Annotated in this window: 43 protein-coding genes and 2 pseudogenes (2 of these 45 only partly in view); 8 read left to right on the top strand and 37 right to left on the bottom strand. The window is 47.9% G+C overall.

The window, feature by feature from the left end:
• The 5 genes from AC50X8_RS04885 to AC50X8_RS04905 form a co-directional block, all read right to left on the bottom strand.
• Positions 1 to 446 carry the start of a stalk domain-containing protein gene (locus tag AC50X8_RS04885; protein ID WP_494878906.1) on the bottom strand. It extends 703 nt beyond the left edge of the window, so only the first 446 of its 1,149 coding nucleotides appear in the window; the start codon lies at positions 444 to 446; its stop codon lies off the left edge, out of view.
• A gap of 25 nt (positions 447 to 471) precedes the next feature.
• On the bottom strand, positions 472 to 2,319 hold the full coding sequence (locus AC50X8_RS04890) for a stalk domain-containing protein (protein ID WP_494878908.1): 1,848 nt from the start codon (positions 2,317 to 2,319) through the stop codon (positions 472 to 474).
• A 148-nt stretch (positions 2,320 to 2,467) separates the two neighbouring features.
• Entirely contained in the window at positions 2,468 to 3,427 is a 960-nt protein-coding gene (locus AC50X8_RS04895) for an ABC transporter substrate-binding protein (RefSeq protein WP_494865423.1), read from the bottom strand.
• Positions 3,428 to 3,528: 101 nt separating this feature from the next.
• Positions 3,529 to 5,124, bottom strand: coding sequence for an AraC family transcriptional regulator (locus AC50X8_RS04900; RefSeq protein ID WP_494878910.1), 1,596 nt, complete (start codon positions 5,122 to 5,124; stop codon positions 3,529 to 3,531).
• Between the two features lie 158 nt (positions 5,125 to 5,282).
• Complete coding sequence (locus AC50X8_RS04905; protein WP_494865421.1) at positions 5,283 to 7,229, bottom strand: ABC transporter substrate-binding protein; 1,947 nt, start codon at positions 7,227 to 7,229, stop codon at positions 5,283 to 5,285.
• A gap of 349 nt (positions 7,230 to 7,578) precedes the next feature.
• Here AC50X8_RS04905 and AC50X8_RS04910 point away from each other — a divergent pair, with 349 nt between their 5' ends.
• Both AC50X8_RS04910 and AC50X8_RS04915 read left to right on the top strand, forming a co-directional pair.
• Positions 7,579 to 8,151 (top strand): GNAT family N-acetyltransferase, encoded by a 573-nt coding sequence (locus tag AC50X8_RS04910; protein WP_056031359.1) that lies wholly within the window; start codon positions 7,579 to 7,581, stop codon positions 8,149 to 8,151.
• 47 nt (positions 8,152 to 8,198) lie between these two features.
• Complete coding sequence (locus tag AC50X8_RS04915; protein ID WP_056031362.1) at positions 8,199 to 9,680, top strand: methyl-accepting chemotaxis protein; 1,482 nt, start codon at positions 8,199 to 8,201, stop codon at positions 9,678 to 9,680.
• Positions 9,681 to 9,766: 86 nt separating this feature from the next.
• On the opposite strand, the gene AC50X8_RS04920 is transcribed toward AC50X8_RS04915, so the two are convergent.
• The 4 genes from AC50X8_RS04920 to AC50X8_RS04935 all read right to left on the bottom strand — a co-directional run bounded on the left by AC50X8_RS04920 (position 9,767) and on the right by AC50X8_RS04935 (position 14,273).
• The gene (locus tag AC50X8_RS04920) at positions 9,767 to 10,810 is read right to left on the bottom strand and encodes an NAD(P)/FAD-dependent oxidoreductase (RefSeq protein WP_494865418.1); all 1,044 of its coding nucleotides are present in this window, start codon (positions 10,808 to 10,810) and stop codon (positions 9,767 to 9,769) included.
• Positions 10,811 to 10,825: 15 nt separating this feature from the next.
• On the bottom strand, positions 10,826 to 12,745 hold the full coding sequence (locus AC50X8_RS04925) for an AraC family transcriptional regulator (RefSeq protein ID WP_494878913.1): 1,920 nt from the start codon (positions 12,743 to 12,745) through the stop codon (positions 10,826 to 10,828).
• A gap of 181 nt (positions 12,746 to 12,926) precedes the next feature.
• Positions 12,927 to 13,676, bottom strand: a complete 750-nt coding sequence (locus AC50X8_RS04930; protein ID WP_494865414.1) for a (S)-benzoin forming benzil reductase — start codon at positions 13,674 to 13,676, stop codon at positions 12,927 to 12,929.
• A gap of 3 nt (positions 13,677 to 13,679) precedes the next feature.
• Positions 13,680 to 14,273, bottom strand: coding sequence for a TetR/AcrR family transcriptional regulator (locus tag AC50X8_RS04935; protein ID WP_494865412.1), 594 nt, complete (start codon positions 14,271 to 14,273; stop codon positions 13,680 to 13,682).
• Between the two features lie 705 nt (positions 14,274 to 14,978).
• Here AC50X8_RS04935 and AC50X8_RS04940 point away from each other — a divergent pair.
• Both AC50X8_RS04940 and AC50X8_RS04945 read left to right on the top strand, forming a co-directional pair.
• Positions 14,979 to 15,434: a MarR family winged helix-turn-helix transcriptional regulator gene (locus AC50X8_RS04940; protein ID WP_056031377.1), complete on the top strand. Its 456-nt coding sequence runs from the start codon at positions 14,979 to 14,981 to the stop codon at positions 15,432 to 15,434.
• 105 nt (positions 15,435 to 15,539) lie between these two features.
• Complete coding sequence (locus AC50X8_RS04945) at positions 15,540 to 16,826, top strand: MFS transporter (RefSeq protein ID WP_494878915.1); 1,287 nt, start codon at positions 15,540 to 15,542, stop codon at positions 16,824 to 16,826.
• Between the two features lie 137 nt (positions 16,827 to 16,963).
• On the opposite strand, the gene AC50X8_RS04950 is transcribed toward AC50X8_RS04945, so the two are convergent.
• Positions 16,964 to 17,320, bottom strand: a complete 357-nt coding sequence (locus AC50X8_RS04950) for a nucleotide excision repair endonuclease (RefSeq protein WP_099517352.1) — start codon at positions 17,318 to 17,320, stop codon at positions 16,964 to 16,966.
• Positions 17,321 to 17,491: 171 nt separating this feature from the next.
• Between AC50X8_RS04950 and AC50X8_RS04955 the strand changes: the two genes are divergently transcribed.
• Positions 17,492 to 19,474: an AraC family transcriptional regulator gene (locus AC50X8_RS04955; RefSeq protein WP_056031390.1), complete on the top strand. Its 1,983-nt coding sequence runs from the start codon at positions 17,492 to 17,494 to the stop codon at positions 19,472 to 19,474.
• 98 nt (positions 19,475 to 19,572) lie between these two features.
• Here AC50X8_RS04955 and AC50X8_RS04960 read toward each other — a convergent pair whose 3' ends face one another.
• A complete protein-coding gene (locus AC50X8_RS04960) occupies positions 19,573 to 20,463 on the bottom strand; it encodes a YwqG family protein (protein WP_056031393.1) in 891 nt (296 codons plus the stop codon).
• A 56-nt stretch (positions 20,464 to 20,519) separates the two neighbouring features.
• Positions 20,520 to 21,524, bottom strand: coding sequence for an ABC transporter substrate-binding protein (locus tag AC50X8_RS04965; protein ID WP_056031396.1), 1,005 nt, complete (start codon positions 21,522 to 21,524; stop codon positions 20,520 to 20,522).
• Positions 21,525 to 21,833: 309 nt separating this feature from the next.
• Between AC50X8_RS04965 and AC50X8_RS04970 the strand changes: the two genes are divergently transcribed.
• On the top strand, positions 21,834 to 22,232 hold the full coding sequence (locus AC50X8_RS04970) for a hypothetical protein (protein WP_494878918.1): 399 nt from the start codon (positions 21,834 to 21,836) through the stop codon (positions 22,230 to 22,232).
• A gap of 24 nt (positions 22,233 to 22,256) precedes the next feature.
• Here AC50X8_RS04970 and AC50X8_RS04975 read toward each other — a convergent pair whose 3' ends face one another.
• From AC50X8_RS04975 to AC50X8_RS05015, 9 genes are all read right to left on the bottom strand, one after another.
• Complete coding sequence (locus AC50X8_RS04975; RefSeq protein ID WP_442952504.1) at positions 22,257 to 22,577, bottom strand: HesB/YadR/YfhF family protein; 321 nt, start codon at positions 22,575 to 22,577, stop codon at positions 22,257 to 22,259.
• A gap of 90 nt (positions 22,578 to 22,667) precedes the next feature.
• Positions 22,668 to 24,260 carry a response regulator gene (locus tag AC50X8_RS04980; protein WP_494878920.1) on the bottom strand — a complete coding sequence of 531 codons (1,593 nt, stop codon included), beginning with the start codon at positions 24,258 to 24,260 and terminating at the stop codon, positions 22,668 to 22,670.
• On the bottom strand, positions 24,250 to 26,148 hold the full coding sequence (locus AC50X8_RS04985; RefSeq protein ID WP_056031402.1) for a sensor histidine kinase: 1,899 nt from the start codon (positions 26,146 to 26,148) through the stop codon (positions 24,250 to 24,252). The genes AC50X8_RS04980 and AC50X8_RS04985 overlap by 11 nt, the downstream gene beginning before the upstream one ends.
• 124 nt (positions 26,149 to 26,272) lie before the next feature.
• Positions 26,273 to 27,946 (bottom strand): type 2 periplasmic-binding domain-containing protein, encoded by a 1,674-nt coding sequence (locus AC50X8_RS04990; protein ID WP_494878922.1) that lies wholly within the window; start codon positions 27,944 to 27,946, stop codon positions 26,273 to 26,275.
• Between the two features lie 30 nt (positions 27,947 to 27,976).
• On the bottom strand, positions 27,977 to 28,801 hold the full coding sequence (locus AC50X8_RS04995) for a carbohydrate ABC transporter permease (protein ID WP_494865438.1): 825 nt from the start codon (positions 28,799 to 28,801) through the stop codon (positions 27,977 to 27,979).
• Between the two features lie 80 nt (positions 28,802 to 28,881).
• Positions 28,882 to 29,853: an ABC transporter permease gene (locus AC50X8_RS05000; protein WP_442952505.1), complete on the bottom strand. Its 972-nt coding sequence runs from the start codon at positions 29,851 to 29,853 to the stop codon at positions 28,882 to 28,884.
• 438 nt (positions 29,854 to 30,291) lie between these two features.
• Positions 30,292 to 31,098 carry an alpha/beta hydrolase gene (locus tag AC50X8_RS05005; protein WP_056031411.1) on the bottom strand — a complete coding sequence of 269 codons (807 nt, stop codon included), beginning with the start codon at positions 31,096 to 31,098 and terminating at the stop codon, positions 30,292 to 30,294.
• Positions 31,098 to 32,138 (bottom strand): ABC transporter substrate-binding protein, encoded by a 1,041-nt coding sequence (locus AC50X8_RS05010; protein ID WP_494865386.1) that lies wholly within the window; start codon positions 32,136 to 32,138, stop codon positions 31,098 to 31,100. The genes AC50X8_RS05005 and AC50X8_RS05010 overlap by 1 nt, the downstream gene beginning before the upstream one ends.
• A 41-nt stretch (positions 32,139 to 32,179) precedes the next feature.
• Complete coding sequence (locus AC50X8_RS05015) at positions 32,180 to 33,355, bottom strand: helix-turn-helix domain-containing protein (RefSeq protein ID WP_494878924.1); 1,176 nt, start codon at positions 33,353 to 33,355, stop codon at positions 32,180 to 32,182.
• Between the two features lie 178 nt (positions 33,356 to 33,533).
• Between AC50X8_RS05015 and AC50X8_RS05020 the strand changes: the two genes are divergently transcribed.
• Positions 33,534 to 34,187, top strand: a complete 654-nt coding sequence (locus AC50X8_RS05020) for a YfbR-like 5'-deoxynucleotidase (protein ID WP_494879069.1) — start codon at positions 33,534 to 33,536, stop codon at positions 34,185 to 34,187.
• A gap of 234 nt (positions 34,188 to 34,421) precedes the next feature.
• Here the strand turns inward: AC50X8_RS05020 and AC50X8_RS05025 are convergent, their stop codons facing one another.
• From AC50X8_RS05025 to AC50X8_RS05075, 11 genes and pseudogenes are all read right to left on the bottom strand, one after another.
• Positions 34,422 to 35,993, bottom strand: coding sequence for an ABC-F family ATP-binding cassette domain-containing protein (locus AC50X8_RS05025; protein WP_056031423.1), 1,572 nt, complete (start codon positions 35,991 to 35,993; stop codon positions 34,422 to 34,424).
• Positions 35,994 to 36,048: 55 nt separating this feature from the next.
• Positions 36,049 to 37,344: an ABC transporter substrate-binding protein gene (locus AC50X8_RS05030; protein ID WP_494878927.1), complete on the bottom strand. Its 1,296-nt coding sequence runs from the start codon at positions 37,342 to 37,344 to the stop codon at positions 36,049 to 36,051.
• Between the two features lie 4 nt (positions 37,345 to 37,348).
• Positions 37,349 to 39,091: a sensor histidine kinase gene (locus AC50X8_RS05035; protein WP_494878929.1), complete on the bottom strand. Its 1,743-nt coding sequence runs from the start codon at positions 39,089 to 39,091 to the stop codon at positions 37,349 to 37,351.
• Between the two features lie 170 nt (positions 39,092 to 39,261).
• Positions 39,262 to 40,935, bottom strand: a complete 1,674-nt coding sequence (locus tag AC50X8_RS05040; RefSeq protein ID WP_494878931.1) for a type 2 periplasmic-binding domain-containing protein — start codon at positions 40,933 to 40,935, stop codon at positions 39,262 to 39,264.
• Between the two features lie 29 nt (positions 40,936 to 40,964).
• Positions 40,965 to 41,834: a carbohydrate ABC transporter permease gene (locus AC50X8_RS05045; RefSeq protein WP_056031434.1), complete on the bottom strand. Its 870-nt coding sequence runs from the start codon at positions 41,832 to 41,834 to the stop codon at positions 40,965 to 40,967.
• A 14-nt stretch (positions 41,835 to 41,848) separates the two neighbouring features.
• Complete coding sequence (locus AC50X8_RS05050) at positions 41,849 to 42,823, bottom strand: ABC transporter permease (RefSeq protein WP_056031437.1); 975 nt, start codon at positions 42,821 to 42,823, stop codon at positions 41,849 to 41,851.
• A gap of 237 nt (positions 42,824 to 43,060) precedes the next feature.
• Complete coding sequence (locus AC50X8_RS05055) at positions 43,061 to 44,608, bottom strand: response regulator transcription factor (protein ID WP_494878933.1); 1,548 nt, start codon at positions 44,606 to 44,608, stop codon at positions 43,061 to 43,063.
• Positions 44,609 to 45,027: 419 nt separating this feature from the next.
• Positions 45,028 to 45,548 (bottom strand): annotated as a pseudogene (locus AC50X8_RS05060) (NADP-dependent oxidoreductase); the annotation flags it as partial.
• Positions 45,535 to 46,066, bottom strand: a pseudogene (locus tag AC50X8_RS05065) (SDR family NAD(P)-dependent oxidoreductase); the annotation flags it as partial. The pseudogenes AC50X8_RS05065 and AC50X8_RS05060, both read right to left, overlap by 14 nt.
• 310 nt (positions 46,067 to 46,376) lie before the next feature.
• Positions 46,377 to 46,949, bottom strand: a complete 573-nt coding sequence (locus AC50X8_RS05070; RefSeq protein WP_494878935.1) for a TetR/AcrR family transcriptional regulator — start codon at positions 46,947 to 46,949, stop codon at positions 46,377 to 46,379.
• 142 nt (positions 46,950 to 47,091) lie between these two features.
• Positions 47,092 to 49,176 carry a pectate lyase family protein gene (locus AC50X8_RS05075; RefSeq protein ID WP_494878937.1) on the bottom strand — a complete coding sequence of 695 codons (2,085 nt, stop codon included), beginning with the start codon at positions 49,174 to 49,176 and terminating at the stop codon, positions 47,092 to 47,094.
• Positions 49,177 to 49,371: 195 nt separating this feature from the next.
• Here AC50X8_RS05075 and AC50X8_RS05080 point away from each other — a divergent pair, with 195 nt between their 5' ends.
• Positions 49,372 to 51,354, top strand: a complete 1,983-nt coding sequence (locus AC50X8_RS05080; protein ID WP_494878939.1) for an AraC family transcriptional regulator — start codon at positions 49,372 to 49,374, stop codon at positions 51,352 to 51,354.
• 155 nt (positions 51,355 to 51,509) lie between these two features.
• Here the strand turns inward: AC50X8_RS05080 and AC50X8_RS05085 are convergent, their stop codons facing one another.
• The 5 genes from AC50X8_RS05085 to AC50X8_RS05105 all read right to left on the bottom strand — a co-directional run.
• Entirely contained in the window at positions 51,510 to 52,223 is a 714-nt protein-coding gene (locus AC50X8_RS05085) for a (2Fe-2S)-binding protein (protein WP_494878941.1), read from the bottom strand.
• Positions 52,224 to 52,260: 37 nt separating this feature from the next.
• The gene (locus AC50X8_RS05090) at positions 52,261 to 53,280 is read right to left on the bottom strand and encodes an ABC transporter substrate-binding protein (RefSeq protein ID WP_056031457.1); all 1,020 of its coding nucleotides are present in this window, start codon (positions 53,278 to 53,280) and stop codon (positions 52,261 to 52,263) included.
• A 219-nt stretch (positions 53,281 to 53,499) separates the two neighbouring features.
• Positions 53,500 to 55,146: a helix-turn-helix domain-containing protein gene (locus AC50X8_RS05095; RefSeq protein WP_494878944.1), complete on the bottom strand. Its 1,647-nt coding sequence runs from the start codon at positions 55,144 to 55,146 to the stop codon at positions 53,500 to 53,502.
• A 199-nt stretch (positions 55,147 to 55,345) separates the two neighbouring features.
• Entirely contained in the window at positions 55,346 to 57,490 is a 2,145-nt protein-coding gene (locus tag AC50X8_RS05100) for a pectate lyase family protein (RefSeq protein WP_494878946.1), read from the bottom strand.
• Positions 57,468 to 57,671 carry the 3' portion of a GrpB family protein gene (locus tag AC50X8_RS05105; RefSeq protein ID WP_494878948.1) on the bottom strand. It continues 129 nt past the right edge of the window, so only the last 204 of its 333 coding nucleotides appear in the window; the start codon falls outside the window, past its right edge; its stop codon occupies positions 57,468 to 57,470. Before AC50X8_RS05105 ends, AC50X8_RS05100 begins: the two co-directional genes overlap by 23 nt.

Raw genomic sequence — 57,671 nt, forward strand, 5'->3', positions numbered from 1 at the left:
ACAATTCTTTTGTCTGTATAATACTCTGCAACTAAATACTCAGTAGGTTGAAACAAATGTCCAAGGACTAAGGTGTTCGCCCCAGATTCAATAATAGTAGGTGTTTCCCAATCAAAAACAAACTGCCTTCCGTTAACGTAAGCCATCCCACTATTTAAATCAATTTTAAAAAATGCGTCCTCTGACCTTGCCGTAATAATCTTCTTGTTTTTATCATAATGAAAAGTAAATCCCAATTCCTTCACAACACTGCGAAACTCGACATACACTCTTCCTCCACGGATAATGGGAGCAACCACAGGTTTAATTTCTTTATCCTGTACAAAGAGACGTATCGGCTGCACAACTGGCTTAGCTGCTGCAAATACCGATGTGTTAGGCATTAGCATGCATGCTATAACCAGTAGAAACACGAAACCATTTTTAATAAAGAGTTTTCTTAACATTGATTTTTCACTCCACACTGAGCTATTATTGAAGCTTAATTTGCGTTAACTCACTGTAATTTAGATCATCCATCCAACCTTTCTTATAATTCTCGCCAAAAATAAAGTACGGACTATGCCCGACTCCCCATAACGTCCCATCTTGTTTTAAAAATAGGGATTTGCTTGTATCCGCGAATACATCTCTTACCGGAGACAAATCCATAATTTTCGTTGGTTTCTCCACCGCCTCGCCAATCGAAAGCATACCAAGCTCTCCGGCGACATTTTCTCCCCAACCATATAATGTTCCCTTATCATCAATTGCAAAAAAATGATATTTTCCAGCTACAGTTTTTACGATACGGCTTAAACCATCAATCTGCTTTGGAGACTTGGCAAAATAATAGCTGCTACCAAAAATACTTTCTCGCAGCTCATCCCACCCCCACACCGTGCCATCTTTCTTTATAGCGAGAACGGCTGTATTGTTCATTTCAATGCTCGTAATGTTGGAAAGCTCTTTAACATGAATAAGCTCGGAGCTGTCAGGATTCGTCTTCCACACCGTGCCATCATTTTTCAATACAGCTGTAAAGGTAAATCCGATTTTAACCTCTTTCACATTGCTCCATGGCAACTTAACAGGGCTTGGGTGAATAATCTTATTGATATCGTATTCCTCTCCCAATTTCCCATTGGAGTTTGACCCCCAAGCATATACTTCTCCTGAATCATCTATAGCCATGACAGCCGAGTTATGATTTTCTATAGCTGATATTTTCTCAAGCCCCTCCACTTGCTGGGGAATGCGGGTCACCTCATATTTTTCCAAGCCATTGCCCCAACCACCTGCATTATTAAAACCCCAAACCCAGACAGTTCCGTCATTTTTCAAAGCAATACCAAGGTCCCCATCCAGTTTGACTTGTTTAACATTTTCCAATAATTTCATAGGCTTCTCATAAAATTGCCCCCACGTCCATAACTGCCCGCTTGATGTTACAAGCGCAATTTCTCCATCTATACTTGCCGTTTTAATCGAATCGGTTATGTAGGGCTCTGTTTTGGACCAAATCCCTAGCTTTTTCATGTGGGCCTCCTCTTGGAAAGGCAGCAGCCGTGCTTTCAGGTAGGGATCTTCATTAACTAAAGAGCTTTTAGCGTACCCTCGGCTCACCAACTCTTGGTTAACAATCGTTCCATCGTCCTTATATACCAAAGCCCACAGATTCTTATTTCTATCCCGCCCACTTCGAAAATCCACCTTAACCTTTGTGCCAATTGGCAGCATAGCCTTTAAGTATTCCGTTGCCTCCATACTATTTTGAATGGGAGAGAGCCCCGAAAGCCGGACTTGTTCGGTGACCAACTCCTGCTCCGTATTTATATATTTTAATGCCACATACAGGCCATCAAAAGCCTCAACAACCTCAGCATCCATCTTTGGAGCGGATTGTATTTGCAGCGTAAGATTCGTTTTATCCCACATCAGCTTGGCTCCAAAGGCTTCCGCCGCAATCCGTACAGGAAACATCGCTGAACCGTCTACCCAATCCCCTGGCAGCGTAAGCGATACAGGATCCTCGTTAATAAAGGCCTGTTGTTCCCCCATCTGGTATGACAATATTTGATCAGCTTTGGAGGAGATAAATATTTTATAACTGTTGTACCAAACAAGCTCTGCGCCTAGCGCTTCAAAGATCATTTCCGCTGGTACCATTACATGTCCTTTTTGCAGAGCAGGAGCAGTTTCAGAGGTAAGGGGAACTCCATCGAGCAATATCTTTATTTCTCGTGTACCATTTGCACCGTAAACTGCTGTAGCCAGCAAGCCTAAGCATAAAAATCCTATTACCAATACGACTATCTTCTTCATATACTTCTCTCTCATCCCCTATTATCCGCTTCGTATAATATTGTAATTATCGGCTTAATGTAACAGATGATATAGATACAGCTTATAAAAAAAGCCTTCGGCAGCATGCCGAGGCTGTTTTGCATTTGAAATAGAATCTATCAACGATTTTCCTAAAGCCAGGCTAAGGAATCAGAGCCGCGAGCACATCGTCGATTTTGCTGCCGTCAGCGATCGGTCCGCTCTTCATCCATGTTCCAAAATTAACCTCGTGAATGTTACCGTTTTTAACAGCAGGCAGGTTTAACCATAATGTACTTTCAAGCAAATCCTTCGCTTGCTGCTCTGCGCCCGTATCTACGGTCAGAAAAATATGGTCGGCATCCAGCTGCGGAACCATCTCCAGCGACAAGTCGAACGCGCCTTCGATTTTGGTATCCAGAACGAGCTCTTGCACCAGCTTGCTCGGCGTCAGCTTAAGCTCGTTGTATAGAACAGGACCTGCATAGCCTGGCCCACCATATAGTCTTAGCGACTTGGCATGAACACGCAAAATAGCAACGGTCTCGTCACCAATAGCCGCTTTTAGAGCAGCGGCAGCAGCGGCTGCTTTCTGGTCATACGCCGCGATTGCTTCTTCCGCCTGCTCCTTCTTGCCAAGTAAATCTCCGAGTGTGCGAATCGTCGCGCGCCAGTCTTCGCGTGCATCCGTAAAAGCATACATCGGAGCAACTTTAGACAAATGCTCATACTGTTTCTCATCATACACATTGGTCAAAATAAGATCTGGTTCCGCCTTAACAAACGCCTCGACATCTCCATCAATATCAATATCTTCAACCGTAAGCCCCAAATAGTCTTGGCTGCTCCATGAACCAATTCGCGATTGGCGAATCGGGGTAACGCCCAAGGCTGTCAATTCATCCTCTAAATAGATGCCGATAACTTTGCTCGGCTCGGCTGGAATTGTCATTTCATGTCCGATTTCATCCGTAACGACCCGATCGGCTGATACTGCAGCCTCCGTTGAAATGGGCTCCTTCACTGCTTCTGTTTCCGTCGAACTGCTATTCGCAGCCCCACATCCTGTAAATAAAATAACTAGCGCCAGCATTATGCCGGGCAACGCCCCTGCCTTAAACATGCCTGTAACCACTCCCTGAGTATAATGATAATCGTTATCACTATATTCTTTTTTCACCATTTCCCCAAGGACAAATCGACTTTTTTTATAGGACATTTGTGTCATTGGCGGCCATAGACGAACAAATTCAGCGCTTCTGCTATTTTGAGCTTATCCATCTCCATACCGATGCTCATCCACGTATAATAGTCCGCTTTATAGGTTTGCCCGTTCCTTACAGCAGGAAGCTGATTCCAAGCTTCACTCGCCATAATAACGCTAGCTTCCTCCTCCATACCCGGGTCAATGACGAGGAGCAAATGATCGGTGTCAAGCATTGGCAGCTGCGAGGGATCAAGCTCTGCCCACCATTTATCCCAAGTCAGCTGCCGAACAAGCTGCGGTGGCTCCAGCAATAAATCGCCATAGAGGACGGGACCGACGAAGCCCTGCTCTGGTCCGCCATACAAGCGAAGCTGCTGAGCATGGAACCTCAACATAGCTACGCTGTGCCCCGCCAAAATCCGGCTTAATTGTTCACGTGCACTTGCTACGTGCTGCTCAAAGTCTGCAAGCAGCTGCTCAGCAAGCCTTCTTCTTCCGATCAAGCCCGCAATTTCCAGCAGGTCGGCCCGCCGCTCTCTCCGCCAGGTTACAGTCACGGTTGGCGCAATTCGGCTCAGCAGTTGCTCCTGATCAGGGTGAATATAATCGCTGCACAAAATAAGCTCAGGCGGCTGTGCCGCCAGCAGTATGGCTTCCCGTTCTCCGAAATTCTCCTCCAAGCTTCCCAAATGCAGGGAAGCCTGCAAGCGTCCGCTCAGCGGATGATCGGGATCGATCATCGTTGCACAGGGTACCACCCCCATCGCCAGCAGCGCATCAATAAAAGGCGGATATAAGCAAGCGATCTTCCGGCGTGGCTGCTTCTGGTAAGTCGTTGGCGAAACTCCCAAAGCATTTTTGAACACTCGGCTAAAATAATAGGGCTCGCCAAATCCGGCGTACTCGGCAATTTCACTAATTTTGTCTGCGCCTTGGATCAGCGCTTTTTTCGCCTGATTGAGCCGAATCCCGGTCCAATATTCCTGAGGGGTTTTGCCCAGCGCCTTTTTGAAGGCGCGCGAATAATACGGTGCGCTCATGCCAGCCATATCGGCCATTTTATCGCGGGATAACGGCTCCTGAAAATTCTGCTCCATATAGCGGGCAGTGAGGAGCAGCACTTCCCGCTGGCTGAGGCCCGGCTTCTGTTCGACAGCCTTAAGCAGCCTGTAAAGCAGCTCCTGAAAATCAATTTGCAGGCGGAATCGCTCCAATGTCCCATCGTAGAGACGATTCACATACAGCTCCTTCACGCGGTCAATGAGCGGCCCAGCGGCGCGTTTGGACAACTCCGCATAATAGCAAGAAACGGCACTGTCCGGTAATGCATCATGCCGAAAAGCAAGCTCATAAAACCCCATCGGCTCTTCCTGCTCTGCCGTAACAACCAGCTCAGCCCCCTGCATGCTGATGCAAAAGCTCCCTCGATGCAGCATTCTTTTCATTCCGCTGTCCTCTAAAATGCCTGCTCCGCTTGCTACAAGCAGCAGACCTCCGCTGTCCGCATACCTAAGCCTTATCGTCTGCTCCCCATCAATTCGCTGATATTGAATATGTTTCATTTCGATATGGGATTCAATTAAAGCTAGCGCCATTACCCGGCTCTGTTCCATGATGTTCACCTTATATGCTTTTATTTTAAGGATTGGTTACGTCTATTTTAGCAGAAAGACAGCCGGGAAGCTGGACGGTGTAGAAAGCAAAAAAAGCCCAGGAGGCAAGCTCCCGGACTTTCAGCATTATTTTCAAACTCAGGATCGATGATACCTGCTTATTTCTGCAGCTGGGCTACCTTCTCAATCATCTCATCAACCGCTTGCTCCGCCAAATAAGGGCCGAAGTTCCATTTATCGCGGGTTACGTTGATAATCCGATTATTTTTGATCGCAGGGATGGATTGGTATAGCGGCTCCTGGAACAGCTTATTCATGTCGACCAGTTCCTCGTCGGTCATTTGCGTGAAGAAATAGTCGGCTGGGCGATCCGCTAGCGATTCCATGGAAAGGGCGGCTCCGCCATCCGAATATTGCTTGAACTGCTCCGGCATTTGGTAGCCGAAATCCTCATAAATCAATTTGCCAAGCGTACCGCCTTCGCCTCCAAGAAACAGCTCTCCTTGGTAAAGAATAAAGGTGATAGCCGTTTCGCCCGGCGTCACTTTTACTTCAAGCTGATCGCGGACGCTTTGCAGCTTCGCTTCAAATTTCGTAATCCACGCTTCCGCCTCTTGCTTGCGGTTCATAATATCGCCCATGTCCCGCAGCGTATTGATGATATCTGGATCGCCGCCCCATGAAACAGCTACCGTTGGCGCGATCTTTTCAAACTGGGTGTACGCCGATGCGTCATGGTATTCCGGTAAAATAATCAAATCCGGCTCAAGCGCAGAAACGGCCTCGACATTGCCAAGCCCTTCACCAATGCTAGCAACGCCTGCCAGCTCTTCTGGATAATGATCAAGCACCGCCTGATCAACACCGACCGGCTGTATGCCAAGCGGCAGCAAATAGCCGCCATAGGTGATAACAACCACTTTGCTAGGGTTCGATGGAATTTCCACCTCACGTCCAAGTGCATCCTTATACATTCTTGTCGTTGCTGCTGGTGATTCTGCTGCTGTATCAGCCGTAGCAGTTGCACCTGGCTGAGCATTGCTTCCTTGTGCGCTCTGCTGCGGCTCTGCAGCAGTACCGCCACATGCAGCGAGCAGCAGCGACAAGCTAAATAATAATGTAACGGCAAAAGATGGCTTAAAACCTAACTTCATTTCATTCACTCTCCAAGCGCTATATTGATAATGATTCTCGCTGTTACCAATATAGCTTTGTCCAGCTTGAGGGGCAATGTGCGATTCGGGCATCATTTTTGGACGAATTGAACCTATTGAGCCCAAATTAAGCTTTTTAAACTGTGTAGGAGTTACTCCTGTCAGCTTCTTAAACAGGCGGCTGAAATAATAAATATCGGTATAGCCCACCTTTTCAACAAGGCTGCGAATCGGCGTATCCGTCTCCGTGAGCAGATATTTGGCTCGATTGATCCGAGTTTGCATCAAATATTCCATGGGGCTGCAGCCGAATTTGCGCTTAAACACCCTTGCTAAATAATGCGTGCTGTAATGGAACTTCCCAGCCATCGTTTCCATCGTTACCGTTTTATGAAAATACTCGTGAATGTACTCAGCGATTTGCTCTGGTAAATCTGGTACTGTAGCTTCGGCTTTCACCATTTGCAGTTGGCGAAACTGTTCCACCACGAATTGATAGAAAATTCCCGTTACCTGCAGCCGATCAAGCTCCTCGCTACTTGCCCACAGCTGAGACATCTGCTCCAGCAACGACAGCAGCGACATAGCATGCATCACCTCAAAGGCATAGCGCCTCCCGAACACATCCTGCTGCTCTAAATCACCATGCCTTACTTGATTGCCTATCATGACCAGCGGTTTATACAAAATTAAATAATAGTCAAACGGCTCATCCCCACACCATATGCTCAGGTTGGCGCCTTTTCCACTATGCAGCAAATAACCATTATCGCAAGGAGCTTCTAGCTCCTCCATTACTAGCCTCGCATTGCCTTGATTGGCATATACAAAAGCGTTTGCAGGAAGCCGATAGGCTAACCGCTTCTCTCCCGGCTTCATCGTAAGATGGCGAATATCCAGCACTTGAACAGGCCTTCGGTTCCATAATTGGATAGTATCCTGCCATTCCATAAAAACACCTCGAAACGAAAATAAATGCTGAACCTGCATCCTTTATTATAAAGGATAACATCCAAGCAGCAAGTACGTCAGCCCTATTGCTTTTCTTTTTGCCGCTCGGATTTTCAATAACTTAATATGGATTCGAAGCTCTATTTGAATCAATAATTTAGCAGACTGATCCATATTGGAACCCTCGATTTGTAAAGAAAGGATAGATATAAAGCTGATGATTTTTGCAAATAGACGAAAAGTAAGTAATTATCTAACGCATGTACATTATTAAGTGGATTATCCCGATAAATAATCTATATACATAATTCACTTGGGAGAAAGAAAAAAACCAAAGGAGACCATACGTATGTTTAAGCGAGTGGAGAATGAGCTGGAGCTGGCGATGTTTAATGGTGTTTGGACAACTGTCTGGAGGGAGAAAGGATTTGATCTTGAGTTTTCCGCTCAAGCACTTGAGCGACTTATGATTGTCACGATGGAGGGACATTATGTAGGCACGGCTGAGATTAAGCCGTACAGTGCTGCAAGCACGATTAACGAAGCCGGATTCTTTCAGGAGCACCCGGAGCTGATAGGCGCACAGGGAGAAATTGCGGAAATTGACAAAATAGCCTTATTAAAGCCGTATCGTGGGCAACAATACATATCTGAGCTGCTCTCCTCCCTTGTCTATACTGCGGAGGAACGGCAGATCAAATATTATGTTTCGTTGCTGGAGCCTGTATTTTTTAGGGCATTGCGGGTTACTTTCAAGGTGCCGTTAGAGAAGCTTGGAGAGAAGGTGTTTTATAAAGGAGATTATGTGGTTCCAATGGTATTAAATGTGGAGCAAATTTATTCGAATAAACAAAAATATAATTGGCTTTCCTATTCGCAGCAGGGCGTTTTCACTGCACATGCTAGCAACGCAGGAGTCTAGAACTGAATCGGCTTAGCTTTACAAATTATAAAAAGGTGGATTTACGTATGAAGAGAGTACTAACGGAGCTTGATAAGCGGAACCGATTGTTAATCAAAATTCTTTGGGGCGTGCTCTTTCTAGGAGTGGTCACGGATATTGTTATCGGTCTGGATAAAAATATGATTCTTTTTCTTGCCCTCGTTGGAGGTGGAACGAGTGCTATAGTCACTTTTATGACTTATAGAGGTATCCTTACAGACTATATTAAGTATATGGTTCCGTGCATTTTAACGATAGTTGTCTCCTTCCTTATCATTTCCGATCCGAATCCAGTCGTAAGCACTTATTTTATTGTTTATGTTAATCTCGCAATCATTACCTTGTACGCCGATTATCGGCCTATTATTTTCACAGGCATACTGGGAGCAGCGCTGAGCACTTATCTATTTATGAACCCCGTTCTTCAACCTAAGCTATTCCCAGGAGAATCGCTCGCCTATTTGTATTTGTATTTAATGTTTGCAACAGGGGCGCTAGCATTCTCGGCCAGCTTCACCCAGCGGCTGCAGAAGCAGGTAACAGACAAGCAGCGCGAGGCAGTAGCCTCCAAGGATATGGCGGAGGCGCTGCTTACCAAGCTGGAATCCTCGATTCTTGTGCTTACCGAATTCAGCAGCAGCCAGCAAGCGACGGTTCGTTCTACCGGAGAAATCTCCAAAGAGGTAACGACGACCTTCTCGGCCATGTCGGCTGCCATTGAGACCCAGACGGGAACCATTATGAATATTAGCGATACGACGCAGATGATAGACACGGCCGTCAAGCGCTTGCTTGATGGAACGGAATTGCTGCGACAATATTCTGCAGACAATGCCGCGTTGACCGTGGAAAATCGGGATCAAATGGCTGCACTATCAGAAGAGATTGAGCGTGTTAGAGCGATCATCCTGCATACAGTCGACATGATGAACCAGCTTAATGAGCAAAATGATCGCGTAAGCTCGATTGTCGGAACGATCAGCGATATTGCAGAGCAAACGAATCTACTGGCGCTTAATGCCGCCATTGAAGCAGCACGGGCAGGCGAGCATGGCAAAGGTTTTGCAGTCGTATCCGACGAGGTACGAAAGCTTGCCGATAGTTCAAGAGCTGCGACACATGAAATTACGACGATTTTATCCGGTATTCGTTCGCAAATCAGCGCTGTTCACCTGCAGGTAACAAGCGGACAAGCAGCAGTGACAACCAGCAGGGATGTTTCACGTCAGGTACAGCAGCTTATTGATCGCATCAGCGAAAATATGGAGCTCGTGAGGCAGCACTCTGATACAGTAGGCAGTTCTGCGGGTGATCTGCATGAGCGTTATGCAAGCATGGTCGATGAGATGGTCAATATTGCTGCTACGACTGAACAGAACATGGCTTCCGTTGAAGAGGTTCATGCTAGTATGGAGACGCAGGATGTGAAGATCCATACGATGGTGCAGGAGTACGGTCAGTTGGACCAGTTGTTGTCAGAGCTCAAGGCGATGGTAGCAAAGCAGTAGCATGAAATAAGAAATACCCGTAATAGTGTAGGCAAAGCCGATGCTTCGGCTTCTGCCCACTTTACCCAACGGAGCACTCTCCCTTCTTACGCGTCTTCTTCCCGAACACCAAGCGCCAGATTTTTTTCTCTGAACTTGCTATTATGCGAGGAAACATAAGCAACCTCGTCGGCTTTTGGCTCCATATACAGCTTGGCGCTGTTCACGGCAAAAGCTGCATCGGTAAACGCTCCGGCAATTAAATAAAGCTTTGATTCGTAATCTACAAAATCTCCGGCAGCAAAAACACCCGGAATATTCGTAGCCAGCTTGCTGCTTACCTTTACTCTACGAACGCCAATATCCAATCCCCATTCACGAATAGCTCCACAATCACTCTTCAAGCCATGATTTACAATTACGGCATCAACGTCCAGCGTTTCTGTCTCTCCGCTCTCCACCTGACTGATAGTCACCTGATGGATTGCTTTACCATCCTTGCTATGCAGCTGAGTAACCGCATATGGCGTTTTAACATTAACCGTGGACTGTCTCATCCGCACAACATTTTTCTCATGTCCGCCAAATTGCTCGCGGCGGTGTATAATCGTAACGCTGGCCGCCAGCGGCTCCAGCTCATTTGCCCAGTCTACCGCCGAGTCCCCGCCGCCGGATATCAGAACATGCTTGCCGCGAAACGGTTCAAGCTCCTGCACCGTGTAATGGAGATTGCTCACCTCATAACGATCTGCTCCTTCAATCTCAAGCTTCGACATTTTCAGAATGCCGTAGCCGATCGTGAGAATGACCGTTTTCGTCCAATGCGTCTCTCCCGATTCCGCTGTAAGGAGAAAGGTTCCGTCCTCCAATCGATCCAGACCGACAATCTGCTGTCCAAATACAAGGGTCGGATCGAAAGTCCGCGCTTGCTGTGCCAGCTGCGCAATCAATTGCCTGCATAGGATCGGCGTCACGCCGCCAACATCCCAAATCATTTTTTCCGGATAAATCAGCATCGTTCCACCAAGCTCTTCCTTGGCTTCAATCAGCTTTGTCTTCATATCGCGCATACCGCTATAGAAGGCCGCGTACATGCCAGCCGGGCCCCCGCCGATTATCGTTACATCGTATAACTCTGTGGATTGTGTCACTCTGCTTCCTCCAATCTAGGACTTCGATTTCTCGATCAGCCAATTTGCCAGCTCTTCAACCTGAGACAGCATTGCGATCGGATCTTGGAACCATGATTGATCCTCTGTCCACAGAAATACACGATCGTTTTTTATTGCATCCAATTGGCTCCATAACGGATTAGACTTGTATTCATCCATTGCTTTCGGACTGGTCAGGACAACATAATCACCAGCGAAATCGCCCAGCTTTTCCAGCGAAATCGGGTAATATTTCTCCTTCATAATCTCTTTAGTAAGTCCTACTGGCGGATTGAGCCCCAGTGCCTCATAGATTGCACGTCCGCCCCGGCCAGAAATATTACCGAAGACGTAAATCGATTTATCCTGATCTTCAAGCACGCTAACCGTCGCATCCTCAGGAAGCGCCTGTTTCACCTTCGCTTTAGCAGCAGCTATACGAGTATCGTAATCGTCCAGCCAAGCGGTTGCTTTTTCCTGAACGCCCAGCAGCTCCCCGAAATAGTTTATTTCCTCATGAACATTGTTGAATTTATTATAGGGAACACTAACTGTTGGAGCTATTTTACTTAACAATTCATATTTCTTTTGATCACTTGTCAATGTGATAATCAGATCGGGCTCCATTTCCATAACCTTTTCAATGGAATCCCCCACATTTTCAACGCCATCGATCTTATCCTTTAAATACGGGTTTTGCATAAGCCACTCGGATGAACCGATCGGATTCGCACCTAAAGCGACGAGAGATCCCAGATAGTCTATCGCTACGATTCGTTTAGGATTTACTGGTATCGTAACATCCCCGAACACGGTGGATACCGTTTTAGTTGTTTCCGTTGGTGCTGAGCTCGCTTGATTTGTGCTGCCTTGCTGGCCATCAGCGGCTCCTCCTTGAGCAGCATCTGCTGGCTGTACGTTCGCCGATTGGCTTCCCCCGTTTGCTGTTGCCGTCGTCGTATTCGTGCCTCCTGTGCCGCAAGCGCTTAGCAGCAGCATGAGACATAGCAATAAAGTTGCTGTCATAGATGTTTTCGTACCTCTGTACAACGTAAAATCCCCCTCTGTTTTATATTGATAATGATTTTCATACTCATCACCAATATATCGTTGAGCGACACGTTTCACAATGGAGGATGTTAACGATTTTTTTGCAGAATATTGTATCTTGCCGCCGGCAAGCTTGCGTTTTTTGTACTGGCCGGGAGCTACGCCCACATGCTTTTTAAACATCCGATTGAAATAAAACATATCGGGATAGCCCACAGAAGCGGCAACCTCCTGCAAGGTAGCATCCGACGTCAACAGCAGTTCCTGCGCTTTGTCCATTCTTAGCATGATGAGAAAGTTGATTGGACTGTTTCCCGTCTGCTCCTTAAACTTTCTGGATATATATTGCGGACTATAATTTAGCAGCTGCGCCAGCGACTCAATCGTAATATTGTGCTGATAGTTGTCCGTCATATAACGAATGGCTTGCTCCGATAAATCTGGACTGTCCGTCTCCAAGCCCTGCCGTTGTATTTGCCACAGCAATTCATACACAAATTGATAAAACAGCGATTTGGCATGCAGCTTTTCCAGCGTATTCAGCCTGCTCCATTCACGATGCATCCGCTTTACCTTGTCCAGCAATTCAACCGGATATTGCGGTGTAAAATCATATTGCTGTTGGAACGGATTTTCCCGCTCCATAAGAAGCTGCAGCTCGCGCCGGAAAGGTGGCACTAATGACGCTTTATACAAAATTAAATAATATTCAAATACATCCTCGGCTTCGATCTCCAGCCGGGCTCCTTTGCCGCCATGCAGCACATGAAACCGCCGAACCATGCTCATATGGCCATCCAATGAAACCTTTGCACTGCCTCGCGCCGTCAACAAGAACGCACTCGCGGGCAAGTCATAAGCCGGCAGCTTCTCATTAAATTCCATCCTGATATGACGAACATCCATCATTCGAACTAACGCGTGGTTCCATAACAAGATATGATCTTCTATACTCATCGCACCGTTTCAATTCCTCTCCTCAGTTTCCCGTATGCTGAATCGCTCTATGAGATAACTGTCGCAACAACTCCCTCTATTATAAATGATAATGATTCTCTCTCATAGATTATAAGTTTTCAACTACGACGGTGCTGCCAAAATCTTCACTAAACAACAGCTTAATTAATTTTGCAGCCGTGTATTCAGGTGTCTGCAGCTTGCCCTCTTCCGCGATTTGAATGAATTGATCAACGTAAGGAAAATCCGCTTTGGATACTGAACGCATTTCCGCTTGCATTTGGGTATCGATCATCCCCGGATAGACGGACACGACCTTGGCTGGATACGGCTGAACCGACTGCTCCAAGCTCACACTTTTTGAAAAAGAATCCAGACCCGCTTTCGAAGTGCTGTAACAGCTTTGCGAAGGCAGCAAATAGCGGGCAGATCCGGAGGAAATATTCATAATCCGCTTATCCACTTGGTACTGCTGGGCAAACTTGAGGAAATTAGCCGTTATAATCATCGGAGCCAGCAAATTAATGTTCACATTTTCAATGATGCTTTGAGCTGGATTTTGTTCAATGGGAGCCACCGGAGCTAGCATTCCCGCATTATTAATTAAATAGAGGCCTGTGATTTCTGTATCCTGCGGAATCATGCTGAATAGCGCCGTAAACATATGCTCAATATGCAGCAAATGATTCAAATCGAAAGGATAATAGGTCATACTTGTCTTTTTCTGAATCGAACGCTCAATCAGCTGTTCATTTTCCGCCCGCGATAGGCAAAATAAATGATGATCCTCTGCTAACAGCTGATTAGCAAGTTCCTCGCCAATGCCTCTAGATGTGCCCGTAATGAAAAAAACTTTCATTCGTTATTCCCCCTTAGCGTCTATCAATACACTATTGACCGTTTCCATCCATACTTCATGGTACTCCATCGCAACTTTCATCATCATGCATCGGGATAAATTATCAATAACCAAGGCCAGCATATGGGCTTTGTATACGACATTTTGCGGTGCTACCACTCCCAGCTCCACACCCTTCATCAATAGATCATGGAAGCCGTTCAGAAAATTTTGCTGCATATTTCCGAGAAGTGACCGGTACAGCTCATCGCGCTCCGCAAGCAGCATAAATTCACTTAACACCCTTAAAGAGGCGGCATGCTCTTTACTCCCATCGGGAAGCATCTTCAAGCCGCCTTCATACAAGGCTTTCCTGAAATCCTCTGCCGCAGCAAAGTCCGCCTGAAAATAGCTTTCGAAATAATGATTTTCAAAAAGATAAGAATAAATCCGGCTGACCAGCTCTTCCTTTGTCGAAAAATGATAATAAATCGACGGCTTCGTAATGCCGACTTGGCCCGCAATCATGCTTAAGCTCGTTCGTTCAATGCCGTGCTCGGCAAAAAGCTCAAATGCCGCCTCTATAATTTGATTCGTTGTAAGCTCCTTCTTCTTCAAGGCATTCCGCACCTTTCTTCATCCATCCTGCTGGAAATGATTATAAGCGACAGGAAAACAGTCTGTCAATAATTTAACTACCGATAGTTAAAAAATATATTAAGTAACGGCAGCGTCTGCTGAAAGCGTCCCATTTCATTTAAGAGCAAGTTAAAAAGGTTGCCCTGCTCATGCCTGATAATAGGCGTAAGCAGGGCAACCTTTTATTTTTGCGTATAGCTCCAGTGTATTATTGCTATGTATTGCTATTATTCCGTGTCCTAGACACAACAATGCAGAGCAGGACTATAAATACAATCATAAATGGGATCGTGATAAATGGAACATAAGCAGCATCTCTTGTAAAGGTGAACAATACGGCTAGCAGAATGCCATTTATGCACATGCCTATATTCTCTCTTCTTCGAGCAAAAAGCTCATTCTTCATTAGTCTGTTAAGCAATAGTATAATTATAAGCACCATCCAACCAAAAGCTATAACAAGAATTGCAGTTCCCATACAACCTCCTAAATAAATGCATAATAAATCATGCCTATTTTCAATTAATTATACATCACCTCATCAAAAATAAAAGGAATTAATCCCATTTTTCAACTTAGTGCCTCAAAAAAACATTCAGTAGGTCAACCAGCTTGTGGATTGACAAACGCAGCCAAATCATTTATTTTCGTTGTACATACAAAATAAAAGAAGGAGGAATATTTATGACAGAGCAGCCTCAAACCGATGCCGTGCAGCAGGATGATGCTTTTTTGCATAGCTGCATGTATTTCACAACGAACCGCCTGAGCCGGGCAATAACGCGAATGGCGGATGAAGCCTTTGCGACGACGGGACTTGCGCCAGCCTATGGCTATTTGATTCGCCTCGTCGTCGGTAAGCCAGGCATTACGCAGAAGGAGCTCTCGGAGAAGCTGTATATTACCCCTTCCACTCTGACGCGTTTTATAGATAAGCTTGAGGGAAAGCAGCTGGTGGAGCGCCAAGTGCAGGGCAAAACCGTGCTCGTCTATCCAACCGACAAGGGCAAGGAGCTGGTACCGTCACTACGCCAAGCTTCACACACACTGAAGGAAAAATATCAAGCGATTCTCGGCAAAGAGCTAGCTGACCAGCTAACCCATGCTCATGAATTAGCGAGCGAGCAGCTAGAGCGCTAGAATGTGCATGCCGGTTGTATAAGCCACTTCAAACGTGGCACCGGCTATTTTGCATGGTTTTTAATTTTGTATGTACAACAAAAATATAAAGGGAGATCGATTTATATGAGCCTTCTTCATTCGCAAGCTGAGCTGCAGCCGAAATCCCGGTTTTATTATGGCTGGATCATTGTACTGCTGACCTTCGCCACACTGCTCGTGTCGGCGGGTATCCGCTCGCTGCCGAGCATCTTGCTTGTCCCGTTTCAAAATGAGTTCCATTGGAGCCGCGGCAGCATCTCCAGCGTCATCTCCATGGGCATATTGCTATACGGCTTAGTGGGGCCATTTTCCGCCTCCATGCTGCTGCGCTTCGGTGTGCGCAAAGTCGTCATAAGCTCGCTCGCGCTGCTTGCCATTAGCCTGGCGGCCACGCCGTTCATCCACGCCTTATGGCAGTTCAACCTGCTGTGGGGGCTGGTCTCCGGCCTTGCTACGGGCATGATGGCGAATGTGCTTGGCGTAACGGTCAGCAATATGTGGTTTGTTAAGCGCAAAGGCCTAGTCATTGGTTTGCTGACAGCAAGCGCCGCTACCGGCCAACTGCTGTTTCTGCCCCTTTTTGCAAAAATGACGGCGGATTTCGGCTGGCGCTATGCTATTTTTGCAGCTATAGCGGGCGTTTTACTCGTTCTCGCTGCTGTAGCCATCTGGATGCGCAACCACCCTTATGATGTTGGTGCCGCTCCCTACGGCTCCAGCGAAATCGTAAAACCAGCCGAATTCACGGGGAACCTGCTTCTGACTCCGCTGCGTAATCTCAGGCTGGCTATGAAAAATTCGACGTTCTGGCTGCTCGCCGGCACCTTCTTTTTTTGCGGCTTCTCCACCAATGGCTTGATCGGCACCCATCTGATTGCCGCTTGCGGCGACTATGGCATGCTGGAGGTTGCTGCTGCCGGCCTGCTCGCCATGATGGGTCTGTTCGATTTGTTCGGAACGACGATCTCTGGCTGGCTATCCGACCATTTTGACAGCCGCAAGCTGCTGTTCTGGTATTATGGGCTGCGCGGCCTGTCGCTGCTGTTTCTGCCCTATGCGCTTACCGCGACGCCAGCCATGCTTGTCGTGTTCTCCGTTTTCTATGGTCTCGACTGGATCGCAACGGTTCCCCCGACCGCCAAGCTGGCTGGCGAAACGTTCGGCAAGGAGAAATCCGGCATGATTTTCGGCTGGATCGTCGTTGCCCACCAGCTCGGCGCTTCTACCGCGGCCTATGGTGCAGGGGTTATGCGCGATTGGTTCGGCACCTATTCGCAAGCGTTCGTCATCGCCGGATTTGTCTGCTTCTTCGCGGCATTAATGGCGCTGCGCATTAGAAGAAACCCGGCTGCTGGCGTTCAAGCGGCATAAAGCAGGCCATCTTCATCTTCATCTTCATCTGCTCCGCAAGCATACGGCATAATAGACACGAAAAAATAAGCCATGAACAACGTCTCGACAGACGATGCTCATGGCTTATTTTCAATCTTAAACGTTTTCCTTGACGCTTACTTGAAAAACACCTTGTCCACATTGTATTTCGCTCTTAGCTTATTCACGATATACGTCTCGTAAATTTCTCTATCCACTGGCTCTTCAATGATGCAAACCTCAATCGTCGTCACTTCGTCGCGGTGCGGTTTCATTGGGGATACCGAATCTTCAAAATGCTTCTTGATTCTTGGTCTCAGCTTTCTTGCCTTGCCGACAAAAAGCAGCTCCTTGCTCTTGTTGTAGAACATGAAGATGCCGCCCTTGTCGCGGGGAATCAGGTGAAAATCAGTAAAGCCATAAATATTGCTCAGCTCAGGAGAAATTTGCTTCTCAATCGTTACATCCGGTGTTGGTATCGTAATATTAATCACGCGCTGCTCACGTCCTCATTCAATATAAGAGTAAATACTACCACAAAACCCGCCGCAACACCATTTCAAATTTCCCCCTTCTTTCTGCCCCTGCTTATTTACGTTGAAAATAAGTATCCATATAATGAAGAAAGAAGAATAAGGCCCTATTTAGGAGGATAAAACACTGCAATGAAACTAGATGACCATATAATGCTCTGGAATCATGCTTCTGTGAAAGTAATGGATTTTCGCCATGCCCAGCTGGAAGCTGGAGAACGGCTGTCCCCCTACCGATTGCCGTCCAACGCCTTTCTCTATGTCCTTGACGGCAGTGCACATGTACAGCTGGATCAATCCCAGCATCACATGAAACGATTTCATGTCCTGCACGGCGGACGCAGTGCGTATCTCACCATCGAAGCAGAAGAGCCCTTCACGTATTACCTTGTTCTGTACAAGCCCGTTCTGATGCTGGCCCCTTCACATAAGCTGATGCAGCACCATGATTTGAACCGCCCTTTCCAATATGTTTACGGCTTTGTGCCGTTATATCCTTTACCTTTGTTAGAGACGCTTGGTAAGATGCATTCAGCGTGGATGACGCCTGATCCCCTTCATCTGTTCCACGCGCGGACTTTATTTTATCAATTTGTACATGAGCTGCTTTGGCAAATGCAGCGTCAAGGAATTGAACCGGCTCGCCCGGATTTATTGGCTCAGATGCTGCGTTATATGCAGGAAAGCTACAGGGACCCTATTACGCTGGAAACGATGTCGGCGCTGTTCGATTGCAGTGTAAGCTATTTAACCAAGCTGTTCAAAAAACAAATGAATGAGAGCCCCATCCGCCTGCTGACTCAAATCCGCGTAAGGAAGGCTGCCGACTTGCTGGCGCAAACCGAGACCTCCCTTCAAGAAACGGCGGAGCTTGTCGGTTATCCCGACGCCCATACGCTGGGCCGCAGCTTCAAAAAATATTATGGGCTGCCGCTATCCGAGTTTAGAGCCAAATACCAGCAAAACGGCCCTATACCAAAATCGCCTGCATTTCGTACTAAATTTGCCATTGTCCCTCCTTATACACAGTGCTATAGTGTGAATGATTACGAGTATCATTATCATTCAACGCGAAGTGGAGGATTTTCTGTGTCAAAAATAAACAAGCCCTATTCCATGGCGGCAGCTCTGCTGCTATGTATGACCTTACTGTTAAGCGCCTGCTCTGGCGCAACAAACGCAGGCGCTAATCAGCCTGGGACAAGCAGCAGTCCTGCAGCACAAAGCTCAAGCCAGCCGTCGGCGGAAGCCTCTCCAGCCAGCAGCTCTGCTGCAACTAAAACCTATACAGATAGCAAAGGAACGGTAACCATACCTGCCAACCCGGAACGGATCGTTGATTTGACAGGCAGCGCCATCGGAAACTTGCTTAAGCTGGATTTGAAGCCAGTCGCTGCTTTGGGAGAAGCACTCGTTAACCCTTATCATGAAGGCAAATTGGATGGAATTGTGGATCTCGGGGATGGCACTAACTTGGAGGCTATCCTGCATCTCGATCCGGATTTAATTATCGTCTTTGATTTTCTGGAGGAAAGCGAATATGAGAAGCTGGAGCAAATTGCTCCGGTTGTACGGCTTAAATATGGAGCAGGCACCCCTGCGGAGCTGTTAACCGAGTTCGGAAAAATAACCGGCCGTGAACAGGTCGCACAAGCATGGATTGAAGAATGGAATGCAAAAATCGCCGAGGTTAAGCCTAAAATTACGGAGGTTGTCGGAGACAAAACCGTCTCGATTTTGCAGCCTTATGCGAAAGGCATTTATGCTTGGGGCAATAAGGGCGGCAGGGGCGGAGAAATCCTGTATGGCGATCTTGGCCTGAAGGCTCCTGCTATTATTCAAAAAGCTCTTATTGATGGCGCCGAGTTTGGCTCAAGCTTATCCCTTGAACAATTGCCGGAGTATGCCGGGGACTATATTTTCACCAGCAATTGGGGCTGGGACGATGGGGACCCGGACGTCGTTTACGGGAGCAGCCTATGGAAAGGGCTTCCTGCTGTGAAGCAAAATCAAGTTTTTTTCATTAACGCTGAAGGCTCTTATTTCAATGATCCCATCTCCTTGGAAGCTCAATTGCAATTTATTATTGAGAGCTTTATAGGTGACAAGGCTTAACGCCTGCCCAACTTAAATAAGCATGTTCGCCAGCAGCTTGATGCCGGTGAACATGCTTTTTCTCATTTCGCTTCACAATTATACGCCGTTAGCTTCCCTTAGCTGGAATACAGCGAACAATACGTACGCGTGAAATTCCCTGCAAGCAAATCTTCTTTGCGTATATAAAATTGCAGTTCCCCGGCATCCCACCAGCAGAAGCCTACGTCATTATCCGAATCAAGAGCTAGCAGCACAAGCGTATCCGCAACCTCCTGCTCAGCCTGTCCTTCATCGCCTCCGAAGTGGTCCGCGAGCTGCTTCATCGCCTTATCCGGGCTGTATTCATAATGCTTGCCCGTCATCAGCATCAGCGCCGCCTCAATCTCGCAGTCGCCATGCTGCGTTGCCGGATAGCCAAACATGACGGCAAGATCGCCATCTTCGCTGCCGCTCAATTCATCGGTTAAATCCTCGTATTCCTCATAATCATGCTCATCATCTTCTACTTGCTCTTCATCAACATAGCCATAGCCTGGAAGCTCAATAGAAGCTCGGCCCACCACCTCATAGCCTGTATAGTCCGCATCCTCCAGTGACGTTTCCTCAGGAGCAAGGCGGCGCTTGGCACCTGCAAGCTGTTCGTCTTTCAAATGCAGGACGAAATGGTCAATATGATAAGCGGGCTCATCCACTCCTAAGAAAAAATAAAGCATGCCGCCATGCGATAACCGCGAAGCCGCATCATGCGGTGCCAATTCCTCCAGACGCAGCTGCGCCAAAAAAGTCATCGGTGTGCCCTCTTGATCAAGCGGCCATTCTATTTCATCAGGAAGATCGGGATCTCCGCCAATTCGCGATACGCAGGTTTTAGAATAATCCGCTAAATTTCGCTTCGCCAAACGCACGCCTTCACGGGCATGCTTCATTAAGTAGTCCAAGGCATGGGTATACTCCTGTTCTTGCAGCAAGTGTTCCAATTTTTCCTGATTTGGTTTTGTTAATGGCATAAAATCAAGCTCCTCATGGAAAATATGTAGACCCTTCGTCTATTGTAAACGATTGCCTACTTCATGCCCATAATTTTCGGTAGTTCTTCCAGAAAACGTTCCATTGTAATGGGATCACTCGCATTCCAGCTAATATCAGCCGTATAAGCCTGATTATTTTTAACAGCGGGGATCGACTTCCAAAGCGGGCCTTCCATCAGCTTTTTCGCTTCCACTTCATCATCTGTACCGGGTGAACTGAGTAAAAACACATGGTCCCCCGCATAATCAGGCAGCACCTCCATTGAAATAAGAGAGAATACTTCCTTCTTATCAATGAGCTCCTGTACCTTCGTGCTTGGGCTAAAGCCGCCTGACTGGTACAGCGACATTGTTAAGCTGAAATGGCCCATGACATAGAAGTCACCAGCCAGGCTTAGGTAGACCGTTGCCGACTCTCCCGGCTTCAAGCCGATTTTATCCCACATCGCCTTCGCCTTAATCTCATAGCTGGCAATCCAAGCCTCCGCCTCCTGTTTCTTATTGACGATGTCAGCAACCTCTCGCAAGCGATCAAACGTTGCCGCATCTCTATTGAAGATGACCGTGGGCGCGATTTTGGACATTTTCTCAAAAATTTCGGTGTCATCCGGCCCGCCATATCCAGCCTGCAAAATCAGGTCTGGAGCAAGCTCCAGCACCTTCTCCATATTATGCGGGTAGCCAATATCGACAACCCCCGCCAAATCATCTTTATAAATGTAGGGCTCGTTCACCCAATCGTTCCCGGCAGGTGTAATGCCCAGTGCCAGCAAATCCCCTGGAATGTCGCCGAGCATGACGATTTTCTGCGGATGTGTTGGAATCGCAACTTCATGCCCGCTAAAATCCTTGTAGATGCGTGTTGCTGCCTCTGTCGCAGCTGTTGCAGCTTGTTCAGCCGTCTCAGACTCGGTTGACTCGGTTGAAGCTGGTACCGACTCCGTCGCTTCTACACCACCCGTAGAGCCGCAAGCTGTTAATAAACCGAAGGTTAATAGCAGTATAGCGGCAATGAACATTCTGACTTGTTTCGCAGACATGTGAAAACCCCTCTTTTTGTTTGATGATAATCATTATCAATATACTGGATGCTGCCATCCAGCACAATGGACAAAACAGGCTTCTGCTATTTCACATGACAGGAAACAACGACGAGACTACATGACAACACTGTAAGCTTGGATGTCCCGTTTTGTAAGGGAACAACTATAGTTCAGGCGTTTTTGGCAGGATAAAATAGGATTAACCTCACCTGTGATTTGTTCGTCAGTACTTGAGGAAATTTCACAAAAGGGACGGTTTGATTATGCCTCATTCAAACAGACCGCTCTTCCTCATTTAACGAGGTTTTGGAGGGGCACCGTTTATGCTGGAATCGTCGCTATGCTGGCACTCACAGCGGGGCTTATCGCGATGTCGGGGCACAGCTTAAGCATATGGGCAGCGTCGCTGATCACGGAGGACAGGTTGTGTATGTAGCAGGCGCAGAGCATTATAATTTTGCCGATGTGCAGTTTCTTACCTCCATACTCCGGCAAATTGGCATGACCGGGAAGCGGAGTACGGACCGGGTTGCTTCAATTATTAACGCCTATACCCTTAGCTTCTTCGACCATTATTTGAAAAATAAAGGCGACAGCCTGCTGGAGGGACCAAGCGAAGCCTATCCAGAGGTGAAGTTTATGACCTCGCTGTTTGCTGGCGGCAATGGAGAAGAGTCCGAGAAACGAGAGAGACAGGAGCCTTGACGGGCCCCTGCCTCTCTTTTTTTTTCATTCCACGATCATGTCAATTTCCTCATGCTGCTCGTCGAACGTAATGCGCAGCCCCTTATTGTCGAGATACCACAAATTGGCTTCCTCCATGAAGAAGGTAATTCCTTCAACGGTAGCACTGAGCCCCGGATTTATTGGCAGTTCCTTATTAACGCCTAGAGACAAGCCCGGCACTACAGTGCTGCAGCCGCCAAGCTTTATAAATATTCTGACCGACTCTCCATTTTTCAGTTCCAACTGCTGCTTATACCAGCTCGCCGCTGGCTGCTCAACGATTAATTGCATATGTGTCAGCCCCTTCCATTCGATATTCGCCACTTAAATGATGCTCCTTCATGTACGAATACCTTCATCATCGCCAATTGGCGGGCTGGTGTCAATGCAGCTGCAAATATTTGCTTTTATCGTTTATTCGCTCAAGCTGGCAGCAGCTTTAACCTTAAGCCGATATTCCTGCGGAGAAATCCCCTCCAGCTCCTTGAACACGCGGGTAAATTGCTTGCTGCTCTCGAAGCCTGAAGCGCTACCGATGTCCTGCATTTTATCGCTTGTGCTCTCCAGCAGCTCCTTACCTTTGCGGATACGCAGCTTTTTCAAAAACAAGACGAAGCTTTCTCCTGTATGTGCCTTAAACGCCTCGCTGAAATAAGAATAATTGAGGCCGACATAATTGCTGACAACCGCCATATTGAGCGGCCGGGCGTAGTTCATCTCCATATAAGCGATAGCCGCGTTAATTTCCGCATGCTCGTTATAGGCAGAGCGGATGCCTTTCACATATTCATTTACGCTGTACAGCAGATGCTCCAGACTGCGGTAATAGTCGTGAAAGCTGCGAAAATTGTCCATGCTGCCGACTCTGCGATACAGCTTCAGCACGTCAATAGACGCTTCTCCGTATAGGCGGAACACTTCATCGAGCACCTGCTCATTCATTCGCTTGCCCACCTGGCGCAAATAACCGATATCTATATCAGCCAATTCCTCGATACGAAAAATAGCTTTAAGCAGCGCTTGCAGCTCCTTCTCCCGCTCGGTGCCCAGCATATTGCCAAGCTTGCGAATGTCTTCATCCGGCAGCGGATGCATGCGGCGCTGCGACGCGCAAATATCCTGATGCTGGAGCAGGCGGCTGCTGGGATAAAGAAAGGAATAGTGCAGCGCTTCCTCTGCCTGCTTATAGCAGCTGCGCAAATCCTCAAGCCTAGCCGCCTCTGAGCTTAGTCCCAAACGCAGCCCTTCCAGCTCCTTGCCGCCAGTTAGCCTCAGCAGCTCGTGGAACTGCGCGGCCTGCCCTCCAATTAGGACAAGCCTTCCCCCGCCATCCACAAAAGAAGCATCGACCGTCCCTCCAAGCTGCTCCAGCATACTCTCGATGAGCTGCCCCCGCTCATTGCGGTTCACCGCTTCCCCATTCTCGGATTTATAGCTTAGAACAGCAACATGGCATGGCAAGGTGATTGATTCGAAGGGCATATCATTATCAGGACGCAGCTCCTCCTCCTGCCCATGCAGCAGCTCTCCTTGAATGAGCCACTCTTTCAGGCGGCTCATTCGAACCTGCTCGCGGTATTTGTCTCCCTCAGCTGTTTTGCGCGCAAGCTCTGCCTGTGCCTGCAAAATACTTTCGCTCTTGCGCAGCGCCTCGAACAGCTCATCCCGGCGAATCGGCTTCAAAATATAATCTCTGACCTGGTACTCAATCGCCGCCTTCGCATACGTAAACTCATCATAGCCGCTCAAAATAATAAAAACAGGCTTGCGCTCCTCCTCCGGCTGCTGCATCACTTGCTTGATCAGCTCAATGCCATCCATCACCGGCATACGAATGTCCGTAATGACGATATCCGCCTGCTCGCTCTCATATTGCGCCAATGCATCCTCCCCATGAATGGCTAGCCGAATATGGTAGTAATCTGGAAACTCACGCTCAATCATCGTTTTCAGGCCGATTCTTATATTTTTCTCGTCATCCACGATCAGCAGCTTCTTAATCGTCATCCCCTCCTCCTGCAATCAGCACCTTGGGCAGCGTCAACATAACTTCAGTGAACTGGCCTTCCTCGCTGCGCACCTGCAGCCCGTAGGGCTTGCCGTAATAAATGCGGATGCGTTGATGCACATTACGCAGCCCTATGCCGTACAATGGTTTTGCGCTTCGTTCATATTCATCCATCAGGCGCTCCCCCGCCCGCTCCAGCTGGATGCGTTCATTCAGCAGCGCAAGCGGCTCCGGAGCGATTCCTTCGCCATTATCGCGCAGCGTAATGACGATTCCGCCCTCCGCCTGCTCGAATGCGGCAATCTGGATGAGGCGCTGCTCCTCTCCCAGCTCTGGCCAGGCATGCTTAAGCGCATTTTCAACAATCGGCTGCAAGGACATTTTCAGCATCTCTACTTCCAGCAAGCCCGGCTCCATGCTCCGTTCAAGGACGATGGGCTCGTCGAAGCGAATATTCATGACGTCGATATAGTTTTGAATATGGCGAATTTCATCCTGCAAGCGCACATATTCGCCAGACCACTTAAAGTTGTAGCGCATCATGCCGCCCAGCGACGTAAGCGAGTCAGAGATGAGGCGCTGGTTTTCAATTTCGGCCAGCATTTTTATATTTTCCAGCGTATTGTACAAGAAGTGGGAATCAATCTGGCTGTGCAGCGTCCGCAGCTCGGCTTCCTTCGTCAGCGCCTTCTTCCTTACGCCTTGGGCAATCAGTTCATTAATCGTTTGCATCATTTTGTTAAAATGGAATGCCAGCTCGCCAATTTCCCCGCCTCCGCTGAGAGGAAGTCCCGCAGGCGTCTCGCCTCGCCTGACCTTCTTCATCGCGTCGGTTAAACGCCGCAAATTTTTAAGAATAATAGCATTCATCATATACGTAATAATGGACAGCAAGCCAATGAGCCCCACATTAACCGCCATAATTCGAAATTGCCCCTTCGATACGCGTTCATACACCGACTCCAAGGAAATGACATGAAGCAGCTCTGCTTCCGCTTGCTCTACGGGCGTACGAATGAGCAAATAAGGATGATCATCAACGGTAAAACGTATTTCCTGCTGCCCAAGCTCCTTCATTGCGGCGAACTGCTCCTTAATGGCTGTGCGCAGCTTCGGATTGCTGCCCTTGCCCGCGAAGGCTTGGAGCTCATCGAGCACGATGCTTCCCTTGCTGTCGGCCAGCATCATCTGCGAGCCCTCATCCTGCAAGCTTGCAAAGGCTTTAGGCGCAAAATGCTTCAGCAGCATTTCCACCTGAATGACGCCAATCCGTTCACTCCCTGCCCGGACGACCCGCATAAGAGAAACCTTGGGCATCTGATTATGCACATCCGTCACATTCCGGTGCAAAATATCGGCGTCCTCCTCCTTAAACACCCACAGCTCCTTGCCATCCAGCTCTGCAAGCTCTGAATACCAAGGCTCCGTCTGAATACGCCGCTCATGAAACACAATCGGCCACATTTCCGATATATAGTCATTGTCTGCAAACAGGCGCAAATGGGCGATGTTCGGATTGTTCGTTTGAATATGGATAACATCGGTCAGCGGCCCCCAATATAAATCAAGCAGCTCCTCCGTCGTAAATTCCTTGTGTGTAGATATATACTCGGTAATATCCGCGCTTAATATCGTAAGCTGGGCTGCCAGCTCCATCGCTTCAATTTGATTCAAAATATTTACCTTCTCCAGCTCCACTAAATACTGCCCCTGCCGAAGCGTCTCATTAATATGGCTGTCTCTAATTTCCCCAAACAAATAATTGGACACCACAATGCTTGGAAACAGCAATATAAAAACATACGCGGCGACGAGTCGACTTTGCATCGATCTTCTGCCCAGCCAATAAGCCGTCGATTGAAAATAGTTCCGAATTTGCCTTCCCACGTTAGGCTCACTTCCATCTTCGCGGCCCAGCCCCCTGACTTGCTTGCAGGCGGCAAAAAGCGCGCCAGTCCATGATGGATTTGGCGCACCTAATGCCGGGATGTATGCCCGGGCCTGACCTGTATTAGTTAATGAATTCTGCCAGCTTCGCTACGTTCTCTTCATATTTTTTCTGCTTATAGGCCTGAACGGTGCCAAAGCCAAGAGCATCGCGCTTGCTCAAATACTCCTGCCACAAGCTGTCGAATTCGGCATCTGACTTCGCAAGCAGCAGCCTCGGAAGCGCCTTGCCAAATTCATGATCCAGCTTCGTCTTCATAATGCCTTCCTCGGATGCCCCCGTCGGGTCAAGCTGGTCAAATTGCGACAGGCTGAGCGCTTTGCCGCGCGTCCAGTCTTCCATCTGCTTGAATGGCTCAACAGCTGGCGGCGACCATTCCGGCGTCAAATTCGTATCCATCAGCATCCAGAACGTATGGGAGGCGCCATATTTTTTATCGAAGGCACCACGGTCGGAATTAAGCAGCTCCAATACCTCAGGTAAAAACTGGTCTTTCCCGTCTATTTTATCCCAGGTTACGCCCTGCTTGCCGAAAAACATATCCCGCTGGCCCTCTTCCGAAATCAGGTAATCTAGGAAGCGGATCGCTCGTGCTTTATCCTTCACATTTTTGGAGATGAGGGTAACGGTCCAGCCGGAAATGGATGGCCCTGCAAGCGTTGCTTGATCCTGCGCAGCATTAGCTGGCCCATCCACCGCAATATAAATGGAGTTAGGATCGTTTGCAAATAGCGCATTTTGCTGGTTAGCCAGATCAGACCTCGCATACAGCATCGCAAAGTATCGGCCTTGGGCAATTTTCTCCTCCATTTGCGGACGCTTGTCGATGAACACGTCTTTCGAGAGCAGGCCGTTTTCATTCGCTTGACGCATCGTCTTGAGCCATTTTACATATTCAGGGTCCGTGTCGCGATCATACAGCTGTCCATCCTTTTCATAAGGAATAGCCAAGAAATTTTGGATATAAGCTTGCAGCGAGCTGTTGCCCTTTTCATTAAAATCATACATCCCCAGCGGAATTAACGGCTGGCCGTTAATGTCGGGAAATTTCGCTTTTGCATCAGCCAAGGCTTGAAGGAAACCTTCTGTTGTCCGCATATCCGGGCTGCCGATAGCCTCATACATGTCCTTGCGCACGAGGAACGTCTGCGTAGAGGTGATGCTGTCGCCAAACTTCTCGTAATCCTTCGGCGAGGAGGAGGCGTTCGGATACCCATAGATATGGCCATCCTCTTGCTTGTACCAGGCGAGCTTCGCCGGATCGGTCACCTTGTAGAAGTAAGGGTCATATTGGTCAGCCAGCTCATTAAGCGGGAGCACCATCTCGCCTTCTATCATTTTCTTGACGGCATCCTCGTACCAGCCGAGCGTAATGAAATCAGGCAGGCTGCCGGAGGCGATCATCGTATTCATCTTTTCCGCCTCATTGCCGGCAGGGACGATGAAGTTAATATCTACGCCTGTTTTTTCCGTAATATACTTGGATGTGTCATCTACGCCCCACTTATTAGGAAACCACGCGAAATTAATATACCAATCGAACGTAATCGGACTTTTATCCACTTCCCAGCCTTTATCCTCCTGCGTCAGCTTCACCTCAGCAGCAGCAGTTGGAGACGTGCCTCCATTCGTTGTGCCCTCGTTCGTATTGCTGTTTGATGAGCAGGCTGCCGTAAATACGAGTGCAGCGGCAAGCGGCAGCACCAGCAAACGTTTTATTGCAGGTTGTTTAACCATGTTTGTTTTCCCCTTTTCTATTTGAGTAGACTAGCCCTTAATAGAGCCAATCATCATGCCTTTGACAAAATACTTTTGCAGGAAAGGATAAACCAGCACAATCGGCAGCGTCGTAACGACCATCGTCGCCAGCTTGATCGACTGTGAGGTAACGGTTTTGCCAACGCCGCCCGGAATGGCGGCTACCATTTGATTCGAGCTGGACTGTGCCACTACCCGGTACAAATACGTTTGGATCGGCTGCAAATCCATGTTGTTCATATAAATGACGCCGGCAAAATAGTCATTCCACTGATACACCCCATGGAACAGCGCAATCGTCGCAATAACCGGCAGCGATACCGGCAGCACCACCTTGAGGAAAATGCCCCAGTCATTCGCTCCGTCGATTTTCGCCGCTTCCTCCAGCCCATCCGGAATTTCCCGGAAGAAGGTCATGAATATAATGAGGTCGAAGAAGCTGAACATCGCTGGAATAATATACACGAGAAAATTGTCCAGCAAATGCAAATCTCTAATTAGCAAATAGGTAGGAATCAGGCCGCCGCCGAAAAACAAGGTAACCGTGCCAATTAAAATGTAAATTTTGCCGCCAATAAGTCCCCTGCGGGAAAACGCATAGGCTACCATCGCGGTGAAAAAAACATGCAGCAGCACGCCAAGCACCGTTTTCGCTACCGTAATGCCCATTGCCGTCATAATGCCCGCGCTCTGGAATACCGCCTCGAAGCTTTCCGCGCTGAACACCCGCGGCCACCAGTAAATGCCGCCGCGCATGCCATCCTGCCCTTCATTGAATGCATTTACGAGGACGTACCAGATGGGATACAAGGTCGCAAAGCACACGAGCAGCATGCCGAAGCCGTTGAAGAGGTCGAATACTGCTTCTCCCTTTGTTTTTCGTTTCAAGCTGAGCAAAGCCAGTCGCCTCCTTCCTAAAACAACGATGTGTTATTGATTTTTTTCGTTACACGATTGGCGATGAGCAGCAAGATAAGGGCGATAACGGATTTGAACAAGCCGACTGCGGTGGCATAGGAATACCGTCCCTGCTGCATGCCCGTCTGATAGACGAACATATCAATCACATTGCTTGCGCTTTCATTTAATGCGTTTCTCAGCACCAGAATCTGATCAAAGTTGGAGTTCAGCACGCCGCTGACCGCCAGAATGAACAAAATCGAAATCGTTGCTTTGATGCTTGGCAGCGTGACGTACCACATTTTCTGAAAGCGGCCAGCACCGTCAATCGTAGCCGCCTCGTACATTTCAGGCGATACGCTCGAAATCGCGGCCAAATAAATAATGGCGGACCAGCCAAGCTCCTTCCATATATCCGAGGTAATAATAATGCCCCAGAAATAATCCGGCTCTGCAAGATACGAGATCGGTTCCTTAATGACGTTAAGCGCCATCAGTACATGATTGACGATGCCGACATCCGACAGCCAAGTCGTCAGAATGCCGCCAAGAATAACCCACGATAGAAAATGCGGCAAATAGGATATCGTCTGTACCGATCTTTTGAACAGCACCGAGCGCACCTCGTTTAAAAATAAGGCGAATATAATCGGCAGTGGAAAGCCGATCGCCAGCTTGATCAAGCTAATGCCCAGCGTATTGCGCATGACATTGACGAAGCTTTCATCTTGGAAAAATTCTTGAAAATGCGACCAGCCTACCCAAGGCGCCGCGCTGATCGGCTTGACGATATTAAATTCTTTGAACGCTATGATGATGCCGTACATCGGAACATAATTAAAAATAATCATCCATAAAATGCCAAGCAGCGCCATCACCTGCACATGCCTCTGGCCGTACAGCTTCCTGAACCATCTGCTGCGCTTGGCCGCTCTCGTGCTTGCAGCAAGCGCTGCCGCCGATTGTGCTTCGTGCCGTATTTTCACCTTATAAATCCCCCATACTACGTTGGAATCTTGCTCTATAGACTGAAATGCCTTCTTTATCCATTGTAGACGGCAGCTTCCGTTCCGGTAAGGCTTCAAATTTCGTTTTAGGGGGTCCTTTTTTCGGATTGCCTGCAAAACAAACAGGCCCATGCTTATGCGCATGGGCCTGCCTAAATACAATGATCTATTTTCAATTTTGAAGCTAGATTTGGCGGACACAGCAGCCGCTATTTCAACAGAATCACGTGTTATGGCATAGGCAGCGGACTCAGGAGCAGCTAATGCGCTGCAAATGGCCATTTTGACAGGATGATGAGAGCCATAGCGGATTTCCTGTCCACCTACGGCCTGAAATCGTAGCAAAAGCCAGAATAGCGGAACCTCAGTCCTTCAAAAAAGGAGCGTCCCGAGCTGTGGGGTGTCAGTAACAATCCACTAGCCGGATAAGGCAAATTTAATGACCCGGCTTATCGCTCCCGGCAGCACGCTAACGTGGCTCTCCTCGGGAAATTTGGCGATTGCAGCATGGAATCCGCTGGCTTGGAGCGGCCTTAGACTGTCCGCCAGCTGCTCGGAGTCCTTCACCATATCCGGCAGTTCCTCCGCGCCAATGGTGATCAACAGCTTCGGCGGGTGATCGATCTGAGGGAGCCTTGCTTCGAATGCGGCTTGCTCCTCCAGCACCGCATGCTTGTTCCACCATATGGACGGGCTTCCCGCAGCAAAGCGCTGAAAGGACTGAGGGCGGCTGAATAAGGCATGGAGGACGAGCAGGCCCCCCAGCGAATGTCCGAAAATCGTCTGCCGCTCCTTGTCTATGGGAAATTCCTTCTCCAGCACCGGCTTCAGCTCCGTCTCCAAAAAATCGAGAAAGCCATCAGCTCCGCCATGCTCCGGCCATGGCTGGCCATTCGGCCGGGCAGGCAAATTTTCGAGCTTTGCAGGTGTCGTGAAATCATAGCAGCGCCGGGTCATATCGAACGGTTCACCGGAAGGATAGCCGATGCCTACGATAATGACGGGGTCATAGCCATGCGGCTTGCGAGTCTGCAAAAGGGCGGCCTCAGCGAATGTGCCGAACACCGCATCCCCATCCGTCGCATAAATGATCGGGTAGCCCTTCTCCGGAGGCGGCTCCTTCGGCACGGCTATCCTAATGCGGTATTCCAGCTGCCTGTGGCTTGCATGCACCACTCTCTCGCTGCTTTCAGCCGTATAATGTCCCTTAGCTTCGCTTTTCATTATGGCGCTAGAAACCGAACAATATCATCGATAATTTTGCTGTATGCGATTAGACCGCCGCCTGTCCAATACTCATCGCTAACCGCGTAAACATGGCCCGCTTTGACCGCAGGCATGCTTCTCCAAATCGCATTGTCGGTCAGCTCCTTAATGTTGGCTGCGCCTGAGCCCGCGTAGTCGATTGTAAAAATAAAATCGGCATCCAGCTCAGGGAGAATTTCGAGCGAGGCATCCACGCTGTTTTTCTCTTCAACCAGCTTGCTCTTTCCTATGCCTAGCTCATGCGAAAGTACATAGCCTCCAAAATAGTTGCCGCCAATCAGGTACATTCCTTTGGCATTAAAATTAATTAAAACCGCCTTTTTCCCGTCGGCAACTGGAGCAAGCTTGGCTTTGGCTTCTTCCTTCTTCTGTTCATAATCGCTCAGCGCCTGCTTCGCCTCGTCAGGTTTGCCAAGCAGCTCTCCCAGCTTCGTTATCGAGCTGTTTAAATCGCCAGCCGCATTGACGAAAACGTACGTAGGCGCAATTTTGGAATACTGCTCATAGATGCCGTCGTCGGCATAATGGGCCGTATGCAAAATAATCAGATCAGGCTCAAAATCCATAATTTGCTCTGGGGAAGGCGGACGTCCTCCTGAAAACTCGACAGTTGGCACACCCTTAAGCCGATCCTGCAAGTAGGCTTGGCCTTTCCCGCTATTCCCCCATTGGGCAATAGGCGTTACGCCCAAGCTCAGCAGAGAATCCTCCATATAGGGGGCGAATACCTTTAATGGCTTGGCTGGTATAACGAGTTCATGCCCTTGTTCATCCGTTACCGTCTTCGTCGCTGACACTTCCTCTGAAGCCTCAGGGGCTTCGCTAACCTCAGGAGCCTGACTTTCTTGTGCAGCAGCAGCTGTCTGGCTTGGCTCAGCTGGGTTTTCGGCATTCGTGGAGCCACAAGCGCTCAGCAGGCTAAGCGCCATTCCTATAATGAGCAGCGAGAGCCCGCTTGCTTTTAACCTTTTTCGCAAAAAACTGTACTTCTGGAACATTCGAAATACCCTCCTATGATAACAATTCTCACTTAGGAGAATTATAAAGGATGCCCTATGCAGTCTCCATGGACTTTATCCGTTCCTGCCTTTGGACAATATCCGGTTAGGAGCAGCAGCATCTCGTCCAGCATCCGATTCATCGCTATGGCTGAGTATTCGAACCATGGGTCCGAAGGCACCAGATAGACAAAATGATTGCGAACCGCTTTGAGCGCCCGCCATTCCTTGTTATGTTGAAGCGCTAGCCAGTACGAGCGCGACTCTGCCTCAGGGCATACTACTATCAGCAAGCGGTCCGGGTCAAGATGGCTGAGCTGCTCCAGTGTTAGCTCCACATTGTACAACGAAGCCTGCTCATAGGCCGGAGACAATTGCAGCTCCTGATACAGCAGCTCAAAAATAGCTTGGTTGCAGTAGGCATGCACCTTTTTCCCATATATCCGCAATACGACAAAGGTATCCTCCTGCACGGCATGCTTGATGTTCGTCCGGGCCGATTCCAGCTTCTGCCCATATCCATCAATCCATTCCTCCGCCTGCTGCTCGCCTTTTAAAAAAGAGGCCATTTGACGAAGCTGCTCTCGCCAATCCTTCTGCCCCTTATCAACGAATAGGGCAGGGGCAATGCTGCCCAGCTTCTGCTTTTCTTCATCGCGCAAATGATCGAAGCCTACGATTGCGTCGGGACGGACCTTCGTCAGCTTGTCCCATTCCTCATGCCGCTGCAAATCCCCATAGCGCATATGCACCTGAATGCTCATCTGGTACACATTATAATAATAAGGCGTCCACTTTGAATCGAGCGGCGCAGCAACCGGAATAATGCCCAGCGCAAGCAGCTGCCCTATAAGCGAAGGAGAACATACCGCAATGCGTTGTCTGGGACGGGTCACAAAGGCGGAGGGGGATACGCCAACCTCTTTCTTAAACTTGCGGCTGAAGTAAAATTCATCACTGTAGCCTACCTTGTGGGCAATTTCCCGCAGACGGTAGTCCGTCTCCGTTAAATATCTTTTTGCCCGGTTGATGCGCAGGTCGGTCAAATAATCAATGGCGCTTTGCCCATATGTTTTTCTGAACAAATCCACAAAATATTTAGGGCTTATATGGGCCATCTCTGCCAGCTGTCCCACAGATATCGGCTCATTGAAATGCTGCTCCATAAAGCGGCGAATGCTTAATAAATCCGTCTTTGGGGGTTGATTATCGTACATGATGCCTCCGTTCCATGCTTTCGAGCCTTGTCCAGCTTATCCTCTCAGTATAGCAACATTGAGAATCGCTATCAATGGATTTGAAAATTGACCTGAGCGTCACACGGCGTTAATCCTGAGCTGACATAACTGGCGTATAGTCGAATCATACTCAACTAAATAAAGGATGATGGCACTTATGGGCATTCATACGTACTTTAGATCACTAAACGATTTGGAACGCATTATCCGCACCCCTGGCAAATTCAAATTCGAAGAGCACAGCGTGTCGGCTCACTCCTGGAAAGTTGTCCAGTACGCCAAGACGCTTGCCGATATCGAGGAGCAGCACGGCGTCACGATTGATTGGAAGAAGCTTTATGAAATTACGAGCAGCCATGATTATGGGGAAATTTTTATTGGAGACATTAAAACGCCCGTCAAGCATTATTCCCTTGAACTGCGTTCGATGCTGCAGCAGGTTGAGGATGGCATGGTCGAGCATTTTATTCAGGACCATATTCCTGAGGAATTTCAGGCTATTTTCCGCAGACAGCTGCGCGAGGGCAAAGACCATTCGGTAGAAGGGCTCATTTTGGAAGTTGCTGATAAAATGGATCAGGTCTACGAGGCATTCGCTGAACTCCAGCGCGGCAATACCGAGAAGGAATTTATCGTCATGTACCGTTATGCGTTAATTAAAATCAAAAATATCGACCTCCACTGCGTGAAGTATTTCCTCGAGCACATCCTGCCAGATATTATCCATGAAGGCACTCTTTCCCCCATCGATATTCGTAAAATAACAGAAGAAGCGCTGGCGCAAGGTGAAACGGCCGTCGCCCTCCTGTAGCGGCGCGGCGCGTTTCATTCCGAGAAATATAGAGAAAGGATTGCGTTAGATATCCTTTCCTATATTTCAAGGTGAAACGGCCGTCGCCCTCCTGTAGCGGCGCGGCGCGTTTCATTCCGAGAAATATAGAGAAAGGATCGCGTTAGATATCCTTTCTCTATATTTCAATAAAAAAACGGCACTCCATCCTTTGATGAAGTACCGTTTTTTTGAGCTTTTCCAGCCCATTCGCTGCTATAAATTTTGCTGGGTAATACCCAATTCCGGATCGAACACCAGCATCTTCGTGCCAATTTTATCAATGAAAAACCGATCATGGCTTACGGTCACAACAGCGCCGGGAAAATGTATCAGCGCCTGCTCCATCACCTGTATGCTCGTTAAATCCAGATGATTCGTCGGTTCATCCAATATGATGACGGCTGCACCCGAAAGCAGGCATTTCGCCAATGCAACCCGGGCCATTTGGCCGCCGGACAGGCTGCCAATCACTTTGCTTAAATCCATCTCGGAAAATTGCAGCATCGACAGAAATTTGTTCACCTTTTTCCGCGGCGCATCGAGCCCTAGACCATACGTATTGACGGCGTGGCTCACTGTATCCTTAGGATCAAGCTCCTCCCACATCCGGTTGAAATACGCGTAGCTGACCCCTTTTTCCCAGGTGACCTCGCCGGATTCAGGCTTCTCCTGCCCCGTCAGCACCTTGATCAACGTGGACTTCCCGCTTCCGTTCGGGCCAACGATGACGAGGCGATCCTCCTTCTGAATGTCAAAGCTGACGTTCTGAAAAATAGCGCGTTCCTCATAGCTTTGCCCGATTTGCTTAACCTCGCACAGCTTGTCCGGGAAACGCAGCAACTCATAAATATCCGTAATCAGCACGTTCACCGGATTCGGCTCGACCCGCTTCTTATTATCAGCCAATTTGCGGGATAACCGGTCTTTGGACGATTTTTTGCTGGCGCGGCTGTCGATCGCTTCCGACTCCATGAGCAGCAGCTCTTCCTCCCACTCGAACTGGCGGTCCAGCTCCTTCTTGCGCAGCTTCTTCTTACGAATATAGTCCGTATAATTGCCGTCGTATGGCTGAAAATGATAATTTTCAATCTCGATAATTTGCGTGACGACCTTGTCGATAAACTGCCGATCATGAGAGATCAAGATCATGGCGCCATTAAACCGGTAAAGCCACTGCTCCAGCCACGCAATGCCTTCCATATCCAAGTAGTTTGTCGGCTCGTCAAGCAATACAACATCCGGCAGCTCAATTAGCATTTTTGCTAAAGCCGCACGGTTTCTCCAGCCGCCAGACAACTCATCAATCGGCTGATTGCGTGAACGATCGTTGAAGCCCAGCTTCGTCAGAACGGTGTTGATCTCTACGGAAACGTTCCAGCCGTCCAAATGGTCCATTTGCTCGAAAAGCTCCGCCTGCCTTGCCAGCAGTTCATTCATTTCGCCATCATCCGATACCAAGCCCAGCTTTTCCCCAACCGCTTGCAGCTCGCGCTCAATCAGAGCAACCTGCTCGAAGCACATTTCCAGCTCTTGCTGGACAGACAGACTACCGCGCATTTCTGAAAATTGCGAGAAATACCCGATTTTCACCTTTGGATCTATTTCCACTTTGCCGCTTGTCGGCTCTTCTTTGCCCATAATGAGCTTGAATACCGTCGACTTGCCGGCTCCATTCCGCCCAATAAGGCCAATTCGCTCCCCTTGGCTCACGCGAAAATAAATATCGCGAAAAATCATGGCGTCTTCATATTTCTTCGTCACATTTTCCAACCGAATTACACTCATGCTATCACCCTTCTAGCTCCGTCAGTCTACTAGTCATTATAACATTAGATATTGTTTATTTTTTGTTGCGCGCCAATATTTCGCCTGCCTTCGCCCGAAACTCGGTGGCCGCCGCCTCGGGCGTTATTTTGCCAAATAGCAGCAGGTCATGCAAATCACGCAGCACCACGGTCACTTCTGCCGTTCCGACCGGGTCCGGCGGGTCCATGGGACTGCTATTTTTCTCCACCCAATCGAGATATTCAAAGATTTGCGCAAGCTCCGGCTTAACGAACGGCTTCAGCTGCTCCTTTAACTGGGAAGATACGGGCACGCCCCTCTCTCCCTGCAGCAGCTTGTTTGCCTCTAAATTATTGACGAAGAAGCTGATGAATTTCGCGGCCTCTTCTTTATTTTTTGAATTTTTGGAAATCGAAAAAAACATGCCCGGCTTCAAAAATAACCCTTGCTTGCTGTTTGGCCCAGGCAGCGGCACGATAGCCAGCTGTTTGCCGTAATGCTCCACGATGTTGATGAACTGATTGGAATAGCCCCAGCCTAATAGAGCCTCCCCTTTAAAAAAAGGGTCTGCGTCCGATTTATTAATATCGGACGTCCATATATCGGGCAAAAATATCAGTTTATCCTTCGCGAGCCTTTGCATTCGTCCAAAATATTCGATAAACAGCTTGTCATCCTCATAACCTAGACTAGTGCCATCTTCTGCAAACAAGGTAAAGCCATGCTGTCTAAGAAAATAAGCAAAAAACTGCTCCGGCGTAAACACCGTTCCTAAATAAACGCCTGTGCCCTTGAGCTGCTCTCCCATTTGGTCAAAATCCTCCCAAGTCCACGAGGCTGTAGGCGGCTCTATGCCGCTGGCCTTGAAAACCTCTGGGTCGTATACAGCAAATAGCGCATTGACGCCCAAATTCATGCCATATAAGTGGTCTCCCCATTTCCCGCTGGACAGATGGCTCTCGCTGATGGAGGAGGCATCTATGGCCCCGCTTCGAATATACGGCTCCAAATTCTCCAGCAAATCAAGCGAGCTGTACTGGGACAAATACGAAATGTCCATCTGAATGATGTCCGGCAGCGCATTGCCCGCCGCGTACGGCGCGAGCTTTCTCCAATACTCATTGAAAGCGCTGTATTCAAATTCAATGTTAATATGCGGATTTAGCTCTTCATACATATGGATAACCTCAATCGTTGCATTGTTGCGAAATTCATTGCCCCACCAAGCGATGCGAAGCGTAATCGGCTCCTCCTTGAGCTTGTTCAATGGGTCGGAATCCCCCGGGATGCAGCCCCAGAGAGCGGCTAGCAAGCCAAGCATTATGCCAATTCGGATGGTCGTTCGCATCATCTGCTTAATCCTCCTGCACAAGCGGAATAAGGACGCTGACTTTTGTTCCGCCCCCCGCCCGGCTGTCAATTCCTAGCCCATAGCTTTCGCCGAAAGCGAGCTTGATCCGATTTTTAATATTCAAAATGCCAATCCCGTTCCCCCGCGTCTCCGCCTCTCCGCTCAGCACACGCTGCACATAAGCTTCCTCCATGCCCGGCCCACCGTCCTCGACAATGAGCGCAAGCTTCCCTTCCCCCCACTCCGCATAAAGCCGGATCGTACAGGGCTCAATCATAGGCTCCAAACCATATTGCACGGCATTTTCCAATAGAGGCTGCAAAGTAAGCTTAGGGATGGCAGCGGCATAACAGGAAGCAGGCACATCCATATGAAAATCCAGCCGATTTTGAAATCGGTATTTTTGAATCGTAATGTAATGCTTCACCGTTTCAAGCTCCTCGGCAACCGTAATCACATTTTGCTTTAAGCTGATTGAGGAGCGCAGCAAATAACCAAGCGAGACGACCATGCTGGATATTTGCTGCTGCGCATTTTTTTTGGCCAGCCAATGGATAGAATCGAGCGCATTATACAAAAAATGAGGATTAATTTGCGCCTGAAGCGCCTTGAACTCCGTTTCCTTAATGATAAGCTGGTTGGCGTAATTTTCTTTAATCAGCGTATTAATGCGAGTAATCATCATTCGATACGTTCGCTGCAGCAGCCCTACTTCATCCATTTGCTGAAAAGCAGGTGCGGACATGCTGGCATCCATGCTCTCCAGGTCGCCATACTGCACCTCCTTCATCTGGCTGATCAACTGGCGAATGGGCCTCGTCAAGCTGCGGGCAAAGGCCATCCCGATGGCAACAACGACAATAAAGGTCAGGCTATAGACGATAACGAGCGAATTTTTCAGCCACACGACCGTTTTAAAAATATGATTGTACGGGACGATATTATAATACATCCATCCGGTATAAGAGGATTTTTTCTGCGACAGAAAGGTCGGCTCGTTGTTCACCTTCTTGATCTCGTAGCCGTCTCCCGCCTTTAGCGGCTGAAAGGCAACAGCCACACCTTCTGGCATTTGCCCGTACGGATAGATGACATCCTGCCCTGATTTAAGCAAAATATCACTACTCTGACTCGCCGTACCCGCATAGTCCTCCACTAGTCTCTCAATATTAATCCGCAAAAATAAAATGCCGATGGGCTCCAGCGTCAATGGCTCATACGCCCGCACCTCCCTGGCCATAATTAGCATAGGGTCGGAATCATCCGGGTAAAGCCAGCGGACTTCGCCTTTTCCCGCTACAGCTTCTTTTATCATGCGGGCGTATTTTTCCTCTGAGAAGGATGGGGAGTCCCCATATTTGCTGACCCGCTGTCTGGAGTCGATAAGATGAACAGATTGCACATAACGTTCAGCATTGCTAATATGCGCCCACAGTTGATCGGTTATCTTCTTGCGGGTTATGTAACCGGCATATTCTGCATCGTCCTGAAGCAAATCCTTTAATCCTCGCTGAATTTGTGAATCTGAAATAATGGTGAGCGACATCGACTCCAGCTTCTTCAGCTCCATATCTATCGTGGTGGACGATAAATTCAAGAGTCGATAGGATTTGTCATATAGCTGTCTGTCATAAATCGAATAGGCATAATATAAGGAGCTGTAAGCAATCGTAATAATAAGGGTCATGATCAGAAAGATCATGAGAAACATTTTTCGCTTGATGCTCAGATTCCGATAAACCGCCAATATACAGAGCCTCCTTTGCACAGGTCATACACTAGATATAACATACTCGGCAAAAACCAGATACACTAGCGGAACCCGGAGCTCTATTTTCACGAAGAAAAGGCTACTTTGGGGCGTTTTACGCCCCATACAGCAGCCTTCATCCGTTTATGCATTTTTCACGCTGCCGCTTATTTCGTTTGGTATCTTTCGTAAGCCGCTTGGTGCATTTCGACAGCTTGATCAATGCCCATGCTCTTAATCGTCTCTACCATTTTGTCGAACTCGGCAATCGGCTTCTGCCCGTTAATGATCGCTGTCATCGTCTCGTTCAAGTACGTATTGACTTGGCTCATAATGGAAGTGACCGTGCTTGCTTCGTCCAACGTCAGGCGGATAGGAGGAAGCGTCAGCTCGGAGCTCGCTTTCATCCACTCCGTGTTGGCATCCCGCTGGCCTTGATCGAACAAGAGGGCGTCCAAATATTTGCTGTCCTGATTGATCGGGCCATCCATAATCGATAGCGCATAAGAAGCCAGCGCCTGATCATAGGTCAAGCCGTTCGGATTGTCGGTGATGAGGCCCGTAAACTTGATAGCATCGCCGTCCTTCTCGTAGCTCTCGCCCTCGATGCCAAAGTTGAACAAGTCGCTGCCCTGCGCGCTGTAATTAAAATCCATCCATTGCACGATATATTTCAGCTTGTCTTCATCGGCGCTTGATGTGATCGCTTCTCCATAGGTCAGCACCTTATTGTTCATATTGAAGGTCGCGTAGGCATTGCCATCCGGCGATACCGGCCATGGAGCGCCTGTCAGATTAAAATCCGGATCGGTATCCCTCATCAGGTTGAAATATTTGCCCATGCCGCTGAACACACCGCCCAAGTAGGAGCCGGCTAAATTATTCGTAATTTTATAGTCAAAGGCTTTGCCGTCATTCGTCATAATTTCCGGATCAATCAGCCCTTCTTTATACCAAGCTGCCATCGTCTCGAGGAAACTTTTGTATTCAGGCTCGATTGGCCCGAAAGCCACTTTTCCGCCCTTCATTTCGAAGCCGCCAATGACTCCGAAGGCTGGAGAAAAATCATGCAGCTTCGTCAAATTTCCCGGTCCCCAGTTGCCTGTAAACGGAAGCTCATCCTGCTTGCCGTTGCCGTTCGGGTCCTGTTCCTTGAACGCCTTAAGCACCGTATGCCACTCATCAATCGTTGTAGGCGTTTTCAAATTGAGCTTATCAAGCCAGTCCTTGCGCACGATAGGGCCCGTTGTCGCATTCAGCTTGAGCGCATCCAGCTTCAGAAGCGGGAACATATAGATCGTGCCGTCATCGAGAGCAATTTGCTTCAACACATCCGGATCGGATTCAATAATGCTTTTCAGGTTTGGCGCGTATTGGTCGATCAGCTCGTTCAAGCGAATAATCCGCCCGTCCTCGATCATTTTCTCAGGACCGCCTACTGCATCCGCCCAGTTGTAGTAGATGACGTCTGGAAGCTCCTTCGTTGCAATGAGCAGGTTGAACTGATCCTTTTGCTGTCCCAGCGGCGGGTGGGTAAATTTCACCTTGATTCCCGTCAGCTCTTCCTTTTTCTTATACGAGGCCATTTCCCCAAAGTTGTCCATCGAGGCGGTCAGCTTCGCATCATTCGCACGCCAATAATTAATCGTGAACGCTTCATTCGTAATGGGCAGCGGTATTTCCGTCAGCTTCTCTTCTCCGGCTGCTGGACTGGACGCCCCTGCATTGGCCGAACTGCCTGCTGCCGCTCCTTCATTTGGCGCATTGTTTTGCGAGCACGCCGACATCAGGCCGACAAGCAGCGCCGAGGACAAAATGACCAACCCCATTTTTCTTTTCACCCAAATCGCCTCCAAAAAATAATTGATTTTTATTGTTTCACGGCACCGATTAAAGCGCCTTGAACAAAAAACTTTTGAATAAACGGATACACCAGCATAATCGGCAGCGTAGAAATAATAATCGTGGCGTATTTAATGTTTTCTCCGATTGCAAAGCCTGTGTCCACGCCGGCACCCATCGACTCCGTACTGCTGCTAATTAAAATATCCCGCATTACAATCTGGATCGGATACAGCTCCTGGCTTCGCAAGTAAAGCATCGGGCCCACATAATCATTCCAATGGTCTACAGCATAATACAGCGACATGACCGCCAAAATCGATTTGGATAAAGGCAGGACGATGCGAAATAAGATTAGAAAATCATTAGCTCCATCCAGCTTGGCGGATTCGATCAAGCTTATCGGAATGCTCTCGAAGCTCGTTTTCATAATCAGGAAGTAGAAGGTGCTGATTGCACCAGGGATGATCATCGCCAGGCGAGTATCCACCAGTCCCAAATTCTGAATGAGCAGAAAGCTTGGGATCATGCCGCCGCCAAAAAACATCGTAAAGGTAATGAGCTGCATAAACGTTTTTCGGCCGAATAAATCCATTCTGGATAGCGCATAGGCGGCAAAAGCCGTCATTAGCAAATTAACCAGCGTTCCTGCTACGACATAAAAGAGCGTGTTCAAGTAGCCGTTATAAATTTTCGGATTTTGAAACACATATTTATAAGCCTCAAGCTGGAAGCCTTCGGGCAGCAGCATGAGCGACCTTGAGCGCAGCAATTGATCTGGATCGCTTATAGAAGAATTCAGCACATACAGCATCGGATAAAAGGATACGGCTATAATGCAGCACAGCATAATCACATTGAAAAAGTCAAAAACATATTCCCCTGACGAGCGTTTCATAGGTCACCTCCCGTTTACCAGAGACTGGTCGAATTCACTTTTTTACTAATCGCATTGGCCATTAACAGCAGCGAGAAATTAATAATGCCGTTAATTAATCCAATAGCGGTCGAATACGTATAGTTGCCTTCTAAAATGCCGGAACGGTAAATAAAAGTGGATATGACGTCTGACGTTTCATAGGTCGGTGCCGTCTGCATGAGCAAAATTTTCTGAAAGTCGGCGTTCATAACCGCACCCAAACGCAAAATCAGCATAATGACAACCGTCGGCATAATGCCCGGGAGCGTAATATGCAGCAGCTGCTTCCACCTGCCAGCCCCATCCATCTTCGCCGCTTCATAGAGCTGGGTATCAATATTGCTGAGCGCTGCCAGAAAAATAATCGAGGCCCAGCCCGCCCCCTGCCAAATGTTCGAAAGAATGTACATCGGCCGAAACATATCCTTCTCCGCTAGAAACATAATCGGCTGCAGGTCGAAGAAGCTGCGAATGACATTAAACAAGCCGCCATCGAGCGACGAGAACGTTTTCAGCATTCCGACAACAACGACGACCGAAATGAAGTGGGGCATGTAGCTGATCGTCTGTACCGTGCTCTTGAACCACTTTTTGCGGACCTCATTAAGCAGCAGCGCCAAAATAATCGGTGCCGGAAAGCCGAACAAAATGCTGTAAAAGCTGAGGATCAACGTATTTTTAATAATTCGCCAAAAATAATAGCTGTTAAAAAACATCGTGAAATTGTCAAAGCCGATCCATTTTCCTTCCAAAATGCCTTTGATTGGGCTATAAGATTTTTGAAAAGCCATCAACAAGCCGTACATCGGTCCATAGTGGAAAATGAAATAATACGCTAGGACCGGAATTAACATGAGGTATACATATTTATTCCGCAGCCATTCCTTTTTGAGGAAAACGAGTTTGCTTGTTTTAGCTCTGCTGCCCTTGAGCGCCTGCTGCTGCTCTTCCTCCAGCTTCAACTCCATTCTTCTGCCCCCACCCTAAATGTTAATCGATTAATATTTATGTTTATAAATATACAAGTACGGCTTCTCTTTTCACATGTTCATTTCCGATGGTTTTATGTTCAAAACCGTGGTGAAACGGCTAACGCCGTCCTTTGGCGGCACGGCGCGTTTCAATCCGAGAAATATAAATGCTTATATTTGCAAAAAAACACCCTGCGGCCGTATCTCGACGACTTCAGGGTGTAAACGATAAGCCTATGGCGTTTTTTTATATTCCGAAGGAGAAAATCCGGTATACTTCTTAAACATTTTGCTAAAATAAGACGAATTGCCGCCGAAACCCGTTTCCTCAGCCAGCGCCGCTATTGTAAATTCCTCGCTTTGGCCGATAATCTCCAGCGCCTTTTGAATCCGAAAGCTCATCATGTAGTTCGTAAATTTTTCCCCTGTCTCCTTCTTAAACATTTTGCTTATGTAATCCGGATTCATATAAATCTCCCCGGCAATAGATTGCAAAGTCAGCGATTCATCCTTGAAGCGGCTTTGGACAATATTTTTCATATGAAGCACCATCTGCGACTGCCTGCATCGATTCCGCTCATAGTTGTGGAGAGCAATCTCTTGGGCTATGCCCATCACATATTGTTGAAAAGACTGCAAGGTGCTCGTTTCGATTAAACCCGGGAGCTTATCCATATACGCCTTCATCTCGGAAGATCCACACAGCCGAATCATTTCCATGTACATCTGGATCAAATAGGATTTCGTTGTGGATATGTCATAGCGCAGCTCAGAAAGCATTTGAAACATTTGCTGAAGCTCTTTTTCCGCTTCTGCCCAATGCCCTGCTTTAATTGCTGTCATTAAACGTTCTTGGTCATACTCCCATTCAGAACGATCCCCTTCCCCAGATGGGGAAATGTCGCGCTCCATAATAAGACTGCCTTCACCGAGATAAAATCGATGGTTCAAGCAGACAAGCGTCTGCGTATATAAGCGCCGCGCCTGCGCCAGCTCTCCCGCCTCGCTGAGGGCGGCGGTTAGGTCAAAATGATAATATTTCGTGAAGGTGGCGCGGATGCTGTCAATTTTCTCGAAAAATTGCGCCTCGGACAGCTCGTCTTCCATGAGCAGAAGAACATGCTGGCCTACGGTAGAGCTGAGTATGGGGTTAGGAAAGATGTCCTCGGATATATTTTTCACGGCAAACAGATGCTCATACTCATGCTCGCCCTCGATTTCCACCAGCAGCAGGCGTACGCTTTGCGTTTGAAAATGCAGCCCGAACAGGTCGCCAAAATACTGCCATTCTCTTACGCCATACGTTTTATTCGTTACGAACTCCTTTAGAAAATGCTCCTTGGCATGCGGCAACACGCGCTCTAAATCATACTTGATTGATTGCACGAAGCTCTCCTGGCTGGCCCGTTCCTTCTTCTCCTGAACGATCTCCGTGATGGCCTCCACCAAGCTTTCCTCGCTGCACGGCTTCAGCAAATAATGCTTCACCCCATACTGCATAGCTGTTTTGGCATAATCAAATTCCGAGAAGCCGGTCAGCATGATAAAAGAGATACCGGGATACTGCTCCGCAACAGCAGCTACGAGCTGCAAGCCATCCATGCCCGGCATTCGAATGTCGGTAATAACGATGTCCGGCGGATTATCCCTCAACTTTGTTAGCGCTTCCAAACCATTTTGCGCTGTTCCTGTTAATTGTGTACCTAGCCGAGCCCAATCCATCACGGAGGAAATGCCGTCAAGAATGAGCCATTCATCATCAACCAAGAGAACCTTGTACACCGCTACTCCTCCTCCCCTGTTACCAACCTGATAAAAGCTGCGTCTTTTATTCTTAATTTTACCTTGCTATGACAAAGCAAGCAATGAAAGGGAGATGTGCAATTGGGAGCACAATTAGAGATGTACAATTAACAGTACTAGCAAAAAAAGTAAAGGCAGCTTTAACTGCCCTTGCTCCTTCTCTTTATTGCTCTTAAATATTAATATCATGAATGTTGTCGATAATAATGCCTTCCCTGACTCCCATTACGGTATTTCCTTTTTGAAGCGCTTTTCACAGGGTCTACACAGGGTCTACACAATATCAACGAACTAGTGGAATAACCCTCGGTGAATGCTAGCCCACACCTAACCTAAAGCTATACCCTCCACTGCCGCACCAAGTTTTTTCCGCATGCTATATTTGAATCGATGCAGCTTCTTTCACTGCCACTTGTAATCACATATAATCCCATTGATTTGGCAATGGGAATTGCCATAGCGCCGAATCCTCCGGTTCCTCCGGGAATGAAAAGCTTTTTCTTCGGCTGGGCATGGAGTACATTATGCAAGGCTTGATAAGCAGTCAAGGCAGTAAGGGGGACCGCAGCCGCTTCATTAAAAGACAAATGGTCAGGCATGATGGATAAAGCATCTTCATTCACGGCCGCATATTCAGCAAAAGCACCGATTTTATTAAGCGGCAGCCTCGTATAGACAGGGTCACCTACCTTAAAATTCAATACCTTATCACCAACGGCTTCAATAACGCCTGATAGTTCATTCCCTAAAGTGAATGGCAGCTTATAGTCGGCAATCATCCGCACACTGCCATTCAGATTAAGAATGTCCAGTGGGTTTACGCCTGCAGCTTTTACTTTGACAAGTACCTCATGGCTATTGATCTGTGGTATATCAACATCATTTAATTCCACTTGAATTTTTTTGAATAATTCTGTATTTGTGCCGCTTTCTAGAAATTCCGTTTCTGTTATAGCCGGTGCTAAAACCTTTGCCTTTAGTTTGGCACCTTTCAGTTCTAGCTCTTTTGCAAGCCCTTCTGTGAAGGCACTAACATAATATTTAGATGCTGAATAAGCAACATTCCCAACAGCAATGGCATAACCGAGCGCGGATGAGACGTTAATTAACTGAGTTCCTTCGACATCTGCATAATCTCGCACATACAGAGTAGAAAGGATCGTCAAGGATTCGATATTAACACGCAGCATCGTTTGGGCTTTATCTAAATTCTGATCTGCTACAAAAGCGGCTTCTCCCAGCCCCGCATTGTTAATCCAAGTGTCTATTTCGTATTCCTTTAGCTTGCTATACAAAGTGTAAGCCTGATCTGTAACAGACAGGTCACTTGTTTGAACAATAACATTTACACTAGGATCTATTTCCTGAATGGCCGTTTTAAGCTCTTCTAATTTATCCAATCCCTGAGCTTGCTCCTGTAATAACGGTATACTTCATCCTATTCTCTCCTTCATAACGTGCAGATTAGTGTAAATGAGTTTCAAGCACAATTTTAGAATGATCATTCTTATTAGGGTAAAAAACAGTTAGATCTAACTTGCTATTCGTATAGCCATTTTAGAACGAACAGTAACGAATTTTTTTATGGCTAAAAATATTGCTTTTGGAGCGGCATTCCTTGGCTTGTTCAAGGCATAAGATACAAGCTCTTTCTTGCACTAGAGGGACAAGTGGGAACTTGTATCACAGAAACAAACCAGCTTCCATTTAGGTCACTCCTTTTGCCCATCATGTTGGCATGACCCTTTTAATCTAAAACGGACAGTGTCATAGCAATAATATTGTTGAATTTTTGTTGATCCGATGTTGTCTTGACCAGCGTACGCAGCCCCAACCACGCATTCATTAAATAATGAGAAATCATTTCAGGTTCAAGGCCAGCCTTGATCTCACCCGATTGCTGGCCCTCCAGAACAAGGTTAGTCAACAATTCCTCAGTCCGTGAATAACTCTCATCCACCAGGGATGCAACTTCTGGATCCAACACGCCCAGTTCCACGCCTGAATTCACGAGAAAACACCCAAGAGGTTCCCCTTCATTTTTTATTGTCGCTTCAAACAACTCCCGAATGATTTCCTTTACCGGCGTTCGCTTTTCAACCAAAAATTTCATTCTATTCGTTTGCTTAGCTTCATATCGTTCGAGAGCTTTTATAAACAAGGCATGCTTATCCCCAAATGTATCATAAATACTTCTACGATGAATGCCCATAAAGTTAACCAGTTCATTCATTGAAGTTTTCTCGTACCCTTGTGCCCAAAATAGCTGTATGGCTTTATCTAATACTTCATTGATTTCAAATTCCTTGGATCTTGCCATCGTCATCACCTCGAATAATCATTATACATTTAAGTGAACGATTGGCAAACTGAAATAAACATAAGAAAGAGCAAAGGCGATTATAGTCCCCTTTGCTCTTTCCTCCAAGCCTATTGCAGCAACTGCTGCCAAAGCAGGATGCCTAGCTCGTTTGCAGCCAGTTCACTTTAGCCCACGACAGCTTGCCCGCACCCGCGCCATTTGCAGCCACGAGCCTTGCTTTCAATGTCGCTGGATCATCAGCTGTATAGCTATAAGGAAGCGTTGTGAATCCGTTCCAGGAAAAAGGCTTGATCGCTGCTGGAACTGGAGAAAGCGGGCTTCCCGCTGTATCGCTATTTCCTCTAAAGGTTGTTCCATCCAGCGAATAGATCGTGTCTATAGCCGCGATTTTCCCCGTATAGTCAGGAAGACTGGCATCCTTCTGATTATTGCGAAGCGGGTAATAAACATCAATAATGACTGATTTCTCAATCAGCACAGCACCATTTTCTGTGGAAATCGCTCCATTGCTCGTTACGCCAAAATGATAACCATTGCCGGAAATGGCTGTCTCCATCGCCGAAGTAATCCGTGATCTGGCACTCCAAGCGCCTGCGCTGTCCATAACGATGTTGTAGGCATGGACGTTTCCAGCCCGCAGGCGAGGCATCCGGTCCTGCTGATCCTGATAATAGTTGTGATGCAGCGTCACTTCAAGCGCTGCATTATCGCTGGCAAATTCGGTTGAGCCCACCAGATGCCCTTTCTTCTGGCTGGCAGCAACCGCGATAATGTCATCCTTGCTCAGTCCTACTGCACTGCTTCTTAAAAAAGCATACATTGGATAAGCCGACTGATTCGCTTCCAGCGCATTGATTTGCTGGGTGACCCAGCTGCCTGTACTGCCGTCATCGCCTAAGAAGGAGGACCATGAAATGGTGACGCCATTGCTTCCTTTTTTCACATCGACCAGTCCGTCATATGCTTTGTGGAACGTACAGTGGTCGATCCAAAACTTGCTGCTTTCTTCGATTGTGATGTAATCCCAGTCGTTTTTGTCGTAATCTCCCTTGGTTGCTTCATCCCATTCCCACAGCTCATCAAATTCGAGATTGCGAATGATGACATTCGTGCTTCTCTTGAAGGTAAAAGCAGCATGCTTGATCTTCGCGCCGTTGGCGGAGAAAATCGTCAGGTCCGTAAAACCGTCCACTGTAATTTTGCTAACGCCCGTATTAAGTAGAACCGGGTGCGTTAATGCGCTGTTGTGAGAGGCGAACGGCGAGACTTTCGCTGCCGCCGGAATTTCGTTCCAGCCAAGATCGAGATCGTTCATGATTTCGACGACCTTATAGCCTGAGCCTTTCTTTAGCGCAGCGGCTAGATCTGTTGCATTATAAACTTTTATATATTGGGAATCGGTTTCGGCGATGCTGCCTCCCCCTGTGTTGCCTGCGGAAAACCCAGTTAGTTGATATTCGCTGGTCGGCCCAGATGTTGGAGAAGGCGTTGGTGTCGGTGTTGGAGCAGTCGTCGGGCTAGTGGATGGAGTCGGGGTTGGCTGCACCGTCGGAGTCGGGGTTGGAGCCACTGTCGGCGAAGGTGTTGGTGTCGTTGGCACCGAGCCTGAGTTGGTAACGCTTACATTATCGAACTTAGCAATAGATTTAAAAGTTACCAAACCCGCTGCACCCGCAGCCAAGCTGGAATCCGTAGCCGAAAGCTCAAGCTGGCCGTTTACATAAAGCTTGATGGACGTTCCACTCAATTCGAGCTTCACCTTATACCACACACCCGTTGCCAGGCCAAAATTCGTTTTGCTCGCTATAGTTGTCGTGGAACCGCTTACTTTTTTCCTAATTTCAAGTGTGCCTCCACTGCTGTTATACAAGGACGCTGCATAAAAATTATTGCCATCCACGTATCTGCCGGCAACATACGTTCTAGTCGATCCATTAAAATCAACGATCTTTACATCCGCCTCCACCGCATAATCGGTCCATGTCTGGCTGCCAGCAGAAGTGCGGCCTTCGCTTGTACCCGTTTGGGAATAAACCGCATTGCCGCTGTCTTGAACGACGGACCAGCTTCCACTAGTGGATGTCCAATTGCCTGCTCCTCCATCAAAGCTGTCCTCCAATAACGTCGCTGCGCTTGCCGGGTAAACAAAGCCGATTGTCCCAGCTGACAAGACAAGCGTTAAACATAATACGAAGACCAAATTCCGCTTTATAAAATCATTCATCTCAAAATACTCCTTCCATATTGTAGTGGATTACATTCTAATTATAGTAATTAATGGTAAAATTTGAATAGTCTCGAAGACCTAATAAAATCGGAGAAAAACAGCTAAACAGATCACCACTACTATTCATGGAAGTGTTATAATTGATAACGGTTATCAATTATATACCTGATAGAAAGGAGGCGAGCCGTTGTTTTGAAGGATGACGACTATTTATTACTGTGGCATCATGCGCACATCCGGCTGAACGATATTCGCCATCAGCTTATAGGAGTTGGAGGCCAGTTAAATGCCTACCGGCTTCCATCGCCCGCTTTTATATATATCGTTCGCGGAACGGCACGATTTCGGCTTGACGGGAAGGAGCTTCAGGCGGACCGTTTCCATATTCTGCACAGCGGCAAGGGCAGCCTCTTGGACATAGATGGAATTAAGGAACCATTAGAATATTATCTCATTCTTTATAAAGCTTCGCTGCCGCTCCTAACGGCTCCATTTATTCGAAAACTTGCGGATAATGACAGTCCTTTTCAAAAACAATATGAATTCGCTCCCCATGATCCGGTTGCGCTGCTTCATTTGGTGAAGACGATGCAGCAGCAGTGGCATGAAACTCATTCCCTACAGCGAATTCATGTCAAAGCCTTGTTTTATCAGTTCATCTACGAGGTGGAACAGCAGTTGCAAATGCAAGGCAAGCAGACCGTCAAGCCTGACCTTGTGGAGCAGGTCATCCGACATATTCGTGAATGCTATAGCACGCCTATTACACTCGCATCCATCGCCCAATTGTTGAATTATAGCGCCCCATATGTCTCCAAGCAGTTTAAAAATAAGACTGGCTACAGCTTAATTGATTTTCTAATTCTAACTCGTGTGGATAAGGCGAAGGAGCTGCTGCTTCATTCGGAAGCTTCGCTCCAAGAAATTTCCAGCAGTGTGGGATATCCAGATTTATCTTATTTCATTCGTATCTTCAAAAAAACGACCGGTGTAACACCCGGAAGCTTCAAAGCACGGGCTGGCAGCAGCCAGCAAGAAGCAGATCGTCCTACCCTTATGCTTAGATTGTCTGATGCAGCACGGGGGTTTCGACGTTATATTGATATGGAACATGATAAGGATTATCAATATGTCGAAGAAGGGGATTTCACGATGTACAAAGGAACCAAAGCCTCCATGGGAGCGACCGTGCTGTTATGTCTAGCCTTAATGCTCAGCGCCTGCGCCAGCGGCAGTGGAGCTGCTAATTCCATAGCTTCCAGCACCAGCCCTGCTGCTTCCACTCAGACGCAGAACAATAGTCCGGCTGCAAGCCAAACGAATGCTGAACCTGCTCCAAGCGTATATACAGACAGTCAGGGGCATGAGGTACAGCTTCCCGAAAGTCCAGAGCGCGTTGTACTCCAAGGCAATTCAATCGGCGATCTGCTGGCGCTAGGCATTCAGCCCATCGGCGTTGATCGCCGATTTATTGATGAATCCGTCTATTTGGACAAAGAACAGACAAAGGCGCAGGATATTGGTTTTCCAACCAATTTTGAAGCTCTTGTAGACTTGGCTCCCGATCTGACGATGCTCGGTTATATTTTAGATAAACAGTACGAAGAAGTATCAAAAATATCGCCGACCGTCGTTTTTGATCAAAGCCTGCCATTAGCCGAGCGCCTCCCCATCATTGGAGAAATCGTCGGTAAACAAGCCGAGGCCAAGCAGCTGCTTGCCGATTATAATGCTAAAGCTGAGAACATGTGGAGTGAGCTGCATAAGGCAGGAAAGCTTACTGAAGGCGAAACAGCGGTCGTGTTAATTTATTATTGGAGCAAAGATATGTATTTGATGAAAACCGGCGGTCTTGCCTCTTTATTGTATCAGCAATCAGGCTACCAAATGTCCGAGCAGGTAAAGGAGCTTGAACCGACCGCGGGCTCTCCCTATATTGAGGTTTCAAAAGAACTCATGCACGACATGCTCATCGGAGACCGCCTATTCATCTTGTATCCACACAATGAAGATGCGGAAGCCTCCTTTGCTGAACTGCTGGAAACATCCCTTTGGAAATCGCTCCCTGCCGTCAAGAGCGGAAAAGTCACTTTTGTCGAAACAAAGTGGAATTACGAAGATATGCTGACTAGTGATATGCTGCTGGACGAGCTTCCCAAGCTGTTGGCTCAATAAATTTGAAGGTATTGCAAGCATAATCGGAACACTATCCATCCCCCATTGCTTGTGACGCCTAATAAAAGAAGGTCTGCGCCCTCCCATTCATGCGGGGGTTGCAGACCTTCTTCTCTGTTTAATACCACGCTATTTAAGCAAAATAGTCTTATTCTCTATCTTTGAACAATCGGACAATTGCCGCAATAGCCACGAAACGCTGCGAGCCGATAAGCCAGGCAGCAGGTCGCCTTCACAAACATCATCTGATCGGGTTCAGTCGGATGTGCCATGAATTTCGGCGTCATGCGAAAAGGATTGCGGCGCAGCCCGAAAATTTCCGGCTCCATGTCCCAGGCCCAGCGCCTGAAACGCTCGCGTACTGCTGCCTGGCTTTCCTCACCGGCTGCCTCCATAGCTTCATCTTCCATATAGTCATAGAGTGCATTATAAATCTGCTTCCACAGCAAGGCAGCAGGGGTTTGTGATGCCTGCGAAAGTGCAGCAATAATGGGCCTCACTTCATCCCGGTAGAAAATAGGAAGCGCGGCTTGAGCATTTTCAGCAGGCGCCTCGGCAGGAATCTCGGCGGGAATAGTCTCACGCCAGCCCTCATGAATGTGAAAGGAAAAGAGCGGCATTCCATCTATTCGGCTGAGCTGCACCGACATATTCGTCATTCGCAAGGCTGAGGCTCTACGATCTGCGGTGCCCAGCATGCTATGCATGGCTCCACAAACGCCTGCATACCAGCTGCAAAAAAAAGCTGCTGCTACGCGCATGTCCTCTGTCCCAATCATCGGGGCGTATGTTCGGAGCAGCAGCTCGGCATTTTGCTTCTCGCTCAGCTCCACCAGCGTAAAGCTCAATATCGTGTTTTCTGCTGCCACCGAAGTAACAAAAAACTTCTCAGATAAAGACATACCTCTATTGGCCTTTATTTTCAAAAATCTGTAGAACGGCATCAATCGCAAAACGGTTCGCCAGAGGGGACATCCCCAGATTAAACCATTCCTCTCCGCCTACCAGGTACACCTGATTTTTCTTCACGGCCGTCATGTTTTTCCACAATGAGCTGCTTTGGATTTCTTTGTAATAATTCTGGATGGTTTCATTGCTATCATCATTCATCTGCAAAATAATATGGTCCGGATTGTATTCCGGCAATTTCTCCAGCGATATGGTAATGGAAAGCTCACTCTGAGGGAAATTCTCAACCGCTTTAAGCCCCAGCGTTTTATGAACAAAGCTGCCACGGTCAATATTTTCGCCATAAAGAACAATGCCATCCGGCATAATCATCATATACATGACCGTTTCGTCCCCAACGAGAGTATCGAGCTTCTCTTTGGCTGCCTGTTCATGATCAACTAAATCTTGAATGACCTTATCCGCAGCCTCGGGCTTGCCTAATACGCCAGCAATATCCTTCAGCTCATCACGCCAGTCATCGCGTTGCGGCAGCAATACAGTTGGTGCAATCTTCGTAAGCTGATCGTAGTCTTTGTCCGACCACCATACCGGCGTGATAATCAGATCAGGCGCAGCGGCTAATATTTTTTCAAAATCAGGCGTCGTGGCGATACCCATTTTTATTGTATTTTTGAATGCATCCTCCAAATAAGACGGAAACTCCGGGTGATAATTTTGCACGGCAATTGGCGTAACGCCCAAAGCTTGCAGAAATTCCGGATACACAACGGAAAGCCCAATCACTCGGCTGGGATTTGCCGGAATCGTAATTTCGCCCTTCTCGCTGGCTACCGTACGGACGCTATCCGCTGCCGTGGCACTTGGCTCGCTGGACGAATTGCTCGCCTCTGGCGATACTGATGGTGAAGCTGTTGCTGTCGTATTTCCTTGTCCATTGTTCCCCGAGCATGCAGCCATCACAAGCGCCACCAGCGCGATCATGATTAGCGATAATGCTGTCTTCGATTGTTTCATTTTTCTGTACCCTCCTGAGCGGTCGATATATCTCATTTCTCATCAAGCGTAAACGGCTGTCGCTGTCCTCTGGCGGCAAAGCTAGCGTTTCGCGTTGAAATATAGGAAAGGATGGAAAAATCATATCCTTTCCTATATTTTTAAAAATGAGAATCAATATCACTGTTAGGAGTATAACGGATACTTTCCTCCTCGCCTATCGACGATCTCGCCAACATTTTATGCACGATTACGCCAAAGCTTTAACACCTCGTCCAAAACCAAATCTTGCGTAAACGCTGTATATTCGGTCCATGGATAAGAAGGAAGCTGGTCGATTCGCCTATTTCTGACTGCCTTCAGCTGCCCCCACGCCGCTGATTGCCGCAGCTCCTGCCAGGCTGCTTGCGCCTTTGCATCGTCATCTACAATGAGCAGAAGCCTATCCGCATCCGTATGCATCAGCTCATCCCGTGTCCATTGCTGCTCGGGCTGATCTAGCATAATGCCTGCCGCTGGCGCAATTTGGAGATCGTCATAAAACACCTCGCCCAAGCTTCTGCTGCTCAAAATATTAATCGCATGCCCCGATATTCGGGCAATGAGCAGACGATCGTTGCCCCATACCTTCTTCACTTGTTCCCGTACAGCACGTGTTTTTCGTTCATACTGATCGAGCCAGGCTTCCGCTTCTGAGGACTTGTCCAGCCACTGGGCAAGCAATCTTAGCTGCATTCGCCAATCATGCTCCAGCCATGGCATCAAATAAGTTGACGCTAGCTCTTCCAGCTTCTTCTCTGCTGCCGCGCTCGTAAATTCTTTAAGCCCGATGATGTAGTCCGGGTTCGTACTGCGTATCTGCTCTATTTTCACATCATCATCCTGCGCTAAGGGCAGAACCGAATGGGTGTCGTATTTTCGACGGTAATATTCGGTCCATGGATGATCGGCTGGAGCCGCATGAGGCGTAATATGCAGCGCCAGCAAATGTCCGATCATATTGGCATGATAGGCTACGATTCTTTTTTTAGCATTTTTCATATATGCAGCAGGCGGCGTGCCCGTTATTTTTTTAAATTTGCGCCGAAAATAAAGCTCATCCTGATAGCCGACATAGCTGGCGATATCTTTAAGCTGGTATTCCGAGTCGGGCTTCATCAGCTCCTGGGCTTGCCTAATGCGATATCTTGTCAAATATTCAATAGCGCTCCAGCCATAGGTTTGCTTAAACAGCCGGATAAAATGCCGTGAGCTGATGCCAGCCTCCCTCGCCAATAGCTCAATGGTCAGCTCCTCGCGGTAATGCTGCTCGATATATAACTTGGCACGCTTCATTGCAGCCTCGGACTCCGTGTCCAATACGCGCTTGCCATCTCGCAGCAGGCTGTACAGCAGCTCATAAAACTGAATTTGACCACGCAATCGCTGCAAGCGATTGTCGCTTTTTATCGTATGGCCCATAGCCTCGCAAAGTGCACTCCATTCAATCATGGAGGTTACCATGACTTCTCCTTCGACGGGAAACCGCAGATTTTGGGGCTGCCGCTCGTTCTGCGTTTGCCGCTCCGACGATTCGGACTGCTCAAACACATCAAAGCGCACAGCATAAAGTCCACGCTCGCCCGAAACGTCTAGAAATGCCTCGATTAGTTGACCCGGCATACAAACAAAGGCACTGCCTGCCCTTAGCTCCGAATACCGCCCGTCTACAGTAATCCAGCCTCTGCCGGATGCAGCAAGCAGCAGCATATGCGATTCGATGAATTGCAGCCGGAACGACCAGCTTCCCGAGCTGCTATCGTTTTTTTCGACCGCTCTAAGCTTGAACCACATGTTGTCCAGCCGCTCATATTCGCCCGCTTGCGAAGCGTATTCATGATCGGACATCCTGCTCGCCACCTTTTTCTCTTCCGCTTTATGCTTATTATTTTATAGGAACGAGCAGCGATAAGAAATACAACCCTCCCCTGTGCGGGTAAAAAAAAGAAAGCTGCCGCCAAGCCGCAGGTTAAATATCCGCAGTTGGCGACAGCCTTATTCCTGTTGTTTATATATAACGGTTCATGCAGAATGCAAAAACTTAAGCTTAAGACTTATAGCTCGTTTGAAGCCAATTCGCTTTAGACCACGAAAGCTTGCCTGCACCCGAACCGTCAGCCGCGACTAGTCTTGCTTTTAAAGTGGCTGGGTCATCTGGTGTGTAGCTATATGGAAGCGACTTGAGTCCGTTCCAAGCAAAAGGCTTAATAGCTGCCGGCACAGGTGAAAGCGGGCTTTTGGCAGAACTGCTGTCCCCTCTGAAGGTTGCTCCATCGAGAGAATAGATCGTGTCGAGTGCCGCAATTTTTCCCGTATAGGTGGAATCGCCTGCATCTGCCTGATTATTGCGGAGCGGATACGTGACATCAATGATTACAGATTTCTCAACGAGCACAGCCCCACCCTCGGTCGAAATCGCACCGTTGCTTGTAATTCCAAAATGATAGCCTTTGCCGGAAATCGCCTTCTCCATGGACGAGGTCAGCCGTTTTTTGGAGCTTCTTGCTCCTGCGCTGTCCATCACGATGTTATAGACATGGACATTACCGCCACGCAGGCGCGGCATCCGATCCTGCACGTCTTGATAATAGTTGTGATGCAACGTCACTTCAAGCGCAGCGTTATCGCTGGCGAATTCAGTAGCCCCAATCAGATGGCCCTTCTTTTGGCTGGATGCAACGGCAATAATATCATCCTTGCTTAACCCAACCGAGCTGCTTCTTAAAAAAGCGTACATCGGATAATCCGATTTATTCGCCTCCATTACATTGATTTGCTTGGTGACCCAGCTGTTAGCACTTTGGTCATCAGCTAGGAAGGAGGACCAGGAAATCGTGACGCCCGTGCTGCCTTTTTTCACATCGACAAGACCGTCATAAGCTTTGTGGAACGTACAGTGGTCAATCCATACGTTGCTGCTGTTTTCCACCGTTATATAGTCCCAGTCATTTTTATCGTAATTGCCTTTCGTCGCTTCATCCCATTCCCACAGCTCGTCAAATGCAAGATTGCGAATGATGACATTCGTGCTTCTTTTGAAGGTAAAAGCGGCATGCTTAATCGTTGCCCCATTCGCCGAGAAGATCGTCAAATCGTTGAAATCATCGACCGTCACCTTGCTGATTCCCGTTTCCATTAAAACCGGGTGCGTTAATGCGCTATTATGAGCAGCGAAAGGCGATACTTGGGCCTCTTTCGGAATCTCATTCCACCCTAAGTCAAGATCGTTCATAATTTCAATGACCTTATATCCCGACCCTTTCTTTAGCGCAAGAGCAAGATCCTTGGCATCATACACTTTCATATAACGGGAATCTGTTTCTGAAATCATGCCCCCACCCGTGCTGCCCTGCGCAAAGCCTGCCAAATTGTACTGGCCTGCCTTCCCAGCTGGCGGTGAAGGAACGAGCGTTGGCACAGGCGTCGGTTCAACCGATGGGGTTGAAGACGGTGTCGCCGTTGGTTCAATTGACGGTTTAGTCGATGGCTCGGTTGACGGCACTGCTGTCGGAGCAGGCGTCGATACTGGTGTTGGCGCCACAGTCGGCTCGGTTGATGGCTGCGTTGCATCTGGCGAGCTATCTGCAATCTTCACATTATCGAACTTGGCGATGGACTTGAACGTAACGAGTCCCGCGGCACCCGCCGCCAGGCTGGTATCGGCAGCTGACAGCTCCAGCTTGCCGTCTACATACATGTTGATTGTCGTTCCGCTCATTTCGAGCTTTACCTTATACCATACGCCAGTCTCTAAAGCATAACCCGCTTTGCTAGCCAACGTCGTTGTCGAACCATTCACTTTCTTTCTAATTTCCAGCGCACCACCGTTGCTGTTGTACAGCGATGCTGCATAAAAGTTATTGCCATCTATATAACGGCCCGCCACATAGGTTCTCGTCGATCCATTAAAATCGACAGCCTGTACGTCAGCCTCAACCGAATAATCGCTCCATGACTGACTGCCAGCAACCGCACGCCCTTCGCTTGTGCCAGACTGGAAATAAGCTTTATTGCCTTTCTCATTAACGACAGACCAGCTTCCGCTAGAAGGTGTCCAATTGCCAGCACCTGCATCAAAAGTGTCTTCCATTAGTGCAGCTGCCTTTGCCGGATAAACATAGCAAAGCGAAAGCACAAGCGCTGCACACACAGCCAAAATCACATTCCTCTTAAAAAAATAATCCAATTTCATTCTTACTCCTCTTTCCGATAGTAGATTTATAACCTATATAAATATCGGAAATTTTGGAAATATTTAAATAGTCTTTAAGACCCAAAATAAGGGAATTCATTTCATCCCCGGCTTCAACAATGGCTATATCCTTTACGACTACTAATATATCAATAATAGGTTTCGCATAACCGATAGAAGG

The organism is Paenibacillus sp. JT22N15 (genome assembly GCF_059383755.1).

Bases quoted from the DNA above. Each gene is read 5' to 3' on its own strand.
- AC50X8_RS04890 (WP_494878908.1), bottom strand. From the start codon at position 2,319: ATGAGAGAGAAGTATATGAAGAAGATAGTCGTATTGGTAATAGGATTT.
- AC50X8_RS04895 (WP_494865423.1), bottom strand. From the start codon at position 3,427: ATGTTTAAGGCAGGGGCGTTGCCCGGCATAATGCTGGCGCTAGTTATT.
- AC50X8_RS04900 (WP_494878910.1), bottom strand. From the start codon at position 5,124: ATGGAACAGAGCCGGGTAATGGCGCTAGCTTTAATTGAATCCCATATC.
- AC50X8_RS04905 (WP_494865421.1), bottom strand. From the start codon at position 7,229: ATGGAATGGCAGGATACTATCCAATTATGGAACCGAAGGCCTGTTCAA.
- AC50X8_RS04910 (WP_056031359.1), top strand. From the start codon at position 7,579: ATGTTTAAGCGAGTGGAGAATGAGCTGGAGCTGGCGATGTTTAATGGT.
- AC50X8_RS04915 (WP_056031362.1), top strand. From the start codon at position 8,199: ATGAAGAGAGTACTAACGGAGCTTGATAAGCGGAACCGATTGTTAATC.
- AC50X8_RS04925 (WP_494878913.1), bottom strand. From the start codon at position 12,745: ATGGAATTTAATGAGAAGCTGCCGGCTTATGACTTGCCCGCGAGTGCG.
- AC50X8_RS04930 (WP_494865414.1), bottom strand. From the start codon at position 13,676: ATGAAAGTTTTTTTCATTACGGGCACATCTAGAGGCATTGGCGAGGAA.
- AC50X8_RS04940 (WP_056031377.1), top strand. From the start codon at position 14,979: ATGACAGAGCAGCCTCAAACCGATGCCGTGCAGCAGGATGATGCTTTT.
- AC50X8_RS04945 (WP_494878915.1), top strand. From the start codon at position 15,540: ATGAGCCTTCTTCATTCGCAAGCTGAGCTGCAGCCGAAATCCCGGTTT.
- AC50X8_RS04955 (WP_056031390.1), top strand. From the start codon at position 17,492: ATGAAACTAGATGACCATATAATGCTCTGGAATCATGCTTCTGTGAAA.
- AC50X8_RS04960 (WP_056031393.1), bottom strand. From the start codon at position 20,463: ATGCCATTAACAAAACCAAATCAGGAAAAATTGGAACACTTGCTGCAA.
- AC50X8_RS04965 (WP_056031396.1), bottom strand. From the start codon at position 21,524: ATGTCTGCGAAACAAGTCAGAATGTTCATTGCCGCTATACTGCTATTA.
- AC50X8_RS04980 (WP_494878920.1), bottom strand. From the start codon at position 24,260: ATGACGATTAAGAAGCTGCTGATCGTGGATGACGAGAAAAATATAAGA.
- AC50X8_RS04990 (WP_494878922.1), bottom strand. From the start codon at position 27,946: ATGGTTAAACAACCTGCAATAAAACGTTTGCTGGTGCTGCCGCTTGCC.
- AC50X8_RS04995 (WP_494865438.1), bottom strand. From the start codon at position 28,801: ATGCTGCTCGTGTGCTTTGCGACCTTGTATCCCATCTGGTACGTCCTC.
- AC50X8_RS05005 (WP_056031411.1), bottom strand. From the start codon at position 31,098: ATGAAAAGCGAAGCTAAGGGACATTATACGGCTGAAAGCAGCGAGAGA.
- AC50X8_RS05010 (WP_494865386.1), bottom strand. From the start codon at position 32,138: ATGTTCCAGAAGTACAGTTTTTTGCGAAAAAGGTTAAAAGCAAGCGGG.
- AC50X8_RS05015 (WP_494878924.1), bottom strand. From the start codon at position 33,355: ATGTACGATAATCAACCCCCAAAGACGGATTTATTAAGCATTCGCCGC.
- AC50X8_RS05020 (WP_494879069.1), top strand. From the start codon at position 33,534: ATGGGCATTCATACGTACTTTAGATCACTAAACGATTTGGAACGCATT.
- AC50X8_RS05025 (WP_056031423.1), bottom strand. From the start codon at position 35,993: ATGAGTGTAATTCGGTTGGAAAATGTGACGAAGAAATATGAAGACGCC.
- AC50X8_RS05030 (WP_494878927.1), bottom strand. From the start codon at position 37,344: ATGATGCGAACGACCATCCGAATTGGCATAATGCTTGGCTTGCTAGCC.
- AC50X8_RS05045 (WP_056031434.1), bottom strand. From the start codon at position 41,834: ATGAAACGCTCGTCAGGGGAATATGTTTTTGACTTTTTCAATGTGATT.
- AC50X8_RS05050 (WP_056031437.1), bottom strand. From the start codon at position 42,823: ATGGAGTTGAAGCTGGAGGAAGAGCAGCAGCAGGCGCTCAAGGGCAGC.
- AC50X8_RS05070 (WP_494878935.1), bottom strand. From the start codon at position 46,949: ATGGCAAGATCCAAGGAATTTGAAATCAATGAAGTATTAGATAAAGCC.
- AC50X8_RS05075 (WP_494878937.1), bottom strand. From the start codon at position 49,176: ATGAATGATTTTATAAAGCGGAATTTGGTCTTCGTATTATGTTTAACG.
- AC50X8_RS05090 (WP_056031457.1), bottom strand. From the start codon at position 53,280: ATGAAACAATCGAAGACAGCATTATCGCTAATCATGATCGCGCTGGTG.
- AC50X8_RS05095 (WP_494878944.1), bottom strand. From the start codon at position 55,146: ATGTCCGATCATGAATACGCTTCGCAAGCGGGCGAATATGAGCGGCTG.
- AC50X8_RS05100 (WP_494878946.1), bottom strand. From the start codon at position 57,490: ATGAAATTGGATTATTTTTTTAAGAGGAATGTGATTTTGGCTGTGTGT.